Below are 57,671 nucleotides of genomic sequence, written 5' to 3' on the forward strand. Positions count from 1 at the left end.
CGGCACGGTCTATAGTATGCTCGGATCTCACATCCTTCGTGATCTCATCTTAAACCGTCCGAACCAAGACGCAGACATCGTTAAATTGGACAGGTGAAAATGAGGGACGGACCTTCATAGGTCCGTCCCTCCCATCATAAGATAGTGCTTATCTTTTTTTTGGAGGTGTCCTTCTGATATCAGTTCTTTTGTGAGGCTGGTGACCGTTTCTCTTGTAGAGCCAATGAAGCTTGCGATGTCCTGGTGGGTAAGGGGGACCGTTATTTTTATGAATCTCCCATGTTTTTCTCCAAATTTTTTCACAAGAAATGACATGAAATAAAGAATTCGTTCTTTAACCGGTGCGTACATGATGCGTTCGAGGAACATGTTTCGTTGTTTCATATGTTGACAGAAGGTGTAGTAGAGCTCTGCAAGGAAAACAGGTTGCGTTACACTTAAGCTATCCAGTTGTTTAAGAGAAATGATCCATAAGATCGATTCATCGATCGCTTCTGCATAAACCCCCTCATCGTCTAAGCTTAAATGCGCTATGTTACTGAAGAAATCTCCCTCACCCAGCATGGTGAGAATGATTTTGCGTCCATCTTCACTGTTCTTATATAGCTTTATTTTCCCTGATTGAATCATGTACAGGTTTTTACTAAGTGAAAAAGGTTGAAAGATAACTTCTTTATTTGAGTAGTTTACGAGCTTTCCGGGAAGATCACTGGTGGATGAAGCAGATCGTAATGAGCTTGCTGCATTCAAGATGACTCCCCCTCCTTTTTTTCGAAATGAGAAACGAACTTCCCGTAGCCTTGTTCTTCTAACTCATCTTTCGGGACAAACCGAAGGGCAGCTGAATTCATGCAATATCTTAAACCTGTTGGTTCCGGACCATCATCGAACACATGACCCAGGTGGGAATCGGCGTGTTTACTCCTAACTTCCGTCCGCACCATGAATAGTGTGCGATCTTCGACTTCAACAATGTTCTCCTTAACTAGGGGACGAGTGAAGCTGGGCCAGCCGGTTCCGCTTTTATATTTATCTTTTGAGCTGAATAGAGGCTCTCCTGAAACGATATCCACATAAATCCCTTCTTCTTTGTTGTCCCAATATTCATTATCAAATGCTTTCTCGGTCCCGTCTTCCTGAGTCACTTTATATTGGATATCTGTAAGTCTATCTTTTAATTCTTCATCTGTGTAGGAAGGATAAAGGGGCTTCGTATCCAGCTTGATGTTCCGGTCTTCTCCCCAAGCTTCCTCAAGGAAGTCATCCCTTCCTGAGTTGTTTCGGTAAAACTTATAGCTTAATTCATTTTTCTTATAATAATCCTGGTGATATTCTTCCGCTTTGTAAAATGTCTTAGCAGGTTGGATTTCTGTGACGATTTCTTCTTCAAAGCGACCAGAGTCTGCTAATTCCTGCTTTGATCGTTGTGCTATATCCTTCTGTTCTTCATTATGATAGAAGATACCACTCACGTATTGTGGACCCCGGTCCACGAATTGACCACCATTATCGGTAGGATCGATTTGTCTCCAGAAAACCTTTAACAACTGCTCATACGTAATCACCTTAGGGTTGTATTCAATTTGAACGGCTTCCACATGCCCCGTTTGTTTCGTGGATACTTCATCGTAAGTTGGATTTTCCTCCTCACCGCCTGTGTATCCGGAAATGACGGAATACACGCCATCCAATTTTTCAAAAGGGGGTTCCATACACCAGAAGCATCCTCCTGCAAAGGTCGCAACCGCATGTTCATCATCTACCATATCTACCTTTACCGGCTCACTTCCCAATGACTTCTGGGTCATGCTTGCATACAATTTAGGCCCGAAAAAAGCCGCCAGACTCAATAAGAGTACCGCGCCGATCCCAATCATCACTTTTTTCATCGTCTCTCCTCCTTACTCATCTCTAAAGGTAATCTGAACCAAAAGGTACTGCCCGACTTACCATCACTCTCGACTCCGATTTCTCCACCATGAAGGTCAACAATCTCTTTGCAGATGGAAAGTCCTAATCCAGACCCTCCACTTGCTTTATTTCGTGACTTCTCCACCCGATAAAAACGCTGAAAGATCGATGCCTGTTCTTCAAGGGGAATCCCCTTCCCTTCGTCTGCAACCGAAAACCTCATCATCCCCCCATCTTTCACTGCCCTGATATCAAGCGTTGTTTGGTTAGGCGAAAAGGATAAGGCATTTTGTATTAAGTTGGTCATCACCCTTTTTATTTGAACAGGCATTAAAGAAACAAGAGGCAGGTGGTCATCGTATTCCACCTTCACTTCAACATGCTTATCTTGTAAAACTCTCTCGAATTGCTGGATGGTTTCAATCAAGAGTTTATCGATAGGTGTAAGCTGTGGATTCCACGCAAGTTTTCTATTCTCCAACTGTGAAAATTCCAATACCTCTTCAATCAATTGACTCAGTTTTTCTGTTTCTGACAAAATGGTCTCGTAATATCTCCTCCGTGTTTCCGGCTCTTCAATGATGTTATCGTTTAAAGCGGCAACAAAGGAATGAATCGATGATAAAGGTGTTCTGAGATCGTGGGAAACATTGGCGATCAGTTCACTCTTGAACTTCTCTGATTCCCTTAACTCATCGAACATCGCTTCTATTCTAGTGGACATATGGTTGAAGTTAGCAGCGAGCTCTTTAATTTCCTGCGGTCCGGCTTCTGTCACCTTCACATCAAAGTCACCCTTGGCCATTCGCTCTGCCTCTTTGCTCATCTGCTTGACAGACTTCAATAAAGGGGATGTGATCATCAAATTCACGGCAAAGGATAGGATCCCCGCCCCGAGCGTAATAAGGGAAAGCAGGAGGATGATATTGGGTGAGAGAAACATCTGAACATACGATATTGTGAGAAATACCAAGATGACGATGAGTGAAATCGTGTTGGCTAAAATAAGGAGGGTCCTAATTTTCATGACGATTCTACCCCCTCAAACTTATAGCCTATTCCCCACACGGTTTTTATCCATTGAGGCTCAGAAGGATCGACCTCTATTTTTTCTCTTAACCTGCGAATATGAACATTGATCGTATTGGCATCACCCAAATATTCATATCCCCATAATGTTTCGAGCAGCTGGGATTTGGAGAACACCTGTGAAGGATGCCCTGCTAACAGAGTTAATAGATCGAATTCTTTCACGGTCATGTCAATTTCTTTTCCTGCCACGACTACTTTTCGCTTATCCCGATCGATGTGTAAGTCTTTCCACTTAAGTACTTCCCTCTCTGCTTCCCGTTTTGGAGTGGAATAGGTCCTTCTTAAAACGTTTTTGACGCGAAGCAATAATTCCCGGGGACTGAAAGGTTTGGTGACATAATCATCCGCACCTATCGTCAGCCCATAAATCCGATCCTTCTCCTGCCCTAGAGCTGTCAGCATGATGATGGGGGTATCACTGTCTTCCCTTATCGTTTCAGCTGCCTGCCACCCATCCATTTCAGGCATCATAATATCCAGTATCACGATGTCCGGTTGGAACGTATTGTACAGTTGGATTGCCTCTTTTCCGTTAGAGGCAGTGCTCACTTCATACCCCTCCCTCATGAGGTACCGAGCGCATACATCCACAATATTTTCTTCATCATCTACTAACAGCACTTTGTTTGCCATGTTTACTCTCCTTTACATCGCCTTACCTAATTCAGCACGACCGAAATCCACATTAAATTGTTTACACCAGATGACAATGTCCATTCCTGATGATGCAGAATGATCTCCTGGTATTTCATAATTTTGATTGCCGATGTTCCCCTTTAATTTACCCAGTGAAATCCCTTCTTTGGTTTTCTGACCTTCTTCTACTAAGTAAACGTAAAGATCCGGTCCATTGGTCACTTCAAAATTTTCCAATCGGATATTTTTTTCTGATATACTCACTTTTCCTTTTGCTTCGTGATTTTCATCTGCTCCCTGAAAGGTCCCGACTAACTCATTTATTTCCATTGTATCGTTTGTCATTTCGTCTGGCGAAGATGAATCGGTTTCTTTCATACTATTCTCTCCTTGGTCTTTCATAATGGATCCGGAAGACGATGAAACAGCCGATTCGTTCACGACCTTATCCAAAAACAACGGAGAGATCAGCCACCACCCCACTCCCAAAGCTCCTGCTATAGCTATTCCAATCATCCATCTTATCATTTGATCATCCCCTCACTATGATTAACGATAGTTTAATAAACAAACCTTACGGATTCTTAACGGAAATCTTAATTAATTCTTAAATGTTATACCGACTTCATTTTGGACAGTCACAAGTTAATCTGAGATAGTAAAGATATCGAATGAAAAGGAGCAAAATGCATGCTACTATTTATATTTTTGCTGATCGCTATACTCTTGATTACCTTCCTGATTCTCAGATTCTACCCCGCGTTTGGCAAGAAGCCTTCCCTTGAACGCGTTCAATCATCCCCTCAGCATTCAAAAGGCTCATTTAACAATTCAATCCCAACCTCTATGGATACCAGCTTTTTCACGTCTCTTACGATGATCCGGGATCTTATGAAAAAAAATTCCAACCGTAAACCTGATCGCGATATTCCAATGGTCAGATTTCCTTCCTTTGACCATCCTCATTCCATTACAAAAATAAGTTGGTTTGGCCATTCAGCTTCAATGGTTGAGATTGGTGGAAAAAGACTCCTTCTTGATCCCATGTTTGGTCGTGCTCCATCCCCGTTTCCTTGGATCGGTGGAAAACGGTATAGCACAGAACTGCCTTTTGAAACAGATAAACTGCCTTCCATCGATGCTGTGATATTTTCCCATGATCATTACGATCATCTCGATTATGGCACCATTCTAAAGCTTCGGGACAAAGTGAAGCAGTTTTTTGTTCCCATTGGAGTGGGGAGTCACCTGGAGAGATGGGGAGTCCATTCTGATCACATAAAAGAGCTTGATTGGTGGGATGAGGTTGAATGGGATGGTCTTACTCTGGCTTGTACCCCGGCAAGACATTTTTCAGGGAGAAGCTTACATGATCGTAATGCTACCTTGTGGTGTTCATGGTGTATCATTGGGAACTCTTCCAGAATCTTTTTCAGCGGAGATAGTGGATATGGTCCTCATTTTAAAGAGATTGGCCTTATATATGGCCCATTCGACTTGTGCCTGATGGAATGTGGTCAATACGATCCCAGATGGGCACCGATACATATGAGCCCGGAAGAGACCGTACAAGCACATATGGATGTGAAAGGAAAACGGCTGTTGCCCATACATTGGGGTGCTTTCACGTTATCTTTTCATGAATGGACAGATCCCATCAAACGAGTGACGGAATGCGGGGCAGAACAAGGGGTCCATGTTGTCACCCCGAGAATCGGAGAAACATTTCCAGTAGAAGGTGATTACTACCCCTCTTCTAAATGGTGGGAATGAACCAACCATCGCCTAGTTGTATACAATATCTAAGAACTTTAAAGTAGGCGATTATACTATGGGCAATGAACAAAAAGCCATATTCGGAGCATGGGTTGCGGCAATCGGAACGGTCATTGCCGCTATTGGCAGCACCCCTATCAGGAGCATTCCTGAGGAGACTTTAAACTCGTTCAATCTCGTAGGAAATGAATTACAAGCAACCGGAAATGCTTTAGAGGCAGATGCAATAGATGATTTCACCTTGACGAAAGCAGGGAATGAAATTCAAGCGATTGGAAACGTAACCGTTATAGCCGGTATACTCATTAAGTTTAATGACATTACGAAACAAGAGCTGAACATTAAAGGAAATCTTCTCCAGGCATTAGGGGGAGGGGCTGCACTTGCCGATTCATTTGATGAAGAACATACGTTGGAGGAGCTTTATTCTATATACGGTAATCTCCTTCAGATTATCGGTAACTCACTCCAGGCCATTGCTGGAATCCTCGAATTGAATGAAAGAGACAGTGGCAATATCAATGTGGTGGGCAGCTGGATACAGGCAATCGGTGCGATCATTTCCGCATTAGTTCAAACGAAAGAGCCATCCTCATAAAGTTGATTTACATACCTCGATATTCGATATGTAGGGCAACCGGGTTGGCTGCTCTTTATTTTAAAAAGGATTTGCAGTTATCCTACTTGTAAAAATCGACATAGGCCTACCTTCTTAAAATCTCTCTTTATAGGTTGATGCCCATACCATTTGGTGTAGGGGCGAATATCCATAACCATAGATAGAGAGGAGGTTTATGCTATGAATGATTTACACTTTACCGGTAATGAAACAATTATAGATTACCATGATATACGCCGCCCCATCGGACGTGTGGGGTTTGGAAGACCTGGTTTCGGCTACGGGGGATTTGGAAGGCGCCCGTTTGGATTTAACCCGTTTTTAGGAGGACTTGCCGGCGGACTTCTGGGTGCGGCCCTTTTAAGTCCTTACGGTTATGGTTATGGATACGGATACGGATATCCACCACCTTATTATGGTTATCCTCCTTACCCTTATTATTATTAATACATTCATACACAAAAGGAGCCAGCGCACGTATTCCGCGTACACTGGCTCTTTTCATTCATCCATTGATTTTGAAGTACATACTTCAGATTTAACCAGTCTAAAGGATAGTTTCCGCAATGAGCTCATATGATCTTACTTTATCTTCAAACTGATCTACATTAGTAATGATCATAAATTCATCAGTCTGATAGATTTCACTCAGCATTTGAAGTTCCTCCCTCACCTTTTGAGGAGTCCCTATAATGGCCCGCTTTCGGTTTTCTTTCACTTTAACTTTTTCCAACTGTGTCAGCGTTCTTGCTTTTGCTTCTTCCTTGGAGGGAATTCTCGTGTCTCTTCCCTTCTCTACGGCTAATAGCCATAAATCCTGGGTGATGGCAATTTCTTCAGCTTCCTCTTGCGTTGGAGCACAGACGATAAAGATACAAACATTGCTCTCAGGTTGGGATAAAGACAGGGAAGGCTGAAAATGAGAATGATAGTAGTCCAGAGCTCTTTTCCCATTTACAGGATTGATAAAGTGACCATATGTGAAAGCGGTCCCCTGCTCAGCAGCCACGCGTGCCCCCCTGTGGGTGATCCCCAATATCCAGGGAATCGGTGGCCTCGTCACTTTTGGATAAGCCTTGACTGCTTGGTCATTTGAATGGTGCAAATAGTTTTGAAGGGCTTCTACCTGTCCGGGAAACTCATTCATACTCTTCTTTAATCCATCCGTCAGCGCCAGCCTTGTCTCATACGAACCACCAGGCGACCGGCCGATCCCAAGATCGATTCGATTCGGAAAAAGGGTTTCCAATACATTAAAGTCCTCTGCAATTTTGTAAGGGCTATACTGTGGAAGAAGCACCCCTCCGGATCCGACCCGAATCGAATTCGTCTTAGATGCAATATGAGAAATCAACACTTGAGGAGCAGAACCCGCAAGACCATTCGTATTATGATGCTCCGCGACCCAAAAACGGGTATACCCAAGCTCCTCCGTTCGCTCTGCAAGGGTCACCGTATGTTGAAATGCCGTCCGCGCATCCTCCCCCTTGGAAATCACAGACTGATCCAATACACTTAACTTCATTCATGCCACTCCCCTGCAATTCTGACTATCACTTAGTATGTCCCCAACATTATCACACGAATTTCCCATCAAACAAAAAACCTTGCCTGAGGGACGGACCTTGGAACCTTGGAGTGCAGGTGACGAACTTCGTATTGCAGCATGGATTTAACGCTATGGAATAAGGGTTTCGGTGATAATGTGCAAGAGGGACGGACCTCATTTTGAGGTCCGTCCCTCTCCCCTTACAAGCTTAAATAGATCCGGTTGCGTGAAGGGTCTTCGGTCAGGAGTTTTCCGTTTTGTTCCTGGATGGTTGCTCCCATGGATTGAAGCTTTCGGATGATGGTTGCCCGCTTTTCTTCTGATGGGAAATGTAAGGTGAACCAGTTAAGACCGACACTGTTTTCAGCTGGGCTCGGAGCCCCAACCCCGTTCCAGGTGTTGAGTCCGATGTGATGATGGTATCCACCTGTTGATATGAATAGTGCCTGACTTCCAAATCGACTGACTACATCGAAGCCAAGTCCCCTGCCATAAAAATCTTGAGTTGATTTCAAATCTGAAACATGCAGATGAATATGCCCCATAACGGTGCCGGCAGGAAGCCCATCCCACGATTGTCCATCTGCCTCAGCCAATATTCCTCGTGCGTCGATCGGATCAACGGCCATCTCTACTTGATTGCCATTCCATGTCCAGTCAGATGAGGGACGGTCCCTGTAAATCTCGATTCCATTTCCGTCGGGATCTGATAAATACAAAGCCTCACTGACCAGATGATCAGAAGATCCAAGTTGAATATTCAGCTTTATAAGATGTTCTAATATTTTTCCGAGATCTGTTCTATTCGGTAACAACAGGGCAAAGTGGTACAATCCTGTCGTCCCGGGCTGCTTAGGAGTAACATTTTCAGGTTGCTCCAGAGATACTAATGGGCGGATGCCATCTGCCGTCAGAGTCGCTCTTTTCCCGGTATGCTCCAACACTTGAAATCCGATTACTTCTTGGTAAAAGGAGAGCGACCGCTCTAAGTTTTCGACTTTTATATTCACTTCCCCAACAAATATGTGTGGCTCTTTATGAAAGTTCATCTTTATTCCTCCAATTCGAAAACTTCTGGTCTATTGAGAACAATGACTCCTTAGCCACGACAAAATATAATGAGATCGCAAGCAGTGCTAAATCCAATTCATATCCTGCCATCTGCCCATTCCCTAAGAAACCGGCAGCTAATTTCACTTTTACGATTGCTCCTGCCATGACGAACGCAAATAGAACTGCAACAATCCGAGTACCAAATCCCAGGATCATCGCCACCCCGCCGATCATCTCAATGATTGCGACTGCATATGCTGTAAATCCCGGCAGTCCTAAGCTTTGAAAGAAACCGACCGTATTTTCAATCCCTCCCTGAAACTTAGTCAAACCGTGAATGAAAAAGGTGATGCCTAGAAATACCCTTAAAATAAATGCCCCTATTAAGTGATTCTGTAACATTTAGTAATCTCCCTTCCTTGTTGTTATTATATTAAAGTTAGTTACTTTATGTAACTTATATTATTTTAATAACCTAATACTGTCAAGTAATTAAATTACTAAAATGTTAGTTATGTGGTATACTAGTTACAAAGAAGGAGGCGTTGACAGAGTGAATCAATCAGAAATTTGTCCAAGATTCGAAAAAGCAATCGGCATCTTAAGTCAGCGATGGACAGCACTCATCATTTATCAATTGCTTTCCGGTCCACAACGCAACTGCACCATCAAAGACGCAATCGGAATCAGCGGCAGACTTCTTTCAGAGAGATTGAAGGATCTTGAAGAAGAAGGAATCGTAAAACGGGACGTCTACCCTGAAACACCAGTGCGTATAGAATATTCATTAACAAAGAAGGGTTATTCTTTAGAACCTTTAATGAAAGATATAGAGAAGTGGTCCCAGGAGTGGATTGAGAAGGAATGAAAAACTCGTCAGGTAGGCGGGTTTTTTTATTTGTGTTTTCGGGGTCGGCTCTCATCGAATAATAGGATGTATTGTTTTCCTTTTTTGATGCCTGTTGTGGGGAGGTGTAGGGATTGGAGGAGTCTTTTGGCAACATAGGGTGAGTCAACTACTAAAAACTTTCTTAGTTCTGTATTATTTATCTTTGAATTGATTAACAGCTCATAATCTTTAAGAGCTTGGATATGAGCATTATTATTTCTGCTTTTACATTTCAGACAAAACCAAGTACCATGTTTTCTTACTAAAGGACGATGATTGCAAGCTTCACAAATCACCCCATTTAATAGATCTTTCTCTTCAATGTTAAATCTCTCTAGAATGGAGGGATTTTGTTCTTCATGTTGTTTTTTTAATGTGCGAATTAATTTTTTTAGGTCTTTTGGAGTAGCCGACTCTATTCTCATAGAATCTTCCAAGCCTTTCACCTTTTCCAATAGAGAATGGCGATGAATGACGATCTTATTTAGTGTTTTGTTATCTGGAGAAGTTTTAATGATTGTACGATCGTTACTCATGACTACACAAGAGTAAATGGTAATATTAGGAAATCCATGCTTCGATAACCAGTTTATAAACTGGCTTTCCTGTCTTTTGATTTGAACCGTAGGATCCGGTAAAGCTTGTTCAATTCCATCTTTTGTTTGTATTAACTGGTTGAAATTAGGGTCAAAAAACGCAGTACCTGCAAGGTATTTGACTTCAATTATGAGAATGAATTTGCTTGTGATGAGTAAAGTGTCTATTTGAAAGAAGCTATCCTTGTGGGAATTGCGGGGAAGTCGCAGATCGTGGAGAATGTTGTACTTTTTGGGGTCTAAAAAGCTTAAAGTGTAATCTAAAGCTTTCTCTCCTTTATATCCTGCCATTCTTTTACCAAGTTCCTCGGATATCATGTGCAGTTTTGGATGGTGGAGTGGGAGTCTGCGGAGTAAAGCTTGTAAAATTAGGATGATTCGAGGTATGATTCGCTTTTTTTCGATCATTTTATCACTCCAATCGGTTTTTGTACTACATGTATTCTCTTTAAACTACAGAAAATCCTGCTATGTGTCTGAAGATTTGAATTTTATCGGCGAAATTTTTAATATAACGGCGAAATCCTGGATTTAACGGCGAATTTTTCAATATAACGGCGAAATCTGATTTTTAACGGCGAACTAGATTTTCCAGACTCTATATCAAGATCACCCCACCAAAAAAAATCATTCCCATTCCCCTCCACCCATAGTATATTTAGAGAAGCGAAATAAATTGACTGCGAGGGACGGACCTATATGTGGAGAAATAAAAATGTGTGGATATTATTGATAGGTGAATTTATTGCCGGCCTTGGATTGTGGCTGGGGATCATCGGTAATCTGGAGTTTATGCAGGAGAAGGTGCCTTCTGATTTCCTGAAGTCGGTTATTCTAGCTTCTGGGCTTCTCGCCGGACTGGCCGTAGGACCTTTGGCCGGCAGGATAACGGATCAGGCGAATAAGAAGACGGTGATGCTGATCTCTGGCTTCTCAAGGGCATTAAGTGTTGTTTTTATGTTGATTGCGATTGCCACAGGATCGGTTCTGTGGATGGTCGTTTTCTTAGTTAGCATCCAAATTTCTGCCGCTTTCTATTTCCCTGCTCTTCAGGCCGCCATTCCCATGGTTGTGAAAGAGAAGGAATTGCTTCAAATGAATGGGGTCCATATGAATGTGGCCACCCTTTCAAGAATACTTGGTACGGCGTTAGCTGGAATTCTATTGGTGGTTATCTCCTTATCTATGTTGTACCTGTTATCATTAGTGGCCTATTTAGCCCTATTCGTCATGACCTGGTTCCTTACAATAGAAGAAACGTCAATATCCAAACAGCAAGATGATAAAACAAAAGGGGCAGGCTTCAATGAAGTATTCCCCGTCATTAAGGGGCTGCCCATTGTATTCATGACCCTTGTGATGACATTGATCCCATTATTGTTTATTGGTGGTTTCAACCTGATGGTCATCAATATCAGCGAGCTGCAAGATAGTTCTGCCATAAAAGGGTGGATATATACTGCCGAAGGAATCGCCTTTATGGCAGGGGCTTTTGCTGTAAAGAAAATGGGTGAAAAGGTGTCACCCTACAAAATCTTGTTCTTTTTCAGTTTCGTCATCGGGATTGCGCAACTGCTCCTTTATTTTGCGACCAGCCCGTTATTATCTGTGCTGGCATTTACTGTTTTTGGTTTTGCAGTAGGATGCTTTTTCCCAACGGCTGCCACGATTTTTCAAACGCGGGTGCCAAAAGAATTTCACGGCCGTTTCTTTTCGTTTAGAAACATGCTCGACAGACTGATTTTCCAAGTTGTGCTCCTCTTGACAGGACTTCTATTGGATCTTGTGGGACTGCAGATCATGACCGTATTATTCGGATGTTTATCCCTCTTTATGACAGGACTTTTCTACTCAAGATATCGACAGCTTAGAACGACCACTTTATCGGAACAAGCTGTTAATCAATGAGAAGCTCACAAAAGTGAGCTTTTTTGTATAAGTATGAGAATTATTATCAATACTATATAAAAAGAAGACAACCACGCCTATGGTTGCCTTCCCTTCCATTACATACCAGGATCGAATGTTTTACAATCTGTTTCTTCGCTATTATGGGCTTTGTTCCCTTTGTGACTGACAACGAAAATCTGGTCGGCAGAGCACTTTTTGCCTTCACGGTTGTATTTGCAGTTGCTTACTTCACATAGTACGTCTTGTGCCATGGTATTTACACCTCCCCTGTTAGTGTTTAGAATTCACTTTTTTTGTCTTCTTCATACTCACTTTCCTATGATCATTTACTTTAACCACTAATATCATATTTTCATCTTATAAGAAAATTGAGGTGTGGGGTTTCATCCCCCGCCTTTTTTTCTTATGTCTAAAAAACTCATTTTTTCCAAAAACAGGTCTTTCGGCTTTCGAATATTCTGTTTATTTGGTTTATTCTGTAAAAGAATGACGAATAAGGTTTAGGAGGAATTTTATGAAGAGTGCATTTTTGAAAATGGTATTCACCACCTCACTTTCGATTCCGCTTCTGACAAGTGGATTCGCTACCTCTACTGTTGTAAATGCAACAGAGCCATCAAACACACTTCCAGAAATTAAGGTTGAAAACGGAATGACTCAGCCTGTCTTTTCCCATCAAGATGCAATCATTGAAAGAGTCTTTGTAGAAACCTCAACAGATAGTGATCGAGATGGAAAACCGGATCGCGTCCGGGCAGACATCATCCGACCGAAGGAAACAAATAACGGTCTGAAAGTACCAGTTATTTACGAAATGAGCCCCTATCGATCAGGCATCAAGAATGTACCTGTTTATGATGTAGATGTTGAATTAAATACTGTACCACGAAAAGGGAAAGGAGAGACTGGAAAACCTCAAGTAGATCTTCGTGGCTACTATGATGATTATTTTGTACCGAGGGGTTACGCTGTTGTGTTGGCAGAAAGCGTAGGGACAGGGTTGTCTGATGGGTGTCCGACAACGGGAGATCAACATGAAATCCTTGGTACCCGTGCCGTCATTGATTGGTTGAATGGACGGGCAGATGCTTACAATGCTGATGGTGAGAAAGTATCGGCAGACTGGTCCACTGGAAATGTAGGCATGACCGGTGTGTCCTACAACGGGACTCTTCCCAATGCTGTAGCCACTACAGGAGTGGAAGGACTTAAAACCATTGTACCTATAGCAGCGATCAGCTCATGGTATGATTATTATCGCTCTAATGGCGCGGTCATTGCTCCCGGGGGATACCAAGGGGAAGATGCAGACAATTTAGCCGAGGCCGTTCTCACGAGAGATACTCCCGAAGCATGCCGGCCTATCATTGAAGACTTAACCTCCGGGCAGGATCGAACATCTGGAGACTATAACAGCTTCTGGAGTCAACGTGACTACACCAAAGACGCTGACAAAGTTGAAGCCAGTGTATTCATGGTTCATGGTTTAAATGATTGGAACGTAAAAACAAAACATTTCTCGGACTGGTGGAAAGCTTTGGAGAAGAATGATGTTCCACGTAAAATGTGGCTGCACCGAGGTGGACATTCCACTCCTTATTATTTTAGACAAGATGCCTGGTTACCTACACTAAATAAATGGTTTGATTATTGGTTGTATGATATCAATAATGATGTTATGGATGAGCCGATGATCGATATTCAACGTGAAGATCGATCATGGGGCACTGAAGAAAACTGGCCGGTTCCAGGTACAGAAGAAGCTAAACTGTATTTACAACCAGATCAGGATGGAATCGGTGGAAACTTCAGCCTGAAACCTGTCCCGAATAAGAATAAGCAGAGTCAATCCTTTGTGGATAATGCCCTGATAAAAGCGGAAACGTTAGCTGAAAATCCTGACATGCATTCTGACAACAGGCTTTCCTATACTACCTCTCCTTTAACAAAGGCGGTTCGTCTGAGTGGAACCCCTGAAATATCCCTTAGGGCAAGCATCAGCGAGCCAACAGCCAACTTAACCGCACTGCTTGTTAAATATGATTCTGATAACTCGGTCGAGATTGTAACCCGTGGATGGATGGACCCTCAAAATCTTCGAAAAGACGATCGTTCAATTGCCTTGACACCAGATCGGGAATATACCTTTACATGGGACATGCAGCCCGACGATTATGTGTTTAACGAAGGAGAAAGATTAGGGGTCATCATCCTTTCAAGTGATTACAACTATACTTTACGTCCTGATCCCGGAACGATCATTACCATTGATCCCGAGAGAAGTCATATAACCCTCCCTCTTTTAAATGGAAAAAAAGCATTAGCGTGGGAATAATCATTAAAACAAGAAAAGCAGAGGTTGAGATCCTCTGCTTTTCACTTTCTCTTTCACATCTCCAGAACCTCCGCCCTTTCTTTCCTTGCACATCTTGCTTTCTTCGTAACAAATTTATAAGCCAGAACCGTCAGTAAAACCACCAAGGCGCAAATAATATACAAAGCAGAAAATCCAAGCTGAAACGAAACGACTCCCAACACAAACGATCCCACGGCAATCCCCAGATCGTAAAAAATAAAGAACGTTGCGGTCGCATGCCCCGTCCTTTTTTTAGGTGCGGCCTGTATGGACATCGCCTGAAAGCTTGGAAGAAGTGCCCCATATCCAAATCCGATGAGTGTTCCAGCAATCAATAATAGAACGACGGAATGTGTGGCACTCAACAAAATCAAACCAATGGCAAAAATAAATAAGGATGGATAGATGACTGCATCCGGTCCTGATCGGTCGAATAAACGTCCTGTAAATGGGCGTGAAAGCAGCATGGCGGCTGCGAAAACAACGAAAAATAAGCTGACTGATTCAAATAAACCGATGGATTTGGCATAGACGGAAATAAACGACATGATGCCTGAGTATGCAAATGAAGTTAAAAATCCCACAAGTGCAATCGGTATCGCTTTAACTTCGACCAAATCCTTAAAGGTTAAGCGCCTGGGCTCTTTCGATTCGACACCCTCCTCCATGACCTGAATGCCGAAAGAACAAAGGAAACCTATGACTATGACTAACGCAAGCCCCAAGAAAAGGGTCGTATAGGAAATCCATTGAACCAAGGCCAACGAAATGAACGGTCCTGCGACAACAGCTAAGTTCATCGACATTGCGAAGTAACCCAGCCCTTCTCCTTTCCGGTGAGAAGGAATCATATCTGCTGCGATCGCGACTAAAACCGTGGAACTGATACTGAACCAAATCCCATGAAAAAACCGCAGCCCCATTAAAAGGTAAAAATCATTGACCCAAAAGTACATGAATGAAGAAATGCCAAAAAATAATACGCTGAGGATGAGCGTTTTTCGTTTCCCAAACCGTTCAATCATTTTTCCGGAGAAAGGCCGGACAATGATCGCTGATAGCAAGAAGATGGTGGTAGCGAGTCCTGCCTCCCCTTCCGTTCCTTGGAGTTCATCGATCACATAAAGGGGCAGTACCGTTAACAACGAATAAAATACAAGAAATATAAAAAAGTTGTTTATTAGTGCCATAAAGAATGGTCGTGTCCATATAGTTGATGGAGTTGAATGACTCATAAGATTCTCCTTCGCTCAATTAGTTGTTATACTAATTATATCCACAACATGTATATTTGTAAATGTAGTTGTTTTGACAAGTAATTTTAATTTCTTTTATTAAACCTCTCAAAACACCCTGGATTTCATGTATGATAAAAGGAAGAAAATGAATGTAGTAGGTGAAACCAATGACTATGTCCCGCGATGAATCCATCGGCTTGTACACGAGCCATACAGTGAAGAATATCATTCGATTCCTCACCCTGCATCTGAAGGAATTTGATGTTACACCCGAACAGTGGACGGTTCTAAAGCGCTTAGCTGAACAGGATGGAATCAGTCAGAAAGAACTTGCCATGAAATCAGAAAAGGATCAGCCAACCCTGACGAGAATCCTCGACATTTTGGAACGGAAAGAACTGATATACAAACAGAGGAACCTGGAAGACAGAAGATCATTTTTAATTTTCATCTCGCAGAAAGGCATGACTGCCAAGGATGAGCTCTCCCCTTTTATAGAAGGTTTATACGACGAAACGATTCTTAAAGGTATTTCGGAGGAAAAATTAGAAGTATATAAGAGCGTCCTTTCTCAAATGAATGAGAATATTTCAAAAAAATAAAAACCACCATCTAAAAGGAGTGTGACCATGAAAAAAATACCGATTGCCCTGCAAATGTATACTCTGCGAAACGAAACGGAAAAAGATTTTACAGGGACACTTCAACAAGTGGCCCGGTTGGGATATGAGGGTGTTGAGCTGGCCGGCCATGGCGGGTTATCCGCGAAAGAACTTAAGGGCACACTCGATAGTCTGGATCTCCGTGTCGCTTCAAGTCATATTCCGCTCTCTGAACTGAGAAACGATGTCCAGAAAGTGATTCATGATCAACTGGAGCTTTCCAGCAGCTACATTGTCTGTCCTTATCTTCCACCTGAAGAGAGAACAGAGAAGCATTATGTTCAATTGGTTGATGACTTAAATTCAATTGGGGAATTATGCTTTAACGAAGGGATCACCCTTTGCTATCATAATCACGATTTTGAATTAACCACCCTATCGACAGGAAAACCGGCACTGGAAATGATTCTGAATGAAACGAATCCTCATTGGGTAAAGGCTGAGTTTGATATTTACTGGCTGACCTTTGCTGGAGAAAAGCCGGTGGAATGGTTGAAACGATATCAGGGACGAACCCCTCTTGTACATTTGAAAGACATGACGTTGGACGGGGAACGGTTTTTTGCTGAACTGGGAACGGGAGGTGTGGACCTCGCTTCTGTTCTCGACTATGGTATACATAGTGGTGTGGACTGGTGGATCGTCGAACAGGACCAGTCCAGGATTTCCCCTATTGAAAGCGTCAGGATGAGTTTAGAATATTTGCGTCAAAACAACCTATAAAGTAAGAAGGAGAGCCTATCACAATAAGCTCTCCTTTTTTATCACATTATTTTATTTTGGCTACTATTTTCCCTTTCACATGACGGTCTGAAAGACGGCTCAATGCTTCAGGAACTTCCTCAAGTGAGACGGTCTCTTTCAGCATCGCATCTAATTTCCCTTGTTCCAATAAGGAAAGCATGTCATCCCCGATGAGGGCAAAATCTTTCTGAGCGAAAACATCATTTGATTGATGTGCAGCCGCCAAGGCAATCTCATGGTAAGAAACCACTTTAGTGAATGATTTGATCTTAGTGAAATCAGGCGCCCCTGCGATGTACACCATATGTCCCATGTAGGCCAATGCGTCCAAGGAATCTGTTGCACTTTGTCTGCTTACCGCGTCGACTACAGCGTCCACTCCACGGCCATTTGTGATTTCCATCACTTTTGCATTCACGTCTTCTTCACGATAATCGATGACGTAATCAGCCCCGAGCGATTTGACATATTCATGATTGTGACGGGAAGCAGTGGATATGACGGTCTTACCTGCGAGTTTCGCAAGCTGCACGCCAAACCCTCCTACTCCACCGGCACCGCCATGGATCAGAATTGTATTTACCTGATCGAACGGTAATTTACGATGAAGTGCCTGATAAGCTGTGTAACCTGCCGTCGGAAGAGCCGCAGCATCTTCAAATGTCACACTTTCAGGAATGCGTGAAACGGTATGAGCATTGATGACCGCATATTCCGCATAGCCTCCTTTTTTAGTAAAGTCACCATGGTAAACGACTCGATCTCCCTTCTTCCAATCGGTCACTCCCTCACCTATTTCCACTACCACTCCTGCCACATCAAGACCGAGAATATGCGGATAGGACCACACAGGCATTCCATTCGTAGCTGTCTTATAATCAACCGGATTCACCCCGACTGCATGGACTTCTACAAGAAGTTCCCCTTTCTGTGGTGATGGTGTTTCAAATTCCTCGACCTTCATGTCTTTCCATAAACCTTTATCTTTTAAAAGCAGTGCTTTCATATCTATTCATCTCCCATTAGAGTTTTATGATTAATTTGTCTATATGGTATATAATATATACTATAAACTTGTTAAACAAGTAGGCACTATTTAGTATCCTAGTTACCGTTTAGAAACCAAGGAGGTACTCAAATGAAACAATTAAACCCAGAATACCAATGCGCCATCGACCTGGTCATCGATGTCATAGGAGGAAAATGGAAGGTACTCATACTGTGGAATTTAAACGAAGGAGTGAAGAGATTTAACGAATTGAAGCGTTCCCTTCCGAATATCACTCAAAAAATGCTTACCCAGCAGCTTCGGGAGTTGGAAGAGCACGGCCTGGTCACGCGGACCGTTTATCAGGAAGTACCGCCGAAAGTCGAATATTCGACGACTGAGATGGGAAAGAAGCTGCAAACCACCCTCTTTGAAATGTGTAAATGGGGCGATGAGTATGCGGAGCAAAAAGGGATCGAGATGAATCGTTGTTGGACGACTTATAATTTCATGGATAAGAATCAGGAGCGTTAAAAAGGACTTGTCGCAAGGGCCAAGTCCTTTCATCCTTACTTTGCCAGGATATGCCTGAGCGCCTTTTCCAATGTACCATATTGAAAAACGAATCCTGCTTTTTCCAACCGTTTCGGAATGACCCATCTGCTTTTCAGCACCAGTTCGGTTTCCGTTTTGATAAACAAGGCGCCTGCTTCAAGCATCCATTTCGGTGTCGGGAGCCCTATCTTCTTGTTCATAGCGGTTCTTAAGTGTGACATGAATTCACGATTGGTGACCGGATTTGGAGATGAACAGTTGAACACCCCACTTAACTCCTTCTCCTCATTCAGAAAAAGAATGATCCGGAACACGTCTTCTACATGAATCCAGCTGAATCTCTGATCCCCCGGACCCTGCACCCCTCCTAGACCATATTTGACGAGATTTTTATATGGTGTCATCACACCTCCATCCGGCCCTAAAACGATGGCGATCCTTAGAGCTGCCTGCCTGGTTGCCGGTAAAGAAAAGGAAAAGAATGCTTCCTCCCATTTCTTTGCTACTTCAACGGAAAAGCCCGTACCGATATCCCCATCTTCCTCCGTCATGGGTCGGTCCTCTGCATGACGATAGATCGTTGCCGTGCTGGAATTGATCCATAAGGAGGGTGGATTCTGGCACTGTATAAGCGCACTCCCTAAAATCTCCGTTGTTTCTGTCCTGGACCTGAAAATTCCCGCTTTATTTTTTTCATTGTAACGGCAGTCGACTGACTTCCCTGCAAGATTGATGAGCATATCTGCACCTTCTATTGACTGAACGATGTCATTAGGGCGATCCCAGGATACATGAGGAGACTGTCTTGAAATGATGGTCACTTTATAACCCTCATCAAGGAATTTTTTCTGAAGATACTGGCCGATAAAACCTGTTCCCCCAGCTATGACGATTTTCTTTTCCACCGTATCAACTCATTTCTTCTCATAAGTTTGTGAATTAATTCACATTAATCATACCAAATCCTGTAACAAATATGAACCCTATTTTCTCCTGATTCCCATATACAAAAAAAGTTGGTGACGGTGACGGCACACGCTTCACTTCCCTGTTCGATAGGTTAGATGTTATCGCCCATGAACCGACAGATGTGGTGATGAAACGTAAGGATGGATCGGCAGTACCAGTACCAATCAGTCGGCTGCAAATCTTTACGTGATAGCAGTTCTACTTACAATTCCATTAAAGCGGCATGGGATGCTGTTGGGGTAAATTAATTTCTTTATAGAAAAAGCCTGCGATCAAAAATTGATCGCAGGCTTTTCCTTTTTTAATAAAAGACATAGAAACTAAGGGCTCAACTCTATATTCACTACCCTACAGTATTCAACATCTTTTCCCAGGAAATGATGTCAGTTGACCATGGATGATGTCGTTATCATGAACCTTTTGTCTCTTTAGGCATAACGAATAAATCAGGGTTTCTATCCCGTCATCCCCGCTCAAAAGGCAGTGTCATACATCTGATTCCACCACCGCCCTTTTCAAGCTCATTCACATCCACTTCAATCAAATTCTTGCCTTTTAATTTCGGATGATCTTTCAATATCTTTTTACTCGCTTTCGTGCTTACCAAAAGGGTTTCCGGGTCTAGATTTAAGAAGTTGATATCAGCAACCGTATGCTTCACGTCATCCGTCCATAGAACCTCAAAACCTTGACGTTTAATAAATTCCTCCATCATCACATACCGGCCACCCTTTTCTCCGATGATTTGTACCGGAAAAAGTCTCATATAGCTCTTAGCAATGATCAGTTCTGACCCGGCCACATTGCAGTTCATATCCAGATGCATGGTTTCCCCGGTTCGGGGTAAATCGATGATGCCAATCTCAGAAAATCCAGCTTGAAAGATTTTCTTCTTCATCACCTCTATACTTTCAATACTTGTCCGCATTCCTGTATTGATGAAGACGGCATCCTTATTCAAAACGAATACATCACCGTTTTCCAATGCCTTCATACCGTTATTGTCTTTAATTGAAAACGTCTTTTCGTCAAACCAGGATTGAAACAGCTCATGGCAATGAACGTATTCAGGTGCTCTCATTGTAATCCCCGCATCTCCTGGAATCACAGTATTCCCGTACACACAGGCTAAATCGCGTACAAATACCCGGTTGATCAACTGATGATTGAGCGCAGCATTCTCACCCGTCAGGAATTCAGAGTAATTAACGACCGTTACCCCAGCGTCTTCCATCGCCCTGATCATTCCTTCGTGGTTTTCTTGGGCTCTCTCCTGGTTAACAGGCTTCTCCCACCCCACATAATCCGCGGTTCTTTGATCGGGTATATCCGATGTAGAAGGCGAACACACCAACACCGTCTTTAATTCTCCATGTTCACTCCAGCAATTCGGATTAATTTTCACGATGATCCAGCCTCCTTTTTTTCAGTCACCTTTACTGTTTCCCTCTACAAGAAAATCATTCTGTTCCCTTCACATATTTCATGAGTCCTGGCGTCACACTATGAAGGTTAAAGGTCAGGTGAAAAAACATATGAGTAAATGTACAAATCAAACGAATCTATCTTGGTGGCAGCTTTCTTTCATCGGGGTGGGCTGTATCATTGGAACCGGGTACTTTCTGGGATCGGCTATCCCCATTCAAAAGGCTGGCTCCTCGGTTCTCATTGCTTATTTATTGGCTGGTATCGGAACCTGGATGGTGTTCCAAGCCCTTGCAAAGTTGACAGCACATCATCCTGAAAAGGGGTCCTTCCGAACTTATGCAAAGCAGGCATACGGATCATGGGCAGGGTTCAGTAACGGCTGGGTCTATTGGTCCGCAGAAATGCTCATCATGGGGAGTCAACTGACTGCTCTTGCTCTCTTTGCCCAATTTTGGTTTCCTGCCGTTCCCCTGTGGGTCTTCACCGCCGGATTTGCAGGGCTTGGATTATTGATCATTTTGATGGGCGTGCAAAAAGTGGAGCAGATGGAGAATCTGTTTGGCATCATGAAAATTGCAGCCATCGTGATGTTTGTCATCATCGCTTGTGCCGCCATGTTTGGGTGGTCAGGTATCGGAACTTCGGCTCAACAGCTTCAATCTCCATTACAAGACGTTCTTCCCCATGACGGAAAAGGGCTTTGGCTCGCCCTTCTTTTTGCCTTTTATGGATTTGGGGGAATTGAGGTGATGGGGTTGATGGCTCAGGAGCTTAAGGATCCCAGGGATGCGCCAAAGTCCGGGAATATCATGCTTCTCATTTTAACGATCCTTTATCTTTTATCCTTCTATCTCGTATTAAAGCTCGTACCTGAAGGCAGGATCGATGCGAATGAAAGTCCATTTCTTACGGCACTTAAACAATATGACCTTCCCTGGGTCCCGCATGTTTTCAATGCCATTCTGATAATTGCCGGGTTCTCCACCATGGTTGCTTCTTTGTACGCCGTCACGACGATGCTCGTAGCATTGGCAGAAGAAGGGGATGCTCCGAAAGTTTTCGCCAAAACGGGGAAAATGAAGGTCCCCCTTCCTGCTTTCGGACTCACCACCCTGGTTGTTGCTGTGTCCATTATCATTGCCATGCTCCTGCCGGATAGACTATTCGAATATATCACTACAGCTGCGGGACTCATGCTTTTATACACATGGATATTTATTCTGGCTTCCTTTCACAAGCTGATGAGCAAAACCGGTTGGGAGCGCATCCAAACACTCTTTGCTCTCCTTCTCATTGTATTGGCCATCAGTGGGACACTTCTTGATCCTGTGAGTCGCATAGGGTTCTTTGTAAGCATCGGTTTCATCATGCTTATTGCGATAGCGACATTCATCAAAGGAAAAAGAGCTAAAGCCGGAACGCTTTAACTCCTGATTTTCTTTTGCCTATTTAAAAAGGGACACTTGGAAAGTGAAGATTCATCGTCACTAAGATAATACTGTTTCCATTCATAGTTATCTTCCTGACCATACCATTTCAGGCTTGGATGCGGCTCTATCTCATCATATTCAATGAGACGCTTCCGAATGACTTTCTTTAATTTCTGACCGAATGCAGTGGAAGAGTTAATTTCATCAAACACCCATCGAGGCTGGAAGGCTACAAGAAAGTAAGGAAAATGACGGCTTTTCCTTACGGCGTGAGCCGGTGTTGCACAAAAGGCAAAATACGGTTCACCATTAAAACAAAACTCCCATGTATGATGATGGGGATCCTTCGCTATACCGTCCGGCCAAGGTGTTTCATCTAATTCATGCACCCGATTTAAAAGAGTCCAGAATATATGTTGATACGAATCAATGGACTGGGCATCTTCCCCTATACCTTCTGAATTAAAAAACACGACAAGAGATGCGTAAGTTCCTGTATCCCTTGAGATTTCACCGTATTGTTTGAGCAAGGCCGCCAGCTCTTCGGATGCCTCTTCGTTTCTCGGATCATCTGCAAAGCCGAAACGTAATGTATCTGAATGAAAGCCTTGTTTTCCAGGCACACATGGGTATGGATGATTTTCGTCGCACATCACAGCCGAGAAATGATTATAGGCTGATTGCTGCCAGTTTGTAAGTTCATCCATGTGTTGATCGATCCAACTTTTAGAACGTAACATATAGCCGATCCCTCCTAAAGATTACACATTTATCCTATTAGGAGGGAGCCGGGTGGGTGTCTGTCTAGCCGAACAATAAACGGCAGGCCTGCACACCAAAATAAATACCAAATCCCATCAAGATGAATCCCGAAATGATGGAGATCATTCGAAGGATCCGGGGACTGACCAGCTTTCTCGCCCCCGTTGCAACACCTGCCATCGTCAGGTCCCAAAGTGTGATCCCGAGAAATATCCCCATACTATAGATGAAAATTTGCCCCGCTTCATAAGAGCTCGAGGTCTGGGCCAAAATTGAACCATAGATCCCAAGCCAGAATAAAATACTTAAGGGATTCGAGATCGCCATAAAGAAGCCTGTCCGGAACGCTTTCCTTTTCGTTTCGTATTGACCATGACTTGAGGATGAGGTGAGGGAACCCGACTTTAGGATGCTTTCAATCCCAGTATACGTGAGTACAAAAAAACCAAAGGTCCATAAAAATAATTTTATCAATGGGGTATCGACAAATTGAGCAATCCCAAAATAGATGAGGACCATAAATACTCCGTCCGCCACCATGCCGCCTACGCCCACAAGCCAGGCGTGGAGGAACCCGAAGCGAATCCCCTTGTCCAATTGAGCGGCATTGATCGGTCCCATGGGTGCAGACAGAGATAATCCCAAAACGATATAACTAACAAATATACTCATCCTAAGACCACCTTCAAATTGACTTCTTCCTATTGTATTCGGACAGGTCGGTAAGTATTAAACGATTGTGGATGGGAGAATACATAATTGAACTGTAAGTGGTTATTCTAATCAACGATGTTATATAAAAAGGAGGGAAAACTCATGCAGAATCAACCGAATACCCCGCTTCAACGGGGAAACCAAATGCCACCCAATATGATGAATAATCAAAGTAAAGACCATGGGGGTCATGAATTATTTGATGCCCACGAAATTATTGCCGGAATCATCAGCATGCTGGATCAATATCAAATGTATGATCAACACATACAGGACCCTGAACTAAAGGATATCCTCAAGAGGCAGTCGACTTTCGTGACGACTATGTATAATACGATTGTGGGAAGCTTTTCGACAGGTCATGACCCGGCTGTCCCAACCCAACAATACAAAATGACTCAATCCCACGCCACTACTTATGGAGTGAAACCAGGACCACCAAAAAAACCGAACCAATTCGTCAATGAGCTCTCAGATAAAGGCTTGTCAGCTTATATGCTAGGACAAACGAAATCTCTGGCCACCCTGCTTGCCATGACGGCTCTTGAGATGACGAACCCCGTATTACGCCGTGTTGTGGCAGACAGCGTACCGAACTTCATCGAAATGAGTTATGAGATATTCCTCTATCAAAACAAGCATGGCTATTATCAGGTTCCTCAGCTGAATGAACAGGATATGACTCTCATGCTGCAAAGCTATACGACGGTTCCACAGCAGAACCTTCCTCAATAAGCTGCTTTTTACGCCTGCGTCTTTTATGGATGCAGGCCTTTTTATGTCCCGGCTCGTCTGATGAACCGACTTTTTCACATGTACATAGACTGGAAAGAAAGTGAAATTGGGAGGTGTTTGAGCTGATACACACAGTAAAGACAGGAGAAACACTTAGTCAGATATCAAGGGACTTCCGGACTCCATTGGCCGTCATCCTTAACGCTAATCCAGGTATAGACCCCGATAATATATATCCCGGGCAAACGGTCACCATACCGGGGATTCCTGACGCTACTGCGAATCCCTACCGTATTCAAGTCTCTGTTAACAACCGCTGGCTGCGTTTATTCAAAGATGGCATTCAAATCAAGCAGTACCCCATTGCAGTGGGGAGAGTACTCTTCGAAACCCCAATTGGGGAATTCATCATCATTAATAAAGCACCGAATCCCGGCGGACCCTTTGGAACGATGTGGATGAGCTTATCAAAAGAAAGTTATGGGATCCATGGAACAAATGACCCCAGTTCAATTGGGAATGCCGTGTCCAGAGGATGTATACGAATGTATAATAAAGATGTTGAGGAGTTGGCCGGCCTCATTCCAATCGGTACACCTGTGTTGATCAGTCCATAGAAGAAGTGTATAGGCATGCCTATACACCTTTCCTTTTGGGATGTGGTGACAGCCGGAAGGCATCACCACTCTTTACTTTATAGTACGGCTCTCCTTGACTCTATATAATCCAGGCCAAAGTGCATATGAAGGACCCTGGCCGCCTTTTCCACATCACTTTTTTCCACAAGAGCACTTAACCCTACGGAAGATTCCCATATGGACACCTTTCCAATATGGTAGTCATGAAAAACGTTGGTAACCTTCTCTTTCACCTCACGGGATGAGTCGATGCGTCCAATCACAGATACTTTAGATAGATCTTCTCTTTGTTCTATATGGGAATAAGCCTGGTTATATTGATCAACGATTCTCCTTACTGCTTGAAAATCCTGTTCTTTAACGATGAGGGCAAGGTTTTCCTGAAACTTTATTATTTCTGTCTCGATATGGTGTGAATCCAGATCATAAAGAATCAGTGACTCTCCTCCCTGACAATCATGGATTGTGAGAACACAGATGTCTTCCTGATGGGCTACTCCGACTATTGGGGCATTTCTTTGAGTTTTCCCACTGATCAAGGTTCCACGTCCCTCATTCAAACTGGAACAAACAACAAGCGGCACGTGATGTTCCTTCGCATGTTTAATGGCTCTTGGATGCAGGACACCTGCTCCCATGGTGGCCAAGCGTAACATCTCCTCATAGGAGAGAGTATCAATTTTCGATGCCCGGGGAACGACTCGTGGATCCGATGTATAAACACCATCCACATCTGTATAGATATCACATCTTACGGCTTTTAACGCCGATGCAAGAGCAGCTGCCGTCGTATCCGAACCGCCCCTCCCTAATGTGGTGACCTCTCCTTCTTTGGTAATCCCTTGAAAGCCGGCTACTACGACGATTCGTCCGTCTGATAACTCCGAGTTGATCCGCTCGGTATCAATCGAGGTAATCTTCGCATTCCCATATACTCCGTCCGTTTGGATACCCGCCTGCCTCCCTGTCAGGGAAACTGCTTCGATTCCCTGATGCTCGAGGGCCATTGTCAAAAGGGAAATCGTCACCTGCTCCCCAGTACTTAAGAGCATATCCATTTCTCTCTTGCTTGGCTCTGTTGCAAGTTCCCCTGCCAATTTCACGAGGGTATCCGTCGTTTTATTCATAGCTGAAACCACTACAACAACGTCATGCCCCTTTTCTTTTTCCTTCAAGACATGGAAGACCATCCGTTTGATTCGATCTGTAGAACCAACAGAGGTTCCACCAAACTTTTGAACAATAATACTCAAGTGATCCCCCTACTTTCTATCAGACCTTTTTTTTGAAGCTGTTTTTATTTTCACTTATCCTGTAGTGGCTGCTTTCCGCTCCAAACAACATCGTGATAAACATTCTCTTAAAGAAATTTCCTTTAAACAACGATCGGTATGATACTTGCTAAATACTCTTTTTATAAAACGGCAGCGCCAGTTTTCACTTTATTTTCCAACGGAATTTCTTTTAGAATAGAAACGGCTTGGATATGATCATGTGTCCTTAGAAGAGTTTGAAGTGTGTCTTTGCTGCCTTCAACAAAAACATACAAGTGATCGTCCAGCTGAATGCGATCCTTTAGTGTAAACGATGGGATCCAACTTTGATAATCTTCATTTTCGCGGATTCTCAGAACCCATTGGTGGCGGTTCTCTTCATGAACTTCCCCAGAGCTCGCTGTGCTTTGTGCAGAGTCCGTATACTTCCGTTCTATCAGTGAAAGAAAATCCTCTACCATGGCGCTTCCGGTAGGTAATTTACCGGCACCGGGACCGAGCAGGGTGACCCTGCCTACAAGACTGCCCTTGAGTGAGACGGCATTTTCCACATCCTCCACGCCGTAAAAAGGATGGGTGTCATGGACAAGGATCGGTTCGACTTCACCCTTGATGTGATTGAATGAATCCCGTTCCAGGGAGCCTACATGCTTAAATCGCAATCGAAAAGATTCCGCTGCTTGAAGCCATTCTGCTGTCAGGTGTGATATTCCTTTTCGTCTGATATCCTTCCAATCCGGCTGTTTGCCAAAGGCGGTTTGACTTAGAATGAGGAGTTTATAAAAAGCATCATAACCTTCAATATCACTGGTCGGATCAGCTTCAGCATACCCCTTTTCCTGCGATTGCTTTAATGCTGTCTCAAAGGAAATTCCACGTTTTCTCATTTGCGATAAGATGAAATTGGACGTCCCATTCAGGATCCCTTGAATCCGCTCGATCTCATTCACCTTAAGAAGCTGCCTGATACTCCCGATTACGGGAATTCCTCCGGCTGTCGTCGCTTCAAAACCGATGGATACCCCATTATTCCTCGCCTTTTCCAATAGATCCGGACCATATTTAGCAAACATCGCTTTATTGGCGGTTACAATATGAATTCCCTTCTCAATGGCTTGGGTTAAATACGTATGACCCGGTTCTTCACCTACTATTGCTTCAAATATCACATGAAGATCAGGGATATCCAAGATTTCTTGAAAATCCGTTGTTACTTTAATGGACGAATCGATGCTCCGTTTTTTAGCGGGATCCTTAATAAGGATGGCCCTTATCTTTACATCTTTCCCCAGGATTTCCCTCATTCTTTCCTGATGGGTATCAATGGCTTCACAGACTCCTTGCCCGACTGTTCCAAACCCCAGAAGTGCCACATTTATCGTTGACATGCTTCAGCCTCCTTTATCACATTTTTTCATTTTCAGACTAGCTTGGTTCATTCCTTTGAAGCTCCACTTAGGAATCACTTAGAATAATGTGGGAAAGAAAGAGGGTATACAGAAAAGCCCTCTTCTTTTTAAGAAGAGGGCTTTATGAGCATGCTCCTCCCCTTATCTTCCAGATCCATATAGAATCTGTAGGAATTGGCACCTTTACAGTCTGATCCTGTAGGTTGCCGGGCTTCATCGGGCCTATCCCTCCGCCGCTCTTGATAAGAGATATATCGTTTGTTTTGGTATTACTTGCTATTTGAGTATGAATTGGATTATATAGGGGATTCATTCCTTCGTCAATACCATTTTTGTTATTTTTAAAAAATTCTTTCTAATGTGACGAGAGAGGGGAATTCCTATTGGTTTACTTAAGATTGAGCTCCTTCTACGAGCCTATTAATCTAATTTACAGAGAGACGTTTTAACATGATCTGGCAGGGAAAACTAACCCATATCTCTTTATTTGAAAGGAACCGAATCTATTATGCTCAAAAAAATGCTTCCCTTATCCATCAGAAAATATATGCTCATGTCAAAACGGCAACGAATGCGTGAGATTCGACTGAACATTTGGTATATGCCGTTCTTTTATATTTGTTTCTCCATACTCCTTGTCGCTCTCACTCTCTACTTAGATCTGTATGCAGACATTTCTCAGTACACATATGGTTTCCTAAGTATGGATGCCGCTGTTACACGCATGCTTGTCAGTACACTCATCGGGGCCATTCTCACACTCAGTGCTTTCACGCTGAATTCGCTCCTTGTAGTACTCACGATGTTCAGTGGTCAATTTTCACCCAGGATGCTCCTTGATTTCATTTCGGACAAACAAACGCAGCACGCCCTTGGAATTTTCAATGGCAGTTTTGTTTACGTACTGCTCCTCTTTCTTTTTATCGGAAATTCAAAGGAAGAATTGTTTGTTGCTGCCCCGACCATGACGATCGGACTTGCATTCCTTACTGCCGTCACCTTTATCTACTTTATTAACCATGCCTCTACCTGGATGCAGGTACACAATATTACGTACAATATGAAGCAGGTTTCTGAAGTGATGATCAATCAAACGCTGAAACATGACTTAGAAGCCCACCGAACTAAAAATGCCGGGGATATCATGGAGCATCATAAGAAAAATATTGTTCATGTGAAGTCAAGAGAGTCGGGATATATACAGTTGATCGATTTTCATGGAATGATTGAAGCGGCCAAAAGAGATCAACTTGTCATTCAGCTCCACCATAAAGTCGGGGATTATGTTTTGGCAGGGAATGAATTGATGAGCATTTGGGGACCTGAGACCGAAGATATTTCCACTGATCTCCATCTCGACTTTATCGAAATGGGCCAGAAGGAGACTGAAATTCAAGATCTCCAGATGGGGATCCATAAGCTTGCAGAAGTTGCGATTAAGTCCCTTGGGAATGATGACCCTAAAACGGCATCCAATACGATTGATCAGATGGCCGATCTTATGCTGACAGTTGAAGAACACCTTTCCTTCACCCCCTATTTAATCGATCAGGAAGGAAAAATTCGAGTCATTCTCCAGACAGAAGCATTTGATTATTATCTCTATCGTGGATTTGGCTATATCAGGCATTATGCAAAAAACAATCATCTCATCATTACTGACATCGTTCGGGCACTCTCACTTATTGCAGAGTCCATTGCCCCCTCTAAACACAAAGCCATTTGGGAATTTGCCTGTAATACCATTGATCATATTGAAAAAGAAGTGATTTATGAGTTGGATAAGACGTTTCTTCTCCAGGAAGTTCATAAACTGGCACGTCTCACTGAAAATCTTAGGGAATATAAGAAAATCGAAAGTAAATTCTATCCGTCTGCCAATGAAAATACGTAAAAAGCTTCATCCCTTTTAGAGGGATGAAGCTTTTTACTAGGAGTTAAATCCATGTTTCGACGATGCTGGTATCTTCCCCTTGTGCTTTCGGTACGATCGAGAAACGTTCGGGAATTTCACTTCGGATTGCTTCTAATGTAGGTCTCATCAAAATATAATGAGTGGGCTGATTGACATCGAATAGCCTTGCCACAAACATGCCTTTATAATCTTTTGGGCTTGAGTAAATACAAATGATGGGCATTTTATAATCACTCAATGTCACCTCATCAAATGATGAAATTAATCGATCCGGGTTTTCCATCTAAACCTCTCCTTTCTCTGTCATTTCTAATCATATAACCGTCAGCTAAATACGCATTCTTTTCCTTTTGCCTCTCTACTACCATCCATTCTATTATGGTTGTAGAGCTTTTGAATGTAATAGTTGCACTGGGCATATTGCCCTTCTTCCTTTAATAGAGGGATGATGACATTCTCAATATAGTGATAATATGCTTCCTCTCCCTCTTGGATCCTGATCTCAAGCATCGTAAAGAACGTTTCCAAGTAGGAATTTTTCATATCTCTCACAGATGTCTGTCCCTCCTCTATTAAACTAGCATATTTTTCATTATTTGCGGAACCGTCTACATCCATGGAACTATCAATATAACCAAAGAGGCTGTTTACATACATTCTTTTATCGGACTCGTGTTTCAATAATCCATATGCTATGTGAAATGCGTCTCTTGCTTTTCTATCATCCATTACGTCTCGATAAAGATTCCCTAAATTCAGGTGAAGAACGGCTTTTCTTCTATGATCATGGAGATTATCACAATGTTGGATCAACTCGTCATATTTCTCCACTAGCGACGCAAGACTCGCTTCTTCGCCTCTGGCTTCTGCTACCAACTGAATCGTAGCAGCATCTATACACCTTGTAAAATTAAACGTTTCCTTGAAATAGTTCAAAGCCAGCTGACTATATCGCAGGGATTTGTCAAGCTGTCCAAGATCATGATAGCCAACTGACATATGATAATAGGATTCAGGATTGGAATAAATATCCCGATCTATTTTCTCCAAATACTTTATGGCTGTTTGCGGATTTCCTTTTGCAAGCTCATACATGCCTTTTATATGATAGTATAAGTGAAAATCATAATCGAACATATGGAAGGACAGACGTTTATTAGAAAACTGACCTAAATAGAATGCAGCTTCTTTTAGCTCTCCTTTCATAATAAAGTACCTTGCTTTCAGCAGCTTAAAGGTGCCATTAAGCGTTTCAATTTTGATTAATGGATTTTGTTCGATGGTCTCTTTCAATAATTCGATTTTTCCATTTACCTGCTTGATCATGACATCATGCCACAATTCCAAATCTAATCGTAATTTTTTAAACGCCTTTAACTCTTTCTCCACGTTAATATTCAGCCTTTGATTGAACAATTCGATTTTATCTTTCGTAATCTGTAAGTGTCCGCTTTCAATTTTACTGATATGGCCAGGTGTACAGATCCCATCCCCTACCTGTTTCTGGGTCATTCCCTTAAAGATTCGATAATACTTAATAAATGTCCCAATATGCATGATTTAACCTCCAGGGTGACGTAGTATAGGTTGATTCATTTCATCCAAGTTTTTATTTCAATATAGGTTATACTCCTATTATACTAATAACTGATCATGAAAAAATTGGGGTTTTCAGCAGGTTTCTTTAAGTCTCAAACAGAACTATTATCCTAGTCATTTTTACTTACGCACCTATATTACTGAATATTAAAAGTAAATTCTAAAGAAAAATCGGCACTAAATCATATATATTTGAAAAATTATCAATTATCCGGCTTTGTGATTAAAACGAGATTAGTCCTTTTGATCTATTCTATTTTCCCGATTTCTTGAACATTTTTTATGCTATTTTCCGAAAGGAATTGTGGCCTTTAAAATTAGAAAAAAAGATAACCGGCACCCACCTGACTGATTCAAGGTGTGCCGGTTATCTTTTTTACATTTGATCTGAAGGTTGAATAGGAGGATCCAACTGGATTTCCTGGTTTGGATAAATCCTGGAAATAACAGAAGAGCCCATTAATCTCTTAATTTCATTTGCCGGTAATTCTATTGACACCCCATTAAAGGCTGTTTTATACCTGTGTTTGATACGATATTCCACTTCATTATCATCCAGGAAGGCATGAAGTTCTTGCTCGAAAGCCTGATGACTCTGTTCAACGTGTTCCTTGGCTTTGTCCAAGGTCATATCCACGCCTTGAGCTTCTGCTTCCAGAACGGCGATTTTTGCAGGTTTTGTCTTAAACTCAATAATAACGGAAACAACCTTCTCACTTGAAAGATTAATGGATGGATCAACCTTGACCGCCGAATTCATCGTTTCTTCCACCGCCTCATCCTCATTCTGATAGGTACTTTCCCCTGGATCTGCCTGACATCCTCCTATGACCATCATAAAGACCAGGAAAAGGACTCTCCAGTAGCACTTCTTCATTAACATTCGATCTCCTTTATTTAAGAGTTTAAAAAAAAAAGACAATCTATCAGGATTGTCTCCTTTCGATTGCCTTTTCAAACGTTATTCACGAAGTTATTCTATTTTAGAGATTCGTTAGTTTTTTGCACCATCATCCATTTGCTTGGCTGTTACATTCAAATTCGATGTATAGGTAATTCCTTGATACTCATTACCTGCTTTTTCGTCCAGTTTGATTGCGAAAGAAAGGTCAATGTATTGGTCATCATTTAATTGCCAAAATTCATGCTTCTCGCCCTCTTTAGAACCGTCCCCAAGTACCATCTTGGCTTTCCCGCTCATGCCTTTTGCAGCAGGTTGTGCCTCTTCCTCTACAAATCCGACAACCATTTCAACTCCAGGAGCGATCGCTTTGGACATAGATCTAACTTCATTGGTTGTCCCATTGAATAACTCATCTAAGTAGATTCTTGATTCTTCCAGGATGTCGTCTGTCATTTCTTGTCCTTCAGAGAACTTATAAGCGATATATCCTACTTTATAGGCGTCTAAAGGTACATCTGCACTTAGAGACTGGTTATAGGTAGCTTTAAGATAAGCATCCATATCACCTGTGTTTTCAATCTTTAACCATTCACCGTACTTTAATTGTGAAGGGGCAAACCCAGTAGCTTCGATGATCTTGGTTTCCATGTCTTGTGAGTTGTTGATCTCCAATGTACCGTTTGTGATCTCTCCTGTGGCATTTGTCTCGGATGTGAACCAAGAATATGTACCAAAGCTTCCAGATACTACGATTGCTCCTACTAATGCGCTTCCCAAAAATGCATTCTTCAACTTAAACATGTCAATCCCCCATTATTTATTATGATTTGGTATACTCCTCTTGCTTCTTCGGTTTGATTTTTTCATAAACCGTCAAACACACATACCCCGTTAATGGAACAATGATGAATAGTAAGAAACCCATCGGTCCCTTCGTATATTGAGAAAGGAAACCGAGATTTGGAATATGAAAGAGTTCCTTCCCTACGATTTCATTTGCCGTTGTAACATCTTCATCCACCGTATTGTTGTTATCACCTTGAGTATAGAAGTGCTTTACTCCGTCTTCTCCAACAATGGAAGTGATTCTGTGAGTGATCAGGTTTTTCTCCTGGTTGTAATAGGAGATGATATCTCCTTCTTTAAGATCATCCGGATCCATCTCCCGGGTAATGATTACATCTCCAGCCTCAAAGGTAGGAGACATACTATTCGACAATACGGTTAACGGCTTGTATCCAAAAAAGGATAGCGGTTTATTGCTGTTCAGGCTTATGAAGATGGAAACGATGATCATCATGATGAGTAAAAAGATTACGATTGGAATGGCTTTTTTGACAATTTTCACTATCTGCTCCATTTCTCACCCTCTATTCTGGTTGTGCTGTATAAAAATAATTGGTCTAGCAAAAGAAGTTCCCTAATCAGAATTTAAGTAAGATTCTGATTTCTGTCTTTATTATGACATAGCTGTAAGCCTTGGTGTATTGGGGTTTACACATGATTAAGCTTTCGTTTTCATAGGTATTACTGCCTGATTTATTCTATCTTTGAAAATGAAGAAGTTGCTTAATTCTTACGAAAAATCAGATAGTGTGATAAAATAACCAGTCTTTTTTCACTACCTTAATCCCCCAACTATTGTCGATTAGAGGTACATTTTTGATACGTAATGTTGGATAGTAAAAAAATTCGGGGTCAACTTATCATTATTTGACCTTTTTATATAAAAATACACACCTGTTTCTGATTGATGGATAGTGTTTTCTACTTCTTCAAATCAAAAAACCAAGGTACTTTTTCCCGTACTCTTGGTTTAGATCAACCCGCTTTTCATTTCAGTGTTTTACTCACACGACCTTAACAATTTTCAATTAATCTACCTGCATAAAGAAGGGCTTTCTCTTGATTTCCCTTATCTAAATAATGTTGATACATCGTTTTTTCATAGGTATGCAGCTGTTGATGTTTTCCACTCCCCTCAAGCATGGGAATGATTTTTTCTTCAATAAACTGATAATACAACTCTTTTTTATCCTCATGTAACAAGCGGAGCATTTTAAAGAATAGAACACTGCTTTGATCGTTAATTTCCTTCGCGAATTGAGTACCTGTCTCTATCAGTTGTTTGAGATCCTGTTCTTCTTGCTTTCCTTCGATATGTAAACTGCAGTAAACGTATCCAATCAGATTATTAAGATAGATAGGTGACTTTTGGTTCTTCTCCAATAAAGATAACGTCTTCTTGTAGTACATTTTTGCCTTTTCATTGTCCTCAACATACGAGTGTTCGTATGCTAAGTTGCTTAATAAAGCCGCTTTTTTTGACGTTTCATTAAGAATATCACACTGTGCGATTAAACGATTATACCTTTCTACGAGTTCCTCGAAATCCCAAAGTTCGTTTCTTCCTTCGTTTATCAACTTAATTGTTTCAGCATCAATGACCTTTTTAAAATTATTCGTTTTCCTGAAGTAATCAAGTGCGACTTCACTATAGTAATAGGCCTTTACTTTAAATTGGAGGTTATGATAGGCGATGGCGATTTGATAGAAGAATTCGTGATTTAAATATTCTTTTTCATTGATTTGAAGGAGATATTCGAGTGACTTCTTGAAGTCTCCTTTTATTCCTGCTGTGATTCCGAGAAGGTGATGAAGCAGGTGAAGTTCATACGTGTTTAATTCTTTACGGTGTTTATTCATTTTATCCAGCAGCGTTTCTGCTTGGGCGATGTTCCCTTGCAAAAGGTTGTATCTGGATTGTAATAAAAAATACTTATTCTTAACAGATTGGATGAGAAATAATGAATTCTTTTCTACCTCGTCTTTTAAACGTTCAATCTCACTTATTTGTTGTAAAACCATGCTATCGTGCCATTGCTCAAGCAATCGCTCATATTTCTGAAGGGACTGCATTTCCTTTTCCAGATCGATTCCGAGTTTCTCGCTTAGCATATGCGTGATTTCAGGAGAATATTGGGTGTTGCCACGCTCAATTTTACTGATATGAGTAACGGAACAAATCCCTTTTCCCAGTTCTTCCTGGGTCAGTTCTTTTTTCTCTCTGTAAAATTTTATAAGTAATCCTAAACTCATCGAATTCACTCCCGAAAGATTATACTAATTGTTTTTTGATTAACTCTTTTTAATCATCATACCTTTTCAATCTTCATTAAAATAGTGTTATTTTTTGTCTATTCGGACTTTTCAAAGTAGGAGTAAAGTGTAATCTCGATGAATTTTCATTCACGAAAAAAGAGCAGCCCTTAACGGACTACCCTTTCTTCTGGTTGATTACGTTCATCAAAATGTTTCGAAATGAAACCGTTAAGGATTAATTCCCAGTTCCTCTTTAATCGTGTCAATCGTATTACCATCTACTTCAGATTGAGGATCTGGAGTATCTAATACAAAATCATTTTCAGACAAGTAATACTTCTCAAGGAGTGTAAAGTCTTTTTCATCTGTCGTACCATCGAAGTTGATATCCGTATTTCGATAGTCCGTTCCCCAATGATCTTGAAGCAGTAGTGCATCGTGAATATCGATGGCATTGTCTTTATTGATATCTCCAGGCTTGGAAACGGCCATATAATAAGTGATGTATTCACCAATATCTACACCATTTTCTGTACGTCCCGCTTCAAGTGGTGTATATGTTGTGTAGTGTCCTGGTACATCCGTAACGACGGTATACTTCTGTACAGATGATGGTAGTTGTTCGATAGAAATAACACCGTTTTTCGGTATGGTGACAGGATAAGTATTTCCATTTGTATCCTCTAAGTGTATAGTGGCACCTATTTGTGTGTAATCCCGGCTATAATCAAAGCGACCTGCATCTGTCAGGAGTCCTTCTGCGCCTATAAATCCTGCATTAACCTTTGATACTTTTGGATAGACTGGGTGAGCTCCCATTTTCGTCGGGATCCGTGGTCCGTTATTAATCTTCATCGTACTTACACTACTGAACAATGGAGAATACGTATTGAAAAACTCCTGCTCATTCGTATCAACTACAATCTTGAATAATGCAACGTCTCCTGATACGCCTTCATTTGGAATTTTTATCTCAATATCATTTCTGACACTTGTTGTACCGGTTTTTGTCACATTCAATTCTGATCCCTCTGGTAACCCATCCGCTAATTGGAATTCAACAGAATCCAAAAGCTTACTTGAGTTATAGGTATACATTGAAAAGTCATGGGCTTTTTCCAAATTGTTAGCGTAGAATGTATAAGTGATCTTGTCACCCATTTGGTAAGACTCTTTATCCGGTTTCGCGAAAACATATTGAAGTCCTTTAGGTGCATAGTAGACCACTTTAGGAATAGCTGTATTTCCAGCATAATCAGCTCCTAAATATTGCATTTCTCTGATGGATGACGTTTTTACATTGATTTCCTTTGAAAACTGTCCATTTTCATCCACTTGTAGTCGATAGCTTGGACCATTCGTCCCATACCATATATTATTACTTGCTTGAGTGAGCGGGATATCGGTCTTTGCCGTTTCCTCTATTTCTGAATCCAATAAAGTTCCTGATAAAGTGACTGTTTCTTGACCCTCTTCCAGCTCTACAATCGGAAAGTCACCCGTTGGCAATGCATTCGTCTGATCATAAACGACTGTCGGTGCCCCGTTATCTAAGCTAATGGTGGATGTTTTGGCAAACTGCTTTCCATCTTTCGTCGTTCCGATCATCTTCACATCATAAATGCCGTCTTCCACTCTCACTTTTGTATAGCTGATCGGCTTTTTATCATGTCCTGTTAATGGATAATAATATCCATAGAACCCCTCTTCAATATAATAATCGACATCGATTGCAGCTCCTGTTGCATTCACACCTGTAATCCATCCCAGGTCTTCTTTCGTATCTGGATCAACCAGTACCCAATCCAATCTTTCCATCGGGGAATTCAATCTGAAATCAAGATCGGTTTCTTTTCTGCTATAAGGATTGTTCACGCGATTAGTCGAAATACTTTTCGTATAAACATCAAAGTAGCCGATTCCTTCCTCCACGACTTTCGCTCCGAATGGGATACGATAGCTGTTCTCTGGATCCTTTTGATTTTGAATCACGATGTATCCTTCATATGTTCCTTTTTGAGCCGTTTTCGGGATGGTAAGAATCGCATTGAATTGTTCTTCTTTATTCTTTTTCACTTTCATGGAGCTTGGCACATTGAGCCTCACACCATTTTTCTCAGCATCCAGAGACCCAGAAGCCTTTGCCCCCACATTATATTCTACTGAAATATCGTACTTGTTGTTATTATTACTATTATTTGTAATTGATAGATTGGTCGTTTTTGTAATATGTTCATCCCCCATCGGGATAAAACCGTAGCTTAGACCACCGGTTTGTTCCGGAATGATGATTTCTTCCTGGTTTTCAATAAATGGTGTTTCATCCAGAACGGAAATCATCGTGTCCGAATGGATGGCTTGCATTGGATCGACTCTTCCCGCTCCAACTTCAAATACGCTATATTGATTCTTCAATGGATCTGCCGTATTCATTAACACAGATTTAATTTCGCTTGGCGTATAATCAGGATGTGCTTGAAGTAATAATGCTGCAATCCCCGCTACTTGAGGTGACGCCATTGATGTGCCTGATAACCGTTGATAGGCATGTGAATAATCCGATGAATCTTCTTTATTCTGCATATAGGATGGAACGGTTGAGAGAATATTGACCCCAGGTGCCGTTACCTCTGGCTTGATATCATACAATGTTCCTGAAGGACCTTTTGAACTGAAGGATGCAAGCTCATCACCGCTGATTTCCGCTTCCCCCATTTCTCCCAAAGTGATGGTTGGTATTCCATCTTTGAATAGTTCTTTCACTGCTAAACCATCTTGATTCGTTAATGAAAAAGTAGGGAGATTGTCATTGCTTTCGCCTAAATAATGAGGGATATGCCCTTCATCTGGATTCATATTATAAATGATGACGGCTTTTGCACCATTTTGTTTCGCGTATTCCATTTTTTCGATGAGTGCATAGGAGCCGCGAGCCACGAATGCCACTTTTCCAGTGACATCTTTCCCGTTGTAATCAGCAGGTCCACCTTCTCCTACTTCAACCATTTCAAAACTTTGACCTTGGAGCTTACTGAACTCATCCGTCCATTTGTTGGTCATTAATTGTAGAAGTCCATCCAGACCCTTACCTTCCACAGAGAACACGCCATCATAAGTCGTGACAAAAGATGGTGCAGAACTTGCACCTACCGTCAAGGCAAGGGCAGCGGCACCTGGAGATCCCAATGTATAATTCCCTTGATCCCCAGAATTCCCAGCTGCCACAACGGCTGTCACACCACTTAACACAGCATGATCAACGGCTATGCTCGTTGCATACAAAGGGTTATTCGTTGATGCTCCAAGGGATAGGTTGATGACATCCATTCCATCTGCTACGGCACGGTCAATCCCGGCAAGAATGTTACTCGTTGATCCAGATCCGTATGGCCCTAATACACGGTATACATTCAATTCCGCATCTGGAGCGACACCAATCACTTTGTAATCCGAGTCATTTACAGCTTGACCTACAATCGTTCCTGAGACATGTGTACCATGATCCGTGTAGTAACTGTTCCCTTGATTGTTTTCAGGATATCCAGAAGCTTTCCAGTCATCATATGTTGCTTCCATCGGATCATCATCTTTATCTACAAAATCGTATCCGCCTTTATAGGCATCTTTTAAATCAGGGTGGTTATAATCGATTCCTGTATCAATCACACCAACCTTGACTCCTTTACCAGTGAACCCTTCTTTATGTAGCTGATCAATATTCATGAAAGGAATACTGTCCACTTTTGTAGTTGATCCTTCTTCTTCATCTGTTTTTGGTGGAGGAGAAAGCTGGACTTCCTCTTCATTATATACAGCCTTAACGATTTCTGATTCTAATAGGTTTTCAACTTCATTGGCTGGTAGAGTCATCGCTACACCATTAAACGCATCTTTATACGTGTGCTTAATTTCGTAGTTTTCTTTCCCCGATTTTGTCTTTTTCACTAATTTTTCATTTAAGTCTTTTTTAAATTTTGCGTGGGACTCTTCTACCTGTTTCTTTGCCTTCTCAAAAGAAACTTCTTTCCCCTTTAAAGATTGATGGATTTGTTCTGTCTTTGCAGGAAGCTGTTCAAATTCAACAATGACGGTCACTTGTTCTTCACTTTTCAAATCAATGTCTCTTGATAATTGCAGACCCTTCATTGATCGATTGGCTTCTAATTTGTTCAAGGCCTCACGTTGTTCTGGCGACAAACCCGCCAAGATTTTCATCGCATCCGACTGTGTTTCTGCATGTACCGCTGGCCCATGACTTAAAGGTGCAACTCCACCCATAAGAAGCCCTGCACTTAATGCAATCTTTGAATATTTGATAGCTTTCATGACTTCAACCCCTTTTTCTTTCTAATTAAATTATATTGTTGAAAAACGAATTCGTCATTGGGGGGAATTTTGTCATTTTTGGGAAGCAGGATATGGTGGTGTTTGTGTTTACCTAGCGAAGAAAATCAGAAAAACCAGCTATTTTGGAGGCTGAAAAATGACTGATTACACAAAATAGTCCATAAGAACCGAACCTTTTGTTCTATTAAAGTTGGGGGATAATTGATTCAGGAAGTATAAGTAAAGGTATTTAGTGGAAAACACACTAATATTAAACTTTTAATTTGTTTCTATATCCTAAAGCTTGCAAAAATAAAGCCCCTTCTCCTTAAGTATAAGTTTGTTTCCATCATTATTTTAAGCTACGTTTAAGTAAGATTGTCCTACTAATAAATCGATCATTATCGTATATTTGATAGAGAGTATTTTTACTAGACTCGGCTTATAAAGAAAAGCCAGGACTAACCTCTTAAAAGAATAGTCCTGGTTTCATTTCTAGTGTTTCACTGTGATTTTTTTCTTCTCAGACCTCAACGATAATCCCGTTTCATCTGTTCCTGTGACAGTCACATAATAATCACCGTCCGGATATTCAGTGCCAGCATACCATTTCAACCCATAAATTGAATGTTCATTTTCAATATCGGCATACTCGATCACTTCGCCTGCTGAATTAGAAATCTCTATATGCCAATCTATTCGTTTATAGCCAAAGATTAAGATGGAAGCCGGTTTCGTTTCATTCACATTGGATCGTGAAACATTCCAATAATTGATAAATGGATCTGCATTCAGCAATTCCTCATTTCCAGTATAACTAACACCAACATTTTGGAGAGCATCTATGGCTGAAATCATGACAATTTCAGGCTTTTCGTCGGTAATGTACTCATTTGCATCACTGTATACGCTTTTACGACTACCGCCATTTACCCAGATGAAATTTCCGACATGTTTCGTTCCTTCTTCTGTGACACCCCATGTAATTTTATACTTCCCATCCGTTTGTTCTGTAATCTTGATATTCTTAACAACTGGCGCAACAGAATCCAGTTTAAACGGAATTTTCGTTTGTTGAGGCTCTGCTCCCTCATAATTCAATGTACTCTCATACACATACGTATAGTTCCCGTCAGGAAGTTGGTTCCCGCCGTCATCTTCCCCACTCCAGAACATCCCATCGAACTTATAAGAGTAATTTCCATAGCCCATAATGTTCTTTCTGAATGGGTACGGGCTGCCATCTTCCGTAAATTCACCGAAATTCGTGATGTTGGCAACAGTTTTTCCATTCTCATCCTCTACCTTCAGAGACATTTCTTTCAAATTACGAAACGCCGTGAAGGAAGGATATATACCTGACGCAACCGCATTCTTAGAATATCCAATCTTATTTGGATCAAATGTTCCTGTGGAAGTATCATACCCCATAGGCAACTCCATTACGTCATTCCAAAGAACGGTATATCCTAAGTATGGATCTCCATTCACCGGACTCACATCAATATTATTAAGGGAATCCCAATCGCCGTAATATCCCATGAAAGGCATCGTTAAAGTTGCTAAATCTTTTACAGAGGTTCCTTTAGGAACAAAGCGGACAAACCCTTCAACAAAACGACCTTCGCTTAACCCTTCCGGGAGTGTGACAGAGATCTTCACTTCGCCATCACGACGTGGTTTGTATTGAATTTTCTTGTCTCCCATCTGTTTTCCGTTGATTTTAACGACCGCTCCCTCTATCGGTATCGAATGTAAAGTTAGATATTCTCTTTCTACACCGCCATATGTCTTCTTCTCTGTCTCATCCATTAACACATCTACTACGATTTCATATTGGTCATTGGCTTTTTCAAGCTTTTTTGCCAAGGGCTCTACATCCAATGTGAAATCGAACGTTCTGTCCACTTCCTTTAACGCAACGGATGCAGCCTTTTCCAAAGGGGCACCTACATGTTCCACAAGGTAAGGAGATTTAATCGCTTGTTCAATCTTCATCAAACCTGAACCTTGACGTCTTGGTGAGTATAAGGAATTTTCATCGTCGGGATTCGTTAACACCTGGGACGTGTTCATTAATGCATTCTTCGCTTTTAAGACCGTTTCTTCATTTTTTGGTAAACCTAACTCCTCGTAATACTTCTCAAGAAGTAAAGCCGCTCCAGCTGCTACGTGTGGAGTTGCCATGGATGTTCCACTCATGGTTTCATATTCGTTGTTCAATACTGTCGAGCTGATCTTTCCTCCAGGAGCTGTGATTTCTGGTTTAAAGCTTAAATCCGTTGGTGAACCATAAGAAGAGAATGAAGACATCGGTTCTGTTGTCGGGTTTTGTACCCAAACACCTTCATCTGACAGTTGCACTGAAATCTTCTCTCCGCTTTGTAATCGCTCGATTAATTGATCTCCTTCTGTATGTCCAGTCGTAACGGCTGGAATGGTGTATCTTGAGAAATTTAAATTTGCATAAGATGGATATTTATCCGGTGGAATGACGATCAGTCCGACTGCCCCTTTTTTTGCTGAGTCATATTGAAGAGTCGAATAAACAGCATACGATTTTGCAGGTTTTGCAACTACAATTTTCCCTTCTAGATCCAAACCATCCAGATGGCTGCCAAATCCTTCACCGGCGAAAATCAATTCGTAATCTTGACCAGCTTCGAGTTCATCACTAAGCTTTTTGGAACTGGATTGTGTTTGATATCCAAGCTGACTTCCATCATTCAAACTTAAAGCATCGACACTCATCTGATCATTCTCTGATGAAGCAACCTGCAGTGCGGATGGTGTTACACCAGGGTCGCCAACAAGGCCGATATCAGGATTTTTGGCCCATGGTAATTGTGATCTTTCCAGCAAGTTTTGTTTTGTACTATAAGAAGCGTTACCTGCCGCAGCTACGACTAATACCCCATGTTCTGTTGCATATTGAATGGCCCGTTGTACCGGATCATTCGGGTCTACGCTTCCTGCGTCAGATCCCAGACTTAAATTGATGACATCAGCCCCAAACTCCACCGCATGATAGATTCCAGCCACAATATCATCGTCATATGCACCACTTCTACTATCCGAGAATACTTTCTCGGCCAATAGCTGTACATCCGGTGCCACTCCCATCGCCTTTTTCTGGGATTCTTCGTATGCCCCTACAATTCCTGCTACGTGGGTTCCGTGGGAATTACTTGCAGGAATGACATTGGTGTCTTTATCTGCCCAGTCATAGCCTGTCGGTACTTTGTCTGTATACCAAACATCATCTACTTCCGACTCATCAAGCTTATCTTGTATGTTATGTTCATTATACTTCGCTTTTTTCTTTCCTTTTTCAGAAAGCGTCATGGCCTCATGGCGATAGTCGATGCCAGAATCCACGATCGCTACGACCATTCCATTGCCGCTGTAATTATATTTCGTCCATACATTCATCGCTTCCACAAGCTCGTTGCTCTTTACATCCATATGCTCATAGGTTTTGGCAATACGAATATCCTTTACGCCCTCTAGCTCTTTGATTTTCTCTGCGTCTTTCATCGTCGTTTCCATACTGAATCCATAAAAACCTGTTGAATACGTATGTATGATTTTAGAAGAAGCATCCCTCTTTTTCATAAACGTATTTTTCACTTGCTCTACCTGCTTTTCAGGTGCCGTTTCCAGTTTCTTATTTACGTCCACCTCTACAATTAGGCGAATACTTTCATTTGAGTTGAATGCTTTAAGGTCCTGTCCGTATAAAGGATCATCTGTAGCTTTCTTTTCCATATCCATAAATGGGAGTTTCCCTTTATGGATATGAGCAGGATCCTTTTCTTCCTTAGACTGATAGAATTCAGCACTTGCTGGCGTAATCATACTGCTGCTTAGGAGAACGGACATCAATCCAATGGATAACGTACTTTTCTTCGAAACCATCATGTATTCACCCTTTTTGATAGAATAGTATCTTTCTTTTTACGTATCTCATAGAAGAAACAGTACTCCTGTGTAAGTATCATGAATATCCCCCTTCACTTCCCCTCCTCCTTCAATCAGTTTGAATACGGAGTACCATACTCTAACCATTTCTGTTTAGTGATCAGGTTTCCTGTTGGGGGAGTTCCGATTTACCAACAAGGGCATAACGGGTCTTTTCACCCTGAAAATACCAACATTTTTTGCATTTCTCTTCAAATAGCCCTGACTGTTAGTTAAAAAGAATGAAAATTCTATAAAATAATTGGGGGAACCGGGGGAATTTTAATAATAAAAGAATAGAAGGATGTCAAAAGAATTCATTATAAGAAAATAGACTCACCATACTGATTGCTCTATATGTTTAAAAAGCTACCCATTGGAAATAAGAAAAAGGGAAAGAAATGTTCATGAACATTTCTTTCCCTTTTGTTAGTTAATGCCTACTTGTTATTCAGTTCGTTCTAATCCCATCATATTCAAATAATAGGCTAGATCTTTTTTTCCGTTGGTTTCTTTAGGTGATTTCCCTTTAGGCGCATCCGGTCCTTTTGTTAAGAAGTTCTTTTCAATGAATCGAACGTCCGTCTCGTTTACTACTCCATCCTGATTCAGGTCATATGTTTGAATCTCAGGGTTTTCTTTACCGTAATATTCAACGATATCCTGAACATCTTTGATGTCGATCAAACTGTCACTATTCACATCTCCTGCAAGACCCATTTTGGTTCCTCCAGATACGAACCTTCCATACTCTTCACCCTTTAATTCAAATCCAGGTATGAATGGAGTATAAGTCTTTATATGTCCTGGTGTTTCCACTACGACATTGTATGTCTCACGTGAAGCCGGAACACCATAAATGGTGTATTTCCCATTTGCAGCAATGCTGCCTTCGTATTTTTCACCATCCGGTGATAGGGCATATACCTTCGCTCCGATATTTTGAACTACACCATTTGGTAAATAAAGATTTCCGCTGCCATTTTTCTTCAAAAATGCTTCTGGTTTGATATTCCCTTCTACCCTTGAATGTTTGGACACGAAGTTATAAGAAGATGTGCTGTAATATGGAAGAGTTACAGCACCACCCCCACCTGCTTTTGTGTAACTTGACTTTGTTACATCAAGTTTATCAGATCCGTAAAACCAGTCATCTTGATTGACCTTGAACGTTACGTCCACAACGGGCATATCACCATTTAATCCGGAGTGACCTTCTCCATTCAATGCAGCTCCCAACGTGACAGTCTGGTAATATCCAGTACCGCTTACAACAGGGTCTTGCAGGGTTGCTTGAAGTCTGTTTTCTTCGGCATAAGCTTTAAAATCACCGTTCAGCTTTGCCGATTCGAATGAGTACATTTCCCCTTTATATTGAATCGTGTACTCTCCGGAAATGAAATCTTTCACGTTATTCAAGCTCAGCGTCATGGTTACAGTATCATTTAGCCCGACTTCTTCCTTATTGTAATCAGAAGTCAGATACTCAGTACCTTCTTGAAGGAAGATATATCTTTGGTAATTGACGTTTGCTGCGATATCAGTAGCTGCCAGGCTTAACTTTAATGGTTCGTTTGCAATATCAGAAGGCTCTATACCAAACTCTGTGTCTCCTTCAGAATCTGCTGGAGGGAAACAACAATTAAAGTACTCACGGAAGCCGGTTGCTATTAAAAATTTGTTCGAAGATTGATCATAATTCAATCCTTTTGATTGTAAAACACCCACTGTTTCATCCTGCACATTTCCGTGGATCCAGAATGCTTTCTTTCCAAACTCTTCTGTATACATATCTTCATTGATTTCATACACACCAGGAGCTTTATCAAATTCCACTTCTGGTTTTGTATTATCAACGATAACAGGAGTGTCGATCGAATACGCTTTCCCTTCTTCATCATACCCTATAAACTCCATTTTATAGTCCCCTTCAGGCAGATCCACGTATTGATCGGAAATCGGATGTTGTTCATCATTTGTAAATGGATAAACGACTCCAGCAAATACTGCACGAATGTAATACCTGAAGTCAGCCTTTGCATCTGCTTGTGTGAGGGATGCTATGAATCCAATCGCCTCACCCGATTGTCCATCCTTCACCACTATGTCTATCCTCGTCAACGGGTTTTTCATTTGAAAGGCGGCTGAGATAAACGGATTGTAGTACTGCCACTTAGGCGTATTATTCGCAAGAGCGGGCCTGTCTGTTTCAAGATAGTCGAACCCTTTTCCAGTGACTCGGATCGCAAACGGAACCTGGTACGTTTCACTCGCATCACTTGCATTCGTCAGGTGAATATATCCTTCGTATCGCCCTTCTTCTGCATCTTCCGGAACCGTGATCGTTGGTGAAATCTCTTTCGAACCGCTTGCGGCAACCGCTACACTCGTCGGAACGTCTAAGTGAATGCCGTTCGCAGCTGAATCCTTGATACCTGTACGTTCACCATGGTATTCGACTTCAACCTTGAATGACTTGTCTTCCCCGCCATTGTTCTCGATGATCATCCTGCTGTCTGCTTTAATTCCATCGTCATCTTTGTAGTGACTTCCGAAAGAGATGGATGCCGTCTCTTCATCGATCTCGACCTCTTCACCATTTTCATTTAGATTTTTTGTTGTATCCATCACTTTGATGGATACATCGGCATGTACTGCATCATAGGCATCCACACGTCCCGCTCCCTGTTCAAATACGGATACGTCACCATTCAAGTCTTCTGCCGTATTCATTAAGGCAGCTTTCACATCGAATGGTGAGAGATTTGGATTTTCTTGAAGCATGAGGGCCGCCACTCCCGCAACATGAGGTGTTGCCATGGATGTTCCCTGAAGGCGGGCATAGGCTGCAGAATAGTCTACCCCTTCTTCCGGGCTATTGATATATTCTGGAATGGTTGAGAAGATCGCTACCCCAGGTGCCACAACATCCGGTTTAATATCATAGCTTCCAGCCACAGGTCCCCTTGAGCTGAAGCTGGCCAGGTTATCCCCTTCTGTTTGGACAGACGCTACATCTCCAAACGTAATGGATGCGTTATCGCCTAGCCCTTTCAGACGCTCTCCATCCGTTTTTGTCATACGGAAGGTCGGGATATAGTCTGATCCTTCTCCTAAATAGGCCTGAATCTCACCGTCTATATTATTGTAGATGATGACAGCTTCAGCCCCTGCTTCTTTCGCTTGTTGCATTTTCTCCACAAAGGCAATTTCACCACGTTGAATCAGGGCAATTTTCCCCGTTAGATATTTCCCTTCAAAATCAGCTTCATATCCAAGTCCGGCAAAAACTACTTGTTTTGACTGATTTTGAAGAGATGATAAATCATCGGAAAAGTTCTTTCCCAATAATAAAACATTCTCAAATGTTTCACCATTTACACTCATGGATTGGAAGGTAGGGATATCCATGTCAAAATCACTTGCCCCAACCGTAATGCCGAGGGCCGCTGCACCTGGAGCTCCAAGTGTTCCTTCTTCCGGCCCACTGTTTCCTGCTGCCACTACTGCCACCACTCCTGAGAGCATCGCATTGTTAACTGCAACCGAAGTCGGATATAGCGGATCGTTCGTTGAAGCACCCAAAGATAGGTTCATGACGTCCATGTCATCGATGACAGCTTGCTCAATCCCTGAAAGGACACTTGTGGCTGTTCCAGCACCGTACGGACCAAGAACACGATAGCCATATAAATCGACATTAGGGGCAACCCCTTTTACCGCATAGTCGACTGTATTTTTCTGTTCGCCGCCAATCGTTCCCGAGACATGTGTACCATGCTCCGTGTAGTAGGCTGATCCAGAAGCAGGATTGACCTCAGGTTTACCTGAATTCTGCCAATCTTCATAGGTTGTTTCCATAGGGTCATTATCGTTATCAATGAAATCATAACCACCCTTATAGGCATCCTGCAAATCAGGATGATGATAGTCAATTCCTGTATCAAGTACTCCGACCTTGATTCCTTCACCTGTTATATTTTCATCATGAAGTTTATCTACATTGATTTGCGGGATACTATCCATCATTTTAGATTCAGAAGCTTCCCCTTCCATTTCCGGAAGTTCAAGCTGAACGACTTCATCTTTCCATACACGTTTCACGACCCCGGAATCCAGCAAACTATCAATCTCATTTCCCGGGATGGACATCGCGACACCATTGATGGCGGAACGATATTCTTTCGTGATCTTCGCATCTTGTAATCCAGAGCTTGCACTCTTTTTATTTTTCATAGAATGGAATGTTTGTTTGAATTCACTGTGAGATTTCTCTACCTTTTCAGCCGCTGCTTTAGTAGTCGTTCGGAGTCCCTTAGCCGCCTGCTTCATCACTTCCACTTTAGCAGGTGCCTGTTTGAATTCAACGATGACATCAACGAGTCCTTCGCTTTCTGTATTGATATTCGGAGCGATTTCAAAATCCGGTTTCGCTTCGATCTGTTTAAGAGCACTTCTCTGCTCATCCGATAGATTCATCAACGTCTTTTCTACATCTTTTACTTGTGTGAACTTAGACGGATTTGGCGAACCTTCTGCCATCACGTTAAATGGCATCCCTGATGTGCCTAGTAAACTTGTAGCCAGTGCAACCGTCAAGATCTTGGCTGAACGTTTCTTATTCATACTTTTCCCCCTCTTATATTCATCCATTAGCGTAGAGTTGTTTACAATTTGTATTTTAATCTTCTTTAATATGACTGTTAATTGGGAAAATTCTTTACACTTTCCGACATTTATCTTAAAGATTCTATTTTTTTTATGGCATTTCTCTATTAAGTCATGAAGAAAGTTGGGAAAGTTTCGCATGAATTAGTCTTTGTACCTATTTTTTATTTCCTACACCCTTACAAATAGGTAAATACACCCTTTACTGAAAGGGGAATAATCCCTATTAAATTTCTTATAAAAGTAAAAAAACAAGCAACCAATAGCAGTCGCTTGTTTTTACTTTTTTATTTGAAGAGGTTCAATATGGTTAAAGATTAACTTTTTCAATAGCTCATTCGATAATTGAAGATAGTGATTGGAAGAAATCAGGTCCCCCTTCTCTTTAAAATAAACCGCTAGTCGTTCTGAAAATGACGCGGCCTTATAACGATCATATTGCTTCATCATTGGCAGACCACGATCGATTAAATAGTCGCTAAGCCGTTTATCATCCTCTGTCGCATCTAAATACAACACCATCAACTCCGTATATTTAACGGACTCTTGATCTTTAAAATCTTTTAGGTTCTCCTGCAAAAGATTGATTGCTATTTCCCTCTCGTTCAAGTCCAGCAACACTTGTACCATTTCAATCAATGTGCCGTAATACCCCATTGTATGCTTTTTTTTCAATTTGAGGGACTGGGAGAAATAGTCTAACGACTCTTGAAGCCTTCCTTTTTTTCTATTTAGCAATCCGAAATTATGAAGGGCGGTAATTTTCGTTTCGTTATCCTTTAACATCTCTGCATCGTTTAAGGCCGTATGCAACATGACTTCTGCACGTTCAAAATCGTTAATATAAATCAAGTTAGCCGATAATCCGATTTTCACATGGAGTATCCTCAAAATGTTCCCAGTGTTCTGAAAAATCCTCAATGCCTTGTGTGAGTAATGCAGAGACAAAGTAAAATGCTTCAATAACCCATGATTAGCCGCTTTATAATAATAATAATCTGTTACTTTCTCACTATAGAGATCGGCTCTATCCTCTATTTGATCAAAGATGGAAAGCGCCTTGGAGTATTGCTGTTTCTGTCCGTAATAAATTCCCTGAAAGAACTCCCATAAATACTTTTCAAACGATGAAAATTTACTCATATTCTTTTTGAGTCCAAGAGAAGCCTGTTCATATTCGGTTGGGTTGTTCGTGAATAATTGATATCGAAGCATGTAAAGCTCAAATAAGTAAACCATTTCCGTACATTGGATATAGTCTTTATGTCTTTGTAACTCCTGATACAGTCTTTCGGCATGATCTCGATGAAGTCTCTCAATCGCTTCATAGAATTGGGCTAGCTGGCGTTTCAAGTAAAGTGTCTTTGCCGTTTCCTCTTCGATTGATACACCAAGTCGCTTACAAAGTAATTCTAATGTTTCCAGATTCCCTTCTTTAGAACTGTTCTCAATCTTACTTAAATGAGTGGTTGAACATATCCCCTTGCAAAGCTGCTCTTGTGTTTTATTTTGTTTTTTTCGATGATAGTAGATGATCCTGCCTATAGACATTGCTTCACTTCCCCCCTTGTATATATCTATCATTATACATAGGATATTCGTTTCTTATAAGCTATTAAAGGTAAGTAATTATCCTCATCTAAGTGGATAATATATATAAATTATAAATGAATATACATTTTTACCTTTTAAAGGAAAAATGTAAAAAAGCTGGCTCTCATTCCGTTCTAAAGAGCCAGCTTTTGATCTTTAATTCTTCAATTCATTCGGTATACTTTTAATACCTATTCCCGATCAAAAAGCACGCGCCCAGCAATCCCCGGGTTCGTCATTTCATAAGGGTTCAAGATCAAATCGAGCTCTTCTTCTGTCAGAACATCATATTCCAAACAAAGCTCTCTCACTGATTTCCCTTTTAAAATGGCTTCCCTTGCGATTCTGGATACGACCTCATATCCCAGATGAGGATTAACAGCCGTGATGATCCCCACACTGTTTTCAACATATTCCTTCATACGTGTCTCATTCGCTTCAATTCCCACAAGACAATTGTCCGTAAAGCTTCTGAACGCATTGTTCATGATACTGATGGACTGAAGGAGGTTGAATACGAGTACTGGTTCCATCACGTTCAGTTCAAGCTGGCCGGCTTCTGACGCCAACGAGATCGTCTGGTCATTCCCCATGACTTGAAAGGCTACTTGATTGATCAATTCAGGCATGACCGGATTCACTTTACCAGGCATGATGGAAGAACCAGGCTGTCTTGCTGGCAATGAAATTTCACCAAGTCCGGCCCTTGGGCCTGAAGCCATCATACGCAGGTCATTGGCGATCTTGGACATATTGACCATACATACCTTCAGTGCAGCCGAAACTTCTGTGTAGGCGTCGGTATTTTGCGTAGCATCGACAAGGTGCTCAGCCCCCGTTAATGGCAAACCACTGATATCAGCCAGATGTTTCACGACGCTCTTGATATAAACAGGATCCGCGTTTAATCCAGTTCCCACTGCAGTAGCCCCCATATTTACTTCATAGAGGTGCTCCCGTGTTCGTCCGATCCGTTTAATATCACGCTCCACCACCCTGCTATACGCTTCAAACTCCTGGCCAAGGCGAATCGGAACAGCATCTTGAAGATGGGTACGTCCCATCTTAATGACGTGATCGAACTCTTGGGCTTTCATTTTAAAGGCGTTCAGCATATGCTCCATTGTGCCGAGAAGCTTCTCTAATAATTTCAGTGTGGAAATATGGATGACCGTCGGGAATACGTCATTGGTTGACTGTGACATATTCACATGACTGTTGGGGCTCACCTTCCCATATTCCCCTTTTCGATGGGACATGAGTTCCAAAGCTCGGTTGGCAATGACTTCATTGGCATTCATATTGATAGAAGTTCCTGCCCCTCCCTGAATCGGGTCTACGATGAAGAATTCGTGAAGCTTCCCTTCCAGGATTTCATCAGCAGCCTGAACGATGGCTTGACCGATTCCGTCATAAAGGCGTGTAGTTTCCATGTTTGCCAATGCTGCCGCTTTCTTTACGACTGCTAAGGCATCGATCATCTCTTTATGGATTTTATACCCCGTAACCGGAAAGTTTTCCACTGCCCGTAACGTTTGGATCCCATAGTACACATCTTCAGGTACTTCTTTTTCTCCAAGAAAATCTTTTTCTATTCTAAATCCACTAGTGACATTTATCATTTTTCTGCTCCTCATTTTAAATTTACAGTTTCTCTAATTGATGATTCTATCAATTCCTGACACAGTAGGCAACGATTAATGACAAAACCCAAAATTTTGCATCCTATACAAATAAACATAAAGCCAGCGGGGTATCCGCCGGCTTTTCTAGCATACTATTATTTCTCTTTTACCTGCTCCCGCAACATTTCCAGCTCATCCACAAGTTTCATGACGAGCTCATCACTGTGCTTTAGCTGTTCGTTTAATAAACGAATGGTTTCTTCTTCCCATTGAAATGGATTGCCAAGATCAGGAGTATAATGTAAGTCTCTGTAGACGTCTCCTTCTTCGTCATCCGTTTCACGGAAATATACCGCTACCTCACAGCCTGAGTCCCCAACCGCTATTCTTTTCCGTAAAACCACTTTCGAATAACCGAATTGACGGGATGCAATCCCTCCGAATACGCTTGATGTCATATTGCACAAATGAGGGGCGTCCTTAACGGCTTCTCCAAATGGGCAAGCCGTAGCCTTCACGACGACATGATCAGGATATACTTCAGATATGTAAAAATGCCCACCGATTGAATTTTTCAAATCGACAATGACCTCTGCATATCGGTCGACCGTCCATTCCTCACCTTTCTTCCCATATAATCCCTCAATCCATTCCCCTGTACGAAGACCGATTTGACGAATGTATTCATCCGCTGTTTTTCCTACCGTTTTCTGATGTATATACGCATATTGAGTGATGAGTTTACTTAAGAAAATCGTGCCGGTTAATGATGTCTTAGTTTCCACTTTATCACTCCTTCATTTTATCCAGGGACGCTTATATTAAACCGCTTACATTTATGACCATGAAAATTCTGTAAAGACAGATGAATAGCCATTTCTTTCAGTATAACACCTAATAAACACCATCTGCCTATTTTTTGAAATTAAAATAGATACATAGACGGAACCCAAGTTCTATATAGGTCTAAATTCTCATATATTACCAGAGAAAAGGAGGGAGATTAGATGGGGATTAAACTGATCAAAATTTCTGTCGTCTACTTTATGATTGGTGTGTGTATCGGACTGTATATGTCCATGGTCCATGACTACAGTTTGACTCCGGTCCATGTCCACATTAACTTATTAGGCTGGACTGCCCTAACGTTAGCAGGTCTTATTTATCACTTATTCCCGGCAGTATCTTCTACTAAACTGGCTAAAGCTCATTTCTGGCTTCACAATGTCGGCTTGCCCCTTATGATGATTGGATTATTTTTCTTAGTACTTGGAAGTGAAGCCGTCGTCCCCCTTATTGCAGCAGGCGGTTTCCTGACGACAGTCGGCATACTCCTTTTCGGGGTCAATATTTTAAGAGAATTAAAAACGGAATAGTATAAAAGAGCCCCGTCCTGACGAGTAAGGATTGGGCTTTTTTAAATTGCCCAATCTATTTTTTGATTATTCTAAAATAATTTATGTTTGTATAAAGACCAGTGGTACAATAGGTATGAAGTACATTTCAAGCATAGGAGTGATTTTGATGTCAGTCAATGTTTACCTTAATTTTAATGGAAATTGTCGCGAAGCCGTTGAATATTATGCAGAGGTATTCGGAACAGAGCCACCGCAGATCATGACATTTGCAGAAGCACCTCCCCATCCGGATTATCCCCTGCCTGAAGAAGCTAAGAACCTGGTGTTACATACAAGACTGACAATCGATGGCAGCAACGTCATGTTTTCCGACGTGTTTCCTGATATGCCTTTTGTAGAAGGAAACAATATCACCCTGGCTCTGGTAAGCAAGGATACAGAAGAGTTGACAACCCGTTTCCACAAACTGAAAGAAGGCGGGAAGGTGGATATGGAGCTTCAGGAGACATTCTGGAGCAAGTTGTATGGTCAGGTGACCGATAAGTTCGGTATTCAGTGGCAGTTTAATTATGAGAGTGAGGAAGAATAAACTCAAAAAAAATCAGCCTTTTTAGGAAAAGGCTGATTTTTTCATATTTAGTGGTTTGTTAGTCGATTAGTAAAAACTAACTTGTATCTTTGTTATTGAGGTCTGTTTGGATTGATAGGATTTACTTTATTTCCTGCTCGTAAAACATTTCCTCTTTCGCCTTTAGTTTAGGACCTTTTTTAGCCTTCGGACCCTTGTAGTCAACTCTGGCACGGTCATAAACAGCAGACCCCACGATTTCAGCTACATCTTGAAGCTTTTCTTTACTGATTTTATCAATGGTGTCTTCCGGTGTATGATACCAAGGTTCTGAAGGGCTATGGATAAATAGTGCAGCAGGGATTCCCACTTCAGCAAAAGGAACATGATCACTGCGTCCACCCTGACCATATGGTGTCGCCTCACCGTTTAGTTTTTCACTTGATTTCTGGGCAAGCTCCGTCACGAGGTTAGGCTTCCCATCGAGAGTAAGCATAACAAGGTCACCTGCATCTTTGCTACCCACCATATCAAGGTTGAAGTTAGCTACCGTACGATCAATTTCATCTTCTGATAACGTCTCGACATAGTGTGAGGAACCTAGTAATCCTACTTCTTCTGCACCGAATGTGATAAAGCGGATTTCCGTATCTGTCTGCTCATTCTTCAGGACACGTGCAAGTTCGAGAGTCATCGCTGTACCTGAGGCATCATCGTTTGCCCCGGGAGCTCCGGCTACTGAATCATGATGAGAACCTACGACAATAATATCGTCAGTCGCTTTCTTTTTATTTTTTGGGTGCTTTGTTGCGATCACATTATGAGACGTTTTTTCTCCTGTTTCCGCTCCTTCGATCGTAATGGTAACCGATTTTCCCAACTCAGCTGAAAGTGCTTCACCTTCTGCTTTTGATAGGGAAACTGCCGGCACGAAGTCCTCATTATGTTCCCCTAATGTACCGCTTAATGGTCCATCTGAATGGTTATAAATGATGACTCCGACCGCACCTTTTTCAGCTGCATTTAATACCTTTTCACTAAAACTGATTTCTCCACGTTCAACAAGGGCAATTTTCCCCGTCAGGTCATGGTCTTGAAGATCTTCCTTCTTTCCAAGACCGGCATCAACAAGTTCACCCGTTGCATTCCCACTGACTGAGTATGTAAATGCTCTTGGCGCATACTCCCCTTGTTGACCTTCCACAGACAGCTCAATCGTAGTAGGTGGTGTATAGCCATAAAACGTAAATGGCTGAATTTCTACATCATAACCATACGATTCAAATTGTTCCTTAATATAGTGAACAGCATTTTCTTCAGAATCTGTTCCTGCTACTCGTGGAACCTTTGATAGGTAATCAATGTTTTGATAGATTTTTTCGGCTTCAATCTTTTTTAATAGTTTCTTATCAAAGTGGTCTTGAACATGGTGATATCCGACTTCGCTACTTTTAGCAAAAGCGGGCTGTAACCCAAAGGCTCCAATGGATAGAGTGGCGGCAAGCGTAAGAGATACAATCGGTTTTTTCAACAATCAAATCCTCCTGATAGATTAATAGTTTGAATATACTGAATCATACATTATTTCGTAAAACGAAATAAGAGGCGAAACTACCAGTAAAATTTTACTATTTTTACAATTTATAGGATTTATTTTTTGTAGAAAATAAAAAAATAGAGACCGTTGAAATGTATTCAACAGTCTCTCTCCACTTAATGCATATTACTCAATACCCAAATCGATCCAATGACAATCACAAGGGCGATAAACGCAGCTGACATCATTTTCCCTACCTGCCATCTGCCTTCACCTTCTGTTACGTGCATGAACATAAACAACTGGATTGCAGCCTGGATGAATGCGAGCACAAATACAAGAGCAACCATTACGTTGTACGCAAGTCCTGCGTAAAGTCCAAACCAAACGGCTAAAAATGTCAATGCAATGGATAAGACAAAACCAATGATCTGTGTCCAAGGAATACGACTGTGATTCGCTGTATTCTGTTCCATTATCCCACCATCCCCAGTAAGTACACGCTTGTAAACACGAAGATCCATACAAAGTCCAAGAAGTGCCAATACAAGCTGGATACGAATAGTTTTTTAGCGGTATCTGGATTTAAGCCTTGTCTTTTCACCTGGAACATCACAAGTAATATCCATAGAATACCTAATGATACGTGGAGACCATGCGTTCCGGTCAATAGATAGAAAGAAGACCAGTATGCATTGGTTCCCATGGCGGCTCCCTCATGGATCAAGTGAAGGAATTCCGTGATTTCCATGTAAAGGAAACCTGCGCCAAAGAGCAATGTGATGATCAGCCAGACCATCATCCCTTTGACATTTCTTCTTCTTAATTCATTTATTGATAACCCTGACGTGAAACTACTGATCAATAATAGTAACGTCATGATGATTGTATTCTTCAGATCAAACACTTCAGATGGAAGCGGACCCCCAACCGTGCCGCTTTCAAGGGCAAAGAATGTCGCGAAAATAGTGGCAAATAGAGCTACTTCCGCACCCAGGAAAACCCAGAATCCGAAAATATTCAGTTTCCCGATCTCCGATTGATATTCAAGTGGCGTATTTGGATCTACATTCGTACTATGTGCCATATTCACGCCTCCCTCTTATACGGATTTTCCGTTTTTTCTATTTCTTCCACACTTACATAGTAACCAGCATCCTGTTTGTGTGAGAATAGTGAGCGGAATGCCATGCATCCGAAAATACCGATGAGGGCAAGGATCGCCATCCACCACAGTTCAAATACCAGGCCAAATCCTCCAACGAAGAATAACCCGGACATGATGAATGGTGTCCCTGCATTACTCGGCATATGGATCGGTTTGTACTCAACCTTTTCCGGTTTGCCTGATTCTTTTCTTTCTTGTTTCATATAGTAGAAAGCATCCGCACTCTTCACTTCAGGAACATGAGCGAAGTTATAGTGTGGTGGAATCGCAGAGCTGGTCGCCCATTCAAGCGTACGTCCATCCCAAGCGTCCCCTGATAGTTCACGTTTTGCGAAACGATAGCTATAGTAAACGTTATAGACGATGATCATGAATCCTACTCCCATTCCGAAAGCCCCGACGGAAGAGATGACGTTCAATGCTGTCCAGCCATCTTCCGGTCCGTATGTGTACACACGTCTTGGCATACCTGAAAATCCTAAGACGAATTGCGGTAAGAAACATACATTGAAACCGATAGAGAAGAACCAGAAAGCCCATTTTCCGATTCGTTCATTCATCTTGTGTCCGAACATTTTTGGATACCAGTATACAAGTCCTGCGAAGCAGGCAAACACGACACCGGCAATCAACGTGTAGTGGAAGTGAGCAACCAAGAAGTAGTTATTATGATATTGGAAATCGGCTGCAGCCATACCGAGCATGACACCTGTCACTCCACCAATCAGGAATGTCGGAATGAACGCAACCGACCACATCATGGCAACGGTGAATTCAATCCGTCCCTTGTAAAGGGTACCCAACCAGTTAAATATCTTGATCCCGGTCGGTATCGCAATCGCCATCGTCGAAATCGAGAATACACTGTTAACCGCAGCGCTTCCGCCCATTGTAAAGAAGTGGTGAACCCACACGACGAAGCTTAACCCTGAAATGGCCACAAGTGAGATAATCATTGATTTATAACCAAACAATGTTTTTCTAGCAAAAGTTGCAATGATTTCTGAGAAAATACCGAAAGCAGGCAAAATAACGATGTACACTTCCGGGTGTCCCCATAACCAGAATAAATTCGACCAGAGCATCGGATTCCCTCCGGCTGTAAGCGTGAAGAAATGCGTACCGAATAATCGGTCAAATGTCATCAACGCTAATGTCACCGTCAAGATCGGGAAAGCAAATACAATGATGAATGCTGTGATCAATGTCGTCCATGTGAACATCGGCATACGTAGAAGCGTCATGCCAGGTGCACGCATTTTAATGATCGTGACGACAAAGTTGATCCCCGTTAATAACGTACCAATCCCGGAAATCTGCAAGCCGAGGAGGTAATAGTTAATTCCCGGTCCAGGACTCCCTTCAATCGCCAGTGGTGCATAGTTCGTCCATCCTGCATCCGGTGATCCACCGA

At 41.8% G+C, this 57,671-nt stretch carries 50 protein-coding genes and 1 riboswitch (2 of these 51 cut by a window edge); of the genes, 16 read left to right on the top strand and 34 right to left on the bottom strand.

Going from position 1 to position 57,671, the window contains the following annotated elements:
- On the top strand, positions 1-97 hold the final stretch of the coding sequence (locus ACCB35_RS18675) for an NAD(P)/FAD-dependent oxidoreductase (RefSeq protein ID WP_374054815.1). The gene continues 1,094 nt to the left of window position 1, outside the view; only the last 97 of its 1,191 coding nucleotides appear in the window; its start codon lies off the left edge, out of view; the stop codon is at positions 95-97.
- 17 nt (positions 98-114) lie between these two features.
- Here the strand turns inward: ACCB35_RS18675 and ACCB35_RS18680 are convergent, their stop codons facing one another.
- Genes ACCB35_RS18680 through ACCB35_RS18700 form a run of 5 tightly spaced genes read right to left on the bottom strand, consistent with a single transcriptional unit; the run spans position 115 to position 4,167 of the window.
- The gene (locus tag ACCB35_RS18680; protein ID WP_374054816.1) at positions 115-750 is read right to left on the bottom strand and encodes a Crp/Fnr family transcriptional regulator; all 636 of its coding nucleotides are present in this window, start codon (positions 748-750) and stop codon (positions 115-117) included.
- Positions 747-1,889 carry a peptide-methionine (R)-S-oxide reductase MsrB gene (gene msrB / locus ACCB35_RS18685; protein ID WP_374054817.1) on the bottom strand — a complete coding sequence of 381 codons (1,143 nt, stop codon included), beginning with the start codon at positions 1,887-1,889 and terminating at the stop codon, positions 747-749. Before msrB ends, ACCB35_RS18680 begins: the two co-directional genes overlap by 4 nt.
- Positions 1,886-2,938 (bottom strand): sensor histidine kinase, encoded by a 1,053-nt coding sequence (locus ACCB35_RS18690; protein WP_374054818.1) that lies wholly within the window; start codon positions 2,936-2,938, stop codon positions 1,886-1,888. Before ACCB35_RS18690 ends, msrB begins: the two co-directional genes overlap by 4 nt.
- Complete coding sequence (locus tag ACCB35_RS18695) at positions 2,935-3,636, bottom strand: response regulator transcription factor (RefSeq protein ID WP_374054819.1); 702 nt, start codon at positions 3,634-3,636, stop codon at positions 2,935-2,937. The genes ACCB35_RS18690 and ACCB35_RS18695 overlap by 4 nt, the downstream gene beginning before the upstream one ends.
- 12 nt (positions 3,637-3,648) lie before the next feature.
- Positions 3,649-4,167: a DM13 domain-containing protein gene (locus ACCB35_RS18700; protein ID WP_374054820.1), complete on the bottom strand. Its 519-nt coding sequence runs from the start codon at positions 4,165-4,167 to the stop codon at positions 3,649-3,651.
- A gap of 162 nt (positions 4,168-4,329) precedes the next feature.
- On the opposite strand from ACCB35_RS18700, the gene ACCB35_RS18705 reads away from it, so the two are divergent.
- The 3 genes from ACCB35_RS18705 (at position 4,330) to ACCB35_RS18715 (ending at position 6,481) form a co-directional block, all read left to right on the top strand.
- Positions 4,330-5,412 (top strand): MBL fold metallo-hydrolase, encoded by a 1,083-nt coding sequence (locus ACCB35_RS18705; RefSeq protein WP_374054821.1) that lies wholly within the window; start codon positions 4,330-4,332, stop codon positions 5,410-5,412.
- 58 nt (positions 5,413-5,470) lie between these two features.
- Complete coding sequence (locus tag ACCB35_RS18710; RefSeq protein ID WP_044338223.1) at positions 5,471-6,013, top strand: hypothetical protein; 543 nt, start codon at positions 5,471-5,473, stop codon at positions 6,011-6,013.
- Positions 6,014-6,214: 201 nt separating this feature from the next.
- Complete coding sequence (locus ACCB35_RS18715; RefSeq protein ID WP_374054822.1) at positions 6,215-6,481, top strand: spore coat protein; 267 nt, start codon at positions 6,215-6,217, stop codon at positions 6,479-6,481.
- 100 nt (positions 6,482-6,581) lie between these two features.
- On the opposite strand, the gene ACCB35_RS18720 is transcribed toward ACCB35_RS18715, so the two are convergent.
- From ACCB35_RS18720 to ACCB35_RS18730, 3 genes are all read right to left on the bottom strand, one after another.
- Positions 6,582-7,559 (bottom strand): LLM class flavin-dependent oxidoreductase, encoded by a 978-nt coding sequence (locus ACCB35_RS18720; protein WP_374054823.1) that lies wholly within the window; start codon positions 7,557-7,559, stop codon positions 6,582-6,584.
- Between the two features lie 224 nt (positions 7,560-7,783).
- Positions 7,784-8,632 (bottom strand): VOC family protein, encoded by an 849-nt coding sequence (locus tag ACCB35_RS18725; protein ID WP_374054824.1) that lies wholly within the window; start codon positions 8,630-8,632, stop codon positions 7,784-7,786.
- The gene (locus ACCB35_RS18730) at positions 8,619-9,038 is read right to left on the bottom strand and encodes a DoxX family protein (protein WP_374054825.1); all 420 of its coding nucleotides are present in this window, start codon (positions 9,036-9,038) and stop codon (positions 8,619-8,621) included. The genes ACCB35_RS18725 and ACCB35_RS18730 overlap by 14 nt, the downstream gene beginning before the upstream one ends.
- Before the next feature lie 151 nt (positions 9,039-9,189).
- On the opposite strand from ACCB35_RS18730, the gene ACCB35_RS18735 reads away from it, so the two are divergent.
- Positions 9,190-9,504, top strand: coding sequence for a helix-turn-helix domain-containing protein (locus tag ACCB35_RS18735; protein ID WP_044338228.1), 315 nt, complete (start codon positions 9,190-9,192; stop codon positions 9,502-9,504).
- Between the two features lie 26 nt (positions 9,505-9,530).
- Here ACCB35_RS18735 and ACCB35_RS18740 read toward each other — a convergent pair whose 3' ends face one another.
- Positions 9,531-10,529, bottom strand: a complete 999-nt coding sequence (locus tag ACCB35_RS18740) for a nuclease-related domain-containing protein (protein WP_374054826.1) — start codon at positions 10,527-10,529, stop codon at positions 9,531-9,533.
- A gap of 291 nt (positions 10,530-10,820) precedes the next feature.
- On the opposite strand from ACCB35_RS18740, the gene ACCB35_RS18745 reads away from it, so the two are divergent.
- The gene (locus tag ACCB35_RS18745) at positions 10,821-12,029 is read left to right on the top strand and encodes an MFS transporter (protein WP_374054827.1); all 1,209 of its coding nucleotides are present in this window, start codon (positions 10,821-10,823) and stop codon (positions 12,027-12,029) included.
- 98 nt (positions 12,030-12,127) lie between these two features.
- Here ACCB35_RS18745 and ACCB35_RS18750 read toward each other — a convergent pair whose 3' ends face one another.
- On the bottom strand, positions 12,128-12,283 hold the full coding sequence (locus ACCB35_RS18750) for a DUF1540 domain-containing protein (RefSeq protein WP_082051198.1): 156 nt from the start codon (positions 12,281-12,283) through the stop codon (positions 12,128-12,130).
- Between the two features lie 263 nt (positions 12,284-12,546).
- Here ACCB35_RS18750 and ACCB35_RS18755 point away from each other — a divergent pair, with 263 nt between their 5' ends.
- Positions 12,547-14,367: a Xaa-Pro dipeptidyl-peptidase gene (locus ACCB35_RS18755; protein WP_374054828.1), complete on the top strand. Its 1,821-nt coding sequence runs from the start codon at positions 12,547-12,549 to the stop codon at positions 14,365-14,367.
- A gap of 53 nt (positions 14,368-14,420) precedes the next feature.
- Here the strand turns inward: ACCB35_RS18755 and ACCB35_RS18760 are convergent, their stop codons facing one another.
- Positions 14,421-15,623: an MFS transporter gene (locus tag ACCB35_RS18760; protein WP_374054829.1), complete on the bottom strand. Its 1,203-nt coding sequence runs from the start codon at positions 15,621-15,623 to the stop codon at positions 14,421-14,423.
- A 170-nt stretch (positions 15,624-15,793) separates the two neighbouring features.
- On the opposite strand from ACCB35_RS18760, the gene ACCB35_RS18765 reads away from it, so the two are divergent.
- Positions 15,794-16,228 carry a MarR family winged helix-turn-helix transcriptional regulator gene (locus ACCB35_RS18765; protein ID WP_374054830.1) on the top strand — a complete coding sequence of 145 codons (435 nt, stop codon included), beginning with the start codon at positions 15,794-15,796 and terminating at the stop codon, positions 16,226-16,228.
- A 27-nt stretch (positions 16,229-16,255) separates the two neighbouring features.
- On the top strand, positions 16,256-17,011 hold the full coding sequence (locus ACCB35_RS18770) for a sugar phosphate isomerase/epimerase family protein (RefSeq protein WP_374054831.1): 756 nt from the start codon (positions 16,256-16,258) through the stop codon (positions 17,009-17,011).
- A 46-nt stretch (positions 17,012-17,057) separates the two neighbouring features.
- Here ACCB35_RS18770 and ACCB35_RS18775 read toward each other — a convergent pair whose 3' ends face one another.
- Entirely contained in the window at positions 17,058-18,038 is a 981-nt protein-coding gene (locus ACCB35_RS18775; RefSeq protein ID WP_374054832.1) for a zinc-binding dehydrogenase, read from the bottom strand.
- 132 nt (positions 18,039-18,170) lie between these two features.
- Between ACCB35_RS18775 and ACCB35_RS18780 the strand changes: the two genes are divergently transcribed.
- Positions 18,171-18,554, top strand: coding sequence for a helix-turn-helix domain-containing protein (locus ACCB35_RS18780; RefSeq protein WP_044338236.1), 384 nt, complete (start codon positions 18,171-18,173; stop codon positions 18,552-18,554).
- A 35-nt stretch (positions 18,555-18,589) separates the two neighbouring features.
- Here the strand turns inward: ACCB35_RS18780 and ACCB35_RS18785 are convergent, their stop codons facing one another.
- The gene (locus ACCB35_RS18785) at positions 18,590-19,480 is read right to left on the bottom strand and encodes a TIGR01777 family oxidoreductase (protein ID WP_374054833.1); all 891 of its coding nucleotides are present in this window, start codon (positions 19,478-19,480) and stop codon (positions 18,590-18,592) included.
- 527 nt (positions 19,481-20,007) lie between these two features.
- A complete protein-coding gene (locus tag ACCB35_RS18790; protein ID WP_374054834.1) occupies positions 20,008-20,949 on the bottom strand; it encodes an arginine deiminase family protein in 942 nt (313 codons plus the stop codon).
- 130 nt (positions 20,950-21,079) lie between these two features.
- Here ACCB35_RS18790 and ACCB35_RS18795 point away from each other — a divergent pair, with 130 nt between their 5' ends.
- On the top strand, positions 21,080-22,399 hold the full coding sequence (locus tag ACCB35_RS18795) for an amino acid permease (RefSeq protein ID WP_374054835.1): 1,320 nt from the start codon (positions 21,080-21,082) through the stop codon (positions 22,397-22,399).
- On the opposite strand, the gene ACCB35_RS18800 is transcribed toward ACCB35_RS18795, so the two are convergent.
- The gene (locus ACCB35_RS18800) at positions 22,396-23,142 is read right to left on the bottom strand and encodes a YqcI/YcgG family protein (protein ID WP_374054836.1); all 747 of its coding nucleotides are present in this window, start codon (positions 23,140-23,142) and stop codon (positions 22,396-22,398) included. The two genes, ACCB35_RS18795 and ACCB35_RS18800, sit on opposite strands and share 4 nt — an antisense overlap.
- Before the next feature lie 64 nt (positions 23,143-23,206).
- Positions 23,207-23,836, bottom strand: a complete 630-nt coding sequence (locus ACCB35_RS18805; protein WP_374054837.1) for a LysE family transporter — start codon at positions 23,834-23,836, stop codon at positions 23,207-23,209.
- 144 nt (positions 23,837-23,980) lie between these two features.
- Here ACCB35_RS18805 and ACCB35_RS18810 point away from each other — a divergent pair, with 144 nt between their 5' ends.
- Together ACCB35_RS18810 and ACCB35_RS18815 are read left to right on the top strand one after the other, a co-directional pair.
- Positions 23,981-24,613, top strand: a complete 633-nt coding sequence (locus ACCB35_RS18810) for a spore coat protein (protein WP_374054838.1) — start codon at positions 23,981-23,983, stop codon at positions 24,611-24,613.
- Between the two features lie 122 nt (positions 24,614-24,735).
- Positions 24,736-25,230: a L,D-transpeptidase family protein gene (locus ACCB35_RS18815; protein WP_374057075.1), complete on the top strand. Its 495-nt coding sequence runs from the start codon at positions 24,736-24,738 to the stop codon at positions 25,228-25,230.
- 77 nt (positions 25,231-25,307) lie between these two features.
- Here the strand turns inward: ACCB35_RS18815 and ACCB35_RS18820 are convergent, their stop codons facing one another.
- Positions 25,308-26,504, bottom strand: coding sequence for an aspartate kinase (locus ACCB35_RS18820; protein ID WP_374054839.1), 1,197 nt, complete (start codon positions 26,502-26,504; stop codon positions 25,308-25,310).
- A gap of 161 nt (positions 26,505-26,665) precedes the next feature.
- A complete protein-coding gene (locus ACCB35_RS18825; RefSeq protein ID WP_374054840.1) occupies positions 26,666-27,913 on the bottom strand; it encodes a homoserine dehydrogenase in 1,248 nt (415 codons plus the stop codon).
- Positions 27,914-28,072: 159 nt separating this feature from the next.
- A riboswitch (SAM riboswitch) is annotated at positions 28,073-28,183 on the bottom strand.
- Between the two features lie 304 nt (positions 28,184-28,487).
- On the opposite strand from ACCB35_RS18825, the gene ACCB35_RS18830 reads away from it, so the two are divergent.
- Complete coding sequence (locus ACCB35_RS18830; RefSeq protein WP_374054841.1) at positions 28,488-29,828, top strand: DUF2254 domain-containing protein; 1,341 nt, start codon at positions 28,488-28,490, stop codon at positions 29,826-29,828.
- A 43-nt stretch (positions 29,829-29,871) separates the two neighbouring features.
- Here the strand turns inward: ACCB35_RS18830 and ACCB35_RS18835 are convergent, their stop codons facing one another.
- The 12 genes from ACCB35_RS18835 to ACCB35_RS18890 all read right to left on the bottom strand — a co-directional run bounded on the left by ACCB35_RS18835 (position 29,872) and on the right by ACCB35_RS18890 (position 52,411).
- Positions 29,872-30,132: a hypothetical protein gene (locus tag ACCB35_RS18835; protein WP_374054842.1), complete on the bottom strand. Its 261-nt coding sequence runs from the start codon at positions 30,130-30,132 to the stop codon at positions 29,872-29,874.
- 41 nt (positions 30,133-30,173) lie between these two features.
- Entirely contained in the window at positions 30,174-31,406 is a 1,233-nt protein-coding gene (locus tag ACCB35_RS18840) for a helix-turn-helix domain-containing protein (protein WP_374054843.1), read from the bottom strand.
- A gap of 418 nt (positions 31,407-31,824) precedes the next feature.
- Positions 31,825-32,325, bottom strand: coding sequence for a protease inhibitor I9 family protein (locus ACCB35_RS18845; protein WP_374054844.1), 501 nt, complete (start codon positions 32,323-32,325; stop codon positions 31,825-31,827).
- Between the two features lie 117 nt (positions 32,326-32,442).
- Positions 32,443-33,153, bottom strand: coding sequence for a hypothetical protein (locus tag ACCB35_RS18850; RefSeq protein WP_299743412.1), 711 nt, complete (start codon positions 33,151-33,153; stop codon positions 32,443-32,445).
- A 19-nt stretch (positions 33,154-33,172) separates the two neighbouring features.
- On the bottom strand, positions 33,173-33,712 hold the full coding sequence (locus ACCB35_RS18855) for a signal peptidase I (protein WP_374054845.1): 540 nt from the start codon (positions 33,710-33,712) through the stop codon (positions 33,173-33,175).
- 500 nt (positions 33,713-34,212) lie between these two features.
- Positions 34,213-35,451 carry a helix-turn-helix domain-containing protein gene (locus ACCB35_RS18860; protein ID WP_374054846.1) on the bottom strand — a complete coding sequence of 413 codons (1,239 nt, stop codon included), beginning with the start codon at positions 35,449-35,451 and terminating at the stop codon, positions 34,213-34,215.
- A 231-nt stretch (positions 35,452-35,682) separates the two neighbouring features.
- Positions 35,683-39,780 (bottom strand): S8 family serine peptidase, encoded by a 4,098-nt coding sequence (locus ACCB35_RS18865; protein ID WP_374054847.1) that lies wholly within the window; start codon positions 39,778-39,780, stop codon positions 35,683-35,685.
- Between the two features lie 495 nt (positions 39,781-40,275).
- Positions 40,276-43,701, bottom strand: coding sequence for a S8 family serine peptidase (locus ACCB35_RS18870; RefSeq protein WP_374054848.1), 3,426 nt, complete (start codon positions 43,699-43,701; stop codon positions 40,276-40,278).
- 486 nt (positions 43,702-44,187) lie between these two features.
- On the bottom strand, positions 44,188-48,366 hold the full coding sequence (locus ACCB35_RS18875; RefSeq protein WP_374054849.1) for a S8 family serine peptidase: 4,179 nt from the start codon (positions 48,364-48,366) through the stop codon (positions 44,188-44,190).
- Between the two features lie 321 nt (positions 48,367-48,687).
- A complete protein-coding gene (locus ACCB35_RS18880; RefSeq protein WP_299743397.1) occupies positions 48,688-49,959 on the bottom strand; it encodes a helix-turn-helix transcriptional regulator in 1,272 nt (423 codons plus the stop codon).
- 233 nt (positions 49,960-50,192) lie between these two features.
- On the bottom strand, positions 50,193-51,623 hold the full coding sequence (gene aspA, locus ACCB35_RS18885) for an aspartate ammonia-lyase (RefSeq protein ID WP_374054850.1): 1,431 nt from the start codon (positions 51,621-51,623) through the stop codon (positions 50,193-50,195).
- A 158-nt stretch (positions 51,624-51,781) separates the two neighbouring features.
- Entirely contained in the window at positions 51,782-52,411 is a 630-nt protein-coding gene (locus ACCB35_RS18890) for a methanogen output domain 1-containing protein (protein WP_374054851.1), read from the bottom strand.
- A gap of 222 nt (positions 52,412-52,633) precedes the next feature.
- On the opposite strand from ACCB35_RS18890, the gene ACCB35_RS18895 reads away from it, so the two are divergent.
- Positions 52,634-53,002 (top strand): cytochrome-c oxidase, encoded by a 369-nt coding sequence (locus ACCB35_RS18895; RefSeq protein WP_374054852.1) that lies wholly within the window; start codon positions 52,634-52,636, stop codon positions 53,000-53,002.
- Positions 53,003-53,150: 148 nt separating this feature from the next.
- Positions 53,151-53,573 carry a VOC family protein gene (locus ACCB35_RS18900; RefSeq protein ID WP_374054853.1) on the top strand — a complete coding sequence of 141 codons (423 nt, stop codon included), beginning with the start codon at positions 53,151-53,153 and terminating at the stop codon, positions 53,571-53,573.
- 121 nt (positions 53,574-53,694) lie between these two features.
- On the opposite strand, the gene ACCB35_RS18905 is transcribed toward ACCB35_RS18900, so the two are convergent.
- The 4 genes from ACCB35_RS18905 to qoxB form a co-directional block, all read right to left on the bottom strand.
- On the bottom strand, positions 53,695-55,083 hold the full coding sequence (locus ACCB35_RS18905; protein WP_374054854.1) for a M20/M25/M40 family metallo-hydrolase: 1,389 nt from the start codon (positions 55,081-55,083) through the stop codon (positions 53,695-53,697).
- Positions 55,084-55,265: 182 nt separating this feature from the next.
- Positions 55,266-55,565, bottom strand: a complete 300-nt coding sequence (qoxD, locus tag ACCB35_RS18910; protein ID WP_374054855.1) for a cytochrome aa3 quinol oxidase subunit IV — start codon at positions 55,563-55,565, stop codon at positions 55,266-55,268.
- Positions 55,565-56,176 carry a cytochrome aa3 quinol oxidase subunit III gene (gene qoxC / locus ACCB35_RS18915; protein WP_044338257.1) on the bottom strand — a complete coding sequence of 204 codons (612 nt, stop codon included), beginning with the start codon at positions 56,174-56,176 and terminating at the stop codon, positions 55,565-55,567. The genes qoxD and qoxC overlap by 1 nt, the downstream gene beginning before the upstream one ends.
- Positions 56,177-56,178: 2 nt before the next feature.
- Positions 56,179-57,671, bottom strand: partial view of a cytochrome aa3 quinol oxidase subunit I gene (gene qoxB / locus ACCB35_RS18920; RefSeq protein ID WP_374054856.1) — the 3' portion only. The gene runs 472 nt beyond the window's last position; only the last 1,493 of its 1,965 coding nucleotides appear in the window; its start codon lies beyond the right edge, outside the window — the gene reads right to left on this strand; it ends in the stop codon at positions 56,179-56,181.

The organism is Rossellomorea sp. FM04394 (genome assembly GCF_041889765.1).
GTDB classification, from domain to species: domain Bacteria; phylum Bacillota; class Bacilli; order Bacillales; family Bacillaceae_B; genus Rossellomorea; species Rossellomorea aquimaris_B.

What these genes read in the sequence shown, in the direction of transcription:
- ACCB35_RS18745 (WP_374054827.1), top strand. Translation starts at nt 10,821, where the DNA reads ATGTGGAGAAATAAAAATGTGTGGATATTATTGATAGGTGAATTTATT.
- ACCB35_RS18730 (WP_374054825.1), bottom strand. Translation starts at nt 9,038, where the DNA reads ATGTTACAGAATCACTTAATAGGGGCATTTATTTTAAGGGTATTTCTA.
- ACCB35_RS18705 (WP_374054821.1), top strand. Translation starts at nt 4,330, where the DNA reads ATGCTACTATTTATATTTTTGCTGATCGCTATACTCTTGATTACCTTC.
- msrB (WP_374054817.1), bottom strand. Translation starts at nt 1,889, where the DNA reads ATGAAAAAAGTGATGATTGGGATCGGCGCGGTACTCTTATTGAGTCTG.
- ACCB35_RS18825 (WP_374054840.1), bottom strand. Translation starts at nt 27,913, where the DNA reads ATGTCAACGATAAATGTGGCACTTCTGGGGTTTGGAACAGTCGGGCAA.
- aspA (WP_374054850.1), bottom strand. Translation starts at nt 51,623, where the DNA reads ATGATAAATGTCACTAGTGGATTTAGAATAGAAAAAGATTTTCTTGGA.
- ACCB35_RS18715 (WP_374054822.1), top strand. Translation starts at nt 6,215, where the DNA reads ATGAATGATTTACACTTTACCGGTAATGAAACAATTATAGATTACCAT.
- ACCB35_RS18875 (WP_374054849.1), bottom strand. Translation starts at nt 48,366, where the DNA reads ATGAATAAGAAACGTTCAGCCAAGATCTTGACGGTTGCACTGGCTACA.
- ACCB35_RS18760 (WP_374054829.1), bottom strand. Translation starts at nt 15,623, where the DNA reads ATGAGTCATTCAACTCCATCAACTATATGGACACGACCATTCTTTATG.
- ACCB35_RS18860 (WP_374054846.1), bottom strand. Translation starts at nt 35,451, where the DNA reads ATGAGTTTAGGATTACTTATAAAATTTTACAGAGAGAAAAAAGAACTG.
- ACCB35_RS18880 (WP_299743397.1), bottom strand. Translation starts at nt 49,959, where the DNA reads ATGTCTATAGGCAGGATCATCTACTATCATCGAAAAAAACAAAATAAA.
- ACCB35_RS18865 (WP_374054847.1), bottom strand. Translation starts at nt 39,780, where the DNA reads ATGAAAGCTATCAAATATTCAAAGATTGCATTAAGTGCAGGGCTTCTT.
- ACCB35_RS18810 (WP_374054838.1), top strand. Translation starts at nt 23,981, where the DNA reads ATGCAGAATCAACCGAATACCCCGCTTCAACGGGGAAACCAAATGCCA.
- ACCB35_RS18855 (WP_374054845.1), bottom strand. Translation starts at nt 33,712, where the DNA reads ATGGAGCAGATAGTGAAAATTGTCAAAAAAGCCATTCCAATCGTAATC.
- ACCB35_RS18750 (WP_082051198.1), bottom strand. Translation starts at nt 12,283, where the DNA reads ATGGCACAAGACGTACTATGTGAAGTAAGCAACTGCAAATACAACCGT.
- ACCB35_RS18870 (WP_374054848.1), bottom strand. Translation starts at nt 43,701, where the DNA reads ATGATGGTTTCGAAGAAAAGTACGTTATCCATTGGATTGATGTCCGTT.
- ACCB35_RS18845 (WP_374054844.1), bottom strand. Translation starts at nt 32,325, where the DNA reads ATGAAGAAGTGCTACTGGAGAGTCCTTTTCCTGGTCTTTATGATGGTC.
- ACCB35_RS18725 (WP_374054824.1), bottom strand. Translation starts at nt 8,632, where the DNA reads ATGAACTTTCATAAAGAGCCACACATATTTGTTGGGGAAGTGAATATA.
- ACCB35_RS18780 (WP_044338236.1), top strand. Translation starts at nt 18,171, where the DNA reads ATGAAACAATTAAACCCAGAATACCAATGCGCCATCGACCTGGTCATC.
- ACCB35_RS18720 (WP_374054823.1), bottom strand. Translation starts at nt 7,559, where the DNA reads ATGAAGTTAAGTGTATTGGATCAGTCTGTGATTTCCAAGGGGGAGGAT.
- ACCB35_RS18770 (WP_374054831.1), top strand. Translation starts at nt 16,256, where the DNA reads ATGAAAAAAATACCGATTGCCCTGCAAATGTATACTCTGCGAAACGAA.
- ACCB35_RS18775 (WP_374054832.1), bottom strand. Translation starts at nt 18,038, where the DNA reads ATGAAAGCACTGCTTTTAAAAGATAAAGGTTTATGGAAAGACATGAAG.
- ACCB35_RS18835 (WP_374054842.1), bottom strand. Translation starts at nt 30,132, where the DNA reads ATGGAAAACCCGGATCGATTAATTTCATCATTTGATGAGGTGACATTG.
- qoxC (WP_044338257.1), bottom strand. Translation starts at nt 56,176, where the DNA reads ATGGCACATAGTACGAATGTAGATCCAAATACGCCACTTGAATATCAA.
- ACCB35_RS18695 (WP_374054819.1), bottom strand. Translation starts at nt 3,636, where the DNA reads ATGGCAAACAAAGTGCTGTTAGTAGATGATGAAGAAAATATTGTGGAT.
- ACCB35_RS18900 (WP_374054853.1), top strand. Translation starts at nt 53,151, where the DNA reads ATGTCAGTCAATGTTTACCTTAATTTTAATGGAAATTGTCGCGAAGCC.
- ACCB35_RS18850 (WP_299743412.1), bottom strand. Translation starts at nt 33,153, where the DNA reads ATGTTTAAGTTGAAGAATGCATTTTTGGGAAGCGCATTAGTAGGAGCA.
- ACCB35_RS18805 (WP_374054837.1), bottom strand. Translation starts at nt 23,836, where the DNA reads ATGAGTATATTTGTTAGTTATATCGTTTTGGGATTATCTCTGTCTGCA.
- ACCB35_RS18840 (WP_374054843.1), bottom strand. Translation starts at nt 31,406, where the DNA reads ATGCATATTGGGACATTTATTAAGTATTATCGAATCTTTAAGGGAATG.
- ACCB35_RS18755 (WP_374054828.1), top strand. Translation starts at nt 12,547, where the DNA reads ATGAAGAGTGCATTTTTGAAAATGGTATTCACCACCTCACTTTCGATT.
- ACCB35_RS18830 (WP_374054841.1), top strand. Translation starts at nt 28,488, where the DNA reads ATGTCAAAACGGCAACGAATGCGTGAGATTCGACTGAACATTTGGTAT.
- qoxD (WP_374054855.1), bottom strand. Translation starts at nt 55,565, where the DNA reads ATGGAACAGAATACAGCGAATCACAGTCGTATTCCTTGGACACAGATC.
- ACCB35_RS18690 (WP_374054818.1), bottom strand. Translation starts at nt 2,938, where the DNA reads ATGAAAATTAGGACCCTCCTTATTTTAGCCAACACGATTTCACTCATC.
- ACCB35_RS18895 (WP_374054852.1), top strand. Translation starts at nt 52,634, where the DNA reads ATGGGGATTAAACTGATCAAAATTTCTGTCGTCTACTTTATGATTGGT.
- ACCB35_RS18710 (WP_044338223.1), top strand. Translation starts at nt 5,471, where the DNA reads ATGGGCAATGAACAAAAAGCCATATTCGGAGCATGGGTTGCGGCAATC.
- ACCB35_RS18800 (WP_374054836.1), bottom strand. Translation starts at nt 23,142, where the DNA reads ATGTTACGTTCTAAAAGTTGGATCGATCAACACATGGATGAACTTACA.
- ACCB35_RS18740 (WP_374054826.1), bottom strand. Translation starts at nt 10,529, where the DNA reads ATGATCGAAAAAAAGCGAATCATACCTCGAATCATCCTAATTTTACAA.
- ACCB35_RS18700 (WP_374054820.1), bottom strand. Translation starts at nt 4,167, where the DNA reads ATGATAAGATGGATGATTGGAATAGCTATAGCAGGAGCTTTGGGAGTG.
- ACCB35_RS18795 (WP_374054835.1), top strand. Translation starts at nt 21,080, where the DNA reads ATGAGTAAATGTACAAATCAAACGAATCTATCTTGGTGGCAGCTTTCT.
- ACCB35_RS18765 (WP_374054830.1), top strand. Translation starts at nt 15,794, where the DNA reads ATGACTATGTCCCGCGATGAATCCATCGGCTTGTACACGAGCCATACA.